This is a genomic window from Mycobacterium sp. DBP42, from assembly GCF_005924235.1.
In the GTDB taxonomy this organism is placed as follows: Bacteria; Actinomycetota; Actinomycetes; order Mycobacteriales; family Mycobacteriaceae; genus Mycobacterium; species Mycobacterium syngnathidarum.
In genome coordinates, this window is record NZ_VCMY01000005.1 from 54,610 (window position 1) to 110,648 (window position 56,039).

The 56,039-nt window shown below is 66.7% G+C and carries 59 protein-coding genes (2 of these 59 only partly in view); 34 read left to right on the plus strand and 25 right to left on the minus strand.

Annotated features, from left to right (window positions below):
* From E0T84_RS07925 to E0T84_RS07945, 5 genes are all read left to right on the plus strand, one after another.
* Positions 1–66: the end of a TetR/AcrR family transcriptional regulator gene (locus tag E0T84_RS07925; protein ID WP_239253218.1), read on the plus strand. It extends 570 nt beyond the left edge of the window; 66 of the gene's 636 nt are visible here — the last part of the coding sequence; its start codon lies off the left edge, out of view; the stop codon is at positions 64–66.
* Between the two features lie 126 nt (positions 67–192).
* A complete protein-coding gene (locus E0T84_RS07930) occupies positions 193–864 on the plus strand; it encodes an Mce protein (RefSeq protein ID WP_070944685.1) in 672 nt (223 codons plus the stop codon).
* Positions 861–1,667, plus strand: coding sequence for a hypothetical protein (locus tag E0T84_RS07935; RefSeq protein ID WP_083339239.1), 807 nt, complete (start codon positions 861–863; stop codon positions 1,665–1,667). Before E0T84_RS07930 ends, E0T84_RS07935 begins: the two co-directional genes overlap by 4 nt.
* Entirely contained in the window at positions 1,664–2,575 is a 912-nt protein-coding gene (locus E0T84_RS07940; RefSeq protein WP_070944686.1) for an alpha/beta fold hydrolase, read from the plus strand. The genes E0T84_RS07935 and E0T84_RS07940 overlap by 4 nt, the downstream gene beginning before the upstream one ends.
* Before the next feature lie 12 nt (positions 2,576–2,587).
* On the plus strand, positions 2,588–3,835 hold the full coding sequence (locus E0T84_RS07945; RefSeq protein ID WP_171054950.1) for a DUF1298 domain-containing protein: 1,248 nt from the start codon (positions 2,588–2,590) through the stop codon (positions 3,833–3,835).
* Here E0T84_RS07945 and E0T84_RS07950 read toward each other — a convergent pair.
* Positions 3,799–4,434, minus strand: coding sequence for a TetR/AcrR family transcriptional regulator (locus E0T84_RS07950; RefSeq protein ID WP_070944688.1), 636 nt, complete (start codon positions 4,432–4,434; stop codon positions 3,799–3,801). The two genes, E0T84_RS07945 and E0T84_RS07950, sit on opposite strands and share 37 nt — an antisense overlap.
* 24 nt (positions 4,435–4,458) lie before the next feature.
* Here E0T84_RS07950 and E0T84_RS07955 point away from each other — a divergent pair, with 24 nt between their 5' ends.
* The 3 genes from E0T84_RS07955 (at position 4,459) to E0T84_RS07965 (ending at position 7,607) form a co-directional block, all read left to right on the plus strand.
* A complete protein-coding gene (locus E0T84_RS07955) occupies positions 4,459–5,223 on the plus strand; it encodes an SDR family NAD(P)-dependent oxidoreductase (RefSeq protein ID WP_070944689.1) in 765 nt (254 codons plus the stop codon).
* 22 nt (positions 5,224–5,245) lie between these two features.
* On the plus strand, positions 5,246–5,770 hold the full coding sequence (locus E0T84_RS07960) for a DoxX family protein (protein WP_070944690.1): 525 nt from the start codon (positions 5,246–5,248) through the stop codon (positions 5,768–5,770).
* Positions 5,771–5,873: 103 nt separating this feature from the next.
* Positions 5,874–7,607 carry a DUF3556 domain-containing protein gene (locus E0T84_RS07965; RefSeq protein WP_070944691.1) on the plus strand — a complete coding sequence of 578 codons (1,734 nt, stop codon included), beginning with the start codon at positions 5,874–5,876 and terminating at the stop codon, positions 7,605–7,607.
* Between the two features lie 21 nt (positions 7,608–7,628).
* On the opposite strand, the gene E0T84_RS07970 is transcribed toward E0T84_RS07965, so the two are convergent.
* Positions 7,629–8,420, minus strand: a complete 792-nt coding sequence (locus E0T84_RS07970) for a FadR/GntR family transcriptional regulator (protein ID WP_138744198.1) — start codon at positions 8,418–8,420, stop codon at positions 7,629–7,631.
* Positions 8,421–8,622: 202 nt separating this feature from the next.
* Here E0T84_RS07970 and E0T84_RS07975 point away from each other — a divergent pair, with 202 nt between their 5' ends.
* The 3 genes from E0T84_RS07975 to E0T84_RS07985 are packed head-to-tail and all read left to right on the plus strand — an operon-like array spanning position 8,623 to position 11,718.
* On the plus strand, positions 8,623–9,771 hold the full coding sequence (locus tag E0T84_RS07975) for a thiolase family protein (RefSeq protein ID WP_070944693.1): 1,149 nt from the start codon (positions 8,623–8,625) through the stop codon (positions 9,769–9,771).
* Positions 9,768–10,565 (plus strand): crotonase/enoyl-CoA hydratase family protein, encoded by a 798-nt coding sequence (locus E0T84_RS07980; protein WP_070944694.1) that lies wholly within the window; start codon positions 9,768–9,770, stop codon positions 10,563–10,565. Before E0T84_RS07975 ends, E0T84_RS07980 begins: the two co-directional genes overlap by 4 nt.
* A 10-nt stretch (positions 10,566–10,575) precedes the next feature.
* Complete coding sequence (locus E0T84_RS07985) at positions 10,576–11,718, plus strand: acyl-CoA dehydrogenase family protein (protein ID WP_070944695.1); 1,143 nt, start codon at positions 10,576–10,578, stop codon at positions 11,716–11,718.
* Between the two features lie 115 nt (positions 11,719–11,833).
* On the opposite strand, the gene E0T84_RS07990 is transcribed toward E0T84_RS07985, so the two are convergent.
* Positions 11,834–12,541, minus strand: coding sequence for a fasciclin domain-containing protein (locus E0T84_RS07990; protein ID WP_070944696.1), 708 nt, complete (start codon positions 12,539–12,541; stop codon positions 11,834–11,836).
* Between the two features lie 441 nt (positions 12,542–12,982).
* Here E0T84_RS07990 and E0T84_RS08000 point away from each other — a divergent pair, with 441 nt between their 5' ends.
* Complete coding sequence (locus E0T84_RS08000; protein WP_070944726.1) at positions 12,983–13,504, plus strand: gamma carbonic anhydrase family protein; 522 nt, start codon at positions 12,983–12,985, stop codon at positions 13,502–13,504.
* A gap of 3 nt (positions 13,505–13,507) precedes the next feature.
* On the opposite strand, the gene tet(V) is transcribed toward E0T84_RS08000, so the two are convergent.
* Together tet(V) and E0T84_RS08010 are read right to left on the minus strand one after the other, a co-directional pair.
* Entirely contained in the window at positions 13,508–14,788 is a 1,281-nt protein-coding gene (gene tet(V), locus E0T84_RS08005) for a tetracycline efflux MFS transporter Tet(V) (RefSeq protein WP_070945567.1), read from the minus strand.
* 97 nt (positions 14,789–14,885) lie between these two features.
* Positions 14,886–15,689 (minus strand): enoyl-CoA hydratase, encoded by an 804-nt coding sequence (locus tag E0T84_RS08010; RefSeq protein WP_070945558.1) that lies wholly within the window; start codon positions 15,687–15,689, stop codon positions 14,886–14,888.
* A 134-nt stretch (positions 15,690–15,823) separates the two neighbouring features.
* Between E0T84_RS08010 and E0T84_RS08015 the strand changes: the two genes are divergently transcribed.
* The 3 genes from E0T84_RS08015 (at position 15,824) to E0T84_RS08025 (ending at position 18,778) form a co-directional block, all read left to right on the plus strand.
* On the plus strand, positions 15,824–16,915 hold the full coding sequence (locus tag E0T84_RS08015) for a CaiB/BaiF CoA-transferase family protein (protein WP_070945557.1): 1,092 nt from the start codon (positions 15,824–15,826) through the stop codon (positions 16,913–16,915).
* A 77-nt stretch (positions 16,916–16,992) separates the two neighbouring features.
* A complete protein-coding gene (locus E0T84_RS08020) occupies positions 16,993–17,748 on the plus strand; it encodes a 3-hydroxyacyl-CoA dehydrogenase (RefSeq protein WP_070945566.1) in 756 nt (251 codons plus the stop codon).
* 16 nt (positions 17,749–17,764) lie between these two features.
* Positions 17,765–18,778, plus strand: a complete 1,014-nt coding sequence (locus tag E0T84_RS08025) for a nitronate monooxygenase family protein (RefSeq protein ID WP_070945556.1) — start codon at positions 17,765–17,767, stop codon at positions 18,776–18,778.
* Between the two features lie 77 nt (positions 18,779–18,855).
* Here E0T84_RS08025 and E0T84_RS32565 read toward each other — a convergent pair whose 3' ends face one another.
* Entirely contained in the window at positions 18,856–18,987 is a 132-nt protein-coding gene (locus tag E0T84_RS32565) for a hypothetical protein (protein ID WP_003882239.1), read from the minus strand.
* 142 nt (positions 18,988–19,129) lie between these two features.
* Positions 19,130–19,669 (minus strand): DoxX family protein, encoded by a 540-nt coding sequence (locus tag E0T84_RS08035; RefSeq protein WP_070188494.1) that lies wholly within the window; start codon positions 19,667–19,669, stop codon positions 19,130–19,132.
* A 154-nt stretch (positions 19,670–19,823) separates the two neighbouring features.
* Here E0T84_RS08035 and E0T84_RS08040 point away from each other — a divergent pair, with 154 nt between their 5' ends.
* From E0T84_RS08040 to E0T84_RS08050, 3 genes are read left to right on the plus strand one after another with little or no spacing between them, the layout of a single operon-like run.
* On the plus strand, positions 19,824–22,139 hold the full coding sequence (locus tag E0T84_RS08040; protein ID WP_138744199.1) for an MMPL family transporter: 2,316 nt from the start codon (positions 19,824–19,826) through the stop codon (positions 22,137–22,139).
* A 4-nt stretch (positions 22,140–22,143) separates the two neighbouring features.
* Positions 22,144–22,845, plus strand: a complete 702-nt coding sequence (locus E0T84_RS08045) for a TetR/AcrR family transcriptional regulator (RefSeq protein WP_070188534.1) — start codon at positions 22,144–22,146, stop codon at positions 22,843–22,845.
* A complete protein-coding gene (locus E0T84_RS08050; protein ID WP_070188496.1) occupies positions 22,842–23,477 on the plus strand; it encodes a methyltransferase domain-containing protein in 636 nt (211 codons plus the stop codon). The genes E0T84_RS08045 and E0T84_RS08050 overlap by 4 nt, the downstream gene beginning before the upstream one ends.
* Here the strand turns inward: E0T84_RS08050 and E0T84_RS08055 are convergent.
* A complete protein-coding gene (locus tag E0T84_RS08055; protein WP_070188535.1) occupies positions 23,464–24,189 on the minus strand; it encodes an NAD-dependent deacylase in 726 nt (241 codons plus the stop codon). The genes E0T84_RS08050 and E0T84_RS08055 overlap by 14 nt on opposite strands.
* A gap of 36 nt (positions 24,190–24,225) precedes the next feature.
* On the opposite strand from E0T84_RS08055, the gene E0T84_RS08060 reads away from it, so the two are divergent.
* The gene (locus E0T84_RS08060; RefSeq protein ID WP_070188497.1) at positions 24,226–24,591 is read left to right on the plus strand and encodes a GntR family transcriptional regulator; all 366 of its coding nucleotides are present in this window, start codon (positions 24,226–24,228) and stop codon (positions 24,589–24,591) included.
* Between the two features lie 7 nt (positions 24,592–24,598).
* Here E0T84_RS08060 and E0T84_RS08065 read toward each other — a convergent pair whose 3' ends face one another.
* Complete coding sequence (locus E0T84_RS08065) at positions 24,599–25,828, minus strand: CdaR family transcriptional regulator (RefSeq protein WP_070188498.1); 1,230 nt, start codon at positions 25,826–25,828, stop codon at positions 24,599–24,601.
* 100 nt (positions 25,829–25,928) lie between these two features.
* Between E0T84_RS08065 and E0T84_RS08070 the strand changes: the two genes are divergently transcribed.
* Positions 25,929–27,422: an NAD(P)/FAD-dependent oxidoreductase gene (locus E0T84_RS08070; RefSeq protein WP_075910058.1), complete on the plus strand. Its 1,494-nt coding sequence runs from the start codon at positions 25,929–25,931 to the stop codon at positions 27,420–27,422.
* An 11-nt stretch (positions 27,423–27,433) separates the two neighbouring features.
* On the opposite strand, the gene E0T84_RS08075 is transcribed toward E0T84_RS08070, so the two are convergent.
* Positions 27,434–28,267 (minus strand): class I SAM-dependent methyltransferase, encoded by an 834-nt coding sequence (locus tag E0T84_RS08075; protein ID WP_070188500.1) that lies wholly within the window; start codon positions 28,265–28,267, stop codon positions 27,434–27,436.
* A 105-nt stretch (positions 28,268–28,372) separates the two neighbouring features.
* On the opposite strand from E0T84_RS08075, the gene otnI reads away from it, so the two are divergent.
* A complete protein-coding gene (gene otnI, locus E0T84_RS08080; protein WP_070188536.1) occupies positions 28,373–29,158 on the plus strand; it encodes a 2-oxo-tetronate isomerase in 786 nt (261 codons plus the stop codon).
* 4 nt (positions 29,159–29,162) lie between these two features.
* Here otnI and E0T84_RS08085 read toward each other — a convergent pair whose 3' ends face one another.
* Genes E0T84_RS08085 through E0T84_RS08095 form a run of 3 tightly spaced genes read right to left on the minus strand, consistent with a single transcriptional unit; the run spans position 29,163 to position 31,516 of the window.
* Positions 29,163–29,678, minus strand: coding sequence for a DUF1697 domain-containing protein (locus tag E0T84_RS08085; protein WP_070188501.1), 516 nt, complete (start codon positions 29,676–29,678; stop codon positions 29,163–29,165).
* Positions 29,679–29,699: 21 nt separating this feature from the next.
* Positions 29,700–30,665, minus strand: coding sequence for a S9 family peptidase (locus E0T84_RS08090; protein WP_070188502.1), 966 nt, complete (start codon positions 30,663–30,665; stop codon positions 29,700–29,702).
* A gap of 20 nt (positions 30,666–30,685) precedes the next feature.
* On the minus strand, positions 30,686–31,516 hold the full coding sequence (locus tag E0T84_RS08095; protein WP_070188503.1) for a class I SAM-dependent methyltransferase: 831 nt from the start codon (positions 31,514–31,516) through the stop codon (positions 30,686–30,688).
* A 31-nt stretch (positions 31,517–31,547) separates the two neighbouring features.
* On the opposite strand from E0T84_RS08095, the gene E0T84_RS08100 reads away from it, so the two are divergent.
* The 3 genes from E0T84_RS08100 to E0T84_RS08110 all read left to right on the plus strand — a co-directional run bounded on the left by E0T84_RS08100 (position 31,548) and on the right by E0T84_RS08110 (position 33,272).
* The gene (locus tag E0T84_RS08100) at positions 31,548–31,991 is read left to right on the plus strand and encodes a PPOX class F420-dependent oxidoreductase (RefSeq protein WP_070188504.1); all 444 of its coding nucleotides are present in this window, start codon (positions 31,548–31,550) and stop codon (positions 31,989–31,991) included.
* Between the two features lie 43 nt (positions 31,992–32,034).
* Positions 32,035–32,205, plus strand: coding sequence for a DUF5302 domain-containing protein (locus E0T84_RS08105; RefSeq protein WP_088305096.1), 171 nt, complete (start codon positions 32,035–32,037; stop codon positions 32,203–32,205).
* Between the two features lie 131 nt (positions 32,206–32,336).
* Entirely contained in the window at positions 32,337–33,272 is a 936-nt protein-coding gene (locus E0T84_RS08110; protein ID WP_070945553.1) for a type IV toxin-antitoxin system AbiEi family antitoxin domain-containing protein, read from the plus strand.
* Here the strand turns inward: E0T84_RS08110 and E0T84_RS08115 are convergent.
* From E0T84_RS08115 to E0T84_RS08155, 9 genes are all read right to left on the minus strand, one after another.
* Positions 33,247–34,599, minus strand: a complete 1,353-nt coding sequence (locus E0T84_RS08115; RefSeq protein ID WP_070945552.1) for an acyltransferase — start codon at positions 34,597–34,599, stop codon at positions 33,247–33,249. The two genes, E0T84_RS08110 and E0T84_RS08115, sit on opposite strands and share 26 nt — an antisense overlap.
* A 35-nt stretch (positions 34,600–34,634) precedes the next feature.
* Positions 34,635–35,813 carry an MFS transporter gene (locus E0T84_RS08120; RefSeq protein ID WP_371725705.1) on the minus strand — a complete coding sequence of 393 codons (1,179 nt, stop codon included), beginning with the start codon at positions 35,811–35,813 and terminating at the stop codon, positions 34,635–34,637.
* A 51-nt stretch (positions 35,814–35,864) separates the two neighbouring features.
* Positions 35,865–37,496 carry a cation acetate symporter gene (locus tag E0T84_RS08125; RefSeq protein WP_070188508.1) on the minus strand — a complete coding sequence of 544 codons (1,632 nt, stop codon included), beginning with the start codon at positions 37,494–37,496 and terminating at the stop codon, positions 35,865–35,867.
* On the minus strand, positions 37,493–37,837 hold the full coding sequence (locus E0T84_RS08130) for a DUF485 domain-containing protein (RefSeq protein WP_171054951.1): 345 nt from the start codon (positions 37,835–37,837) through the stop codon (positions 37,493–37,495). Before E0T84_RS08130 ends, E0T84_RS08125 begins: the two co-directional genes overlap by 4 nt.
* 147 nt (positions 37,838–37,984) lie before the next feature.
* On the minus strand, positions 37,985–39,715 hold the full coding sequence (locus tag E0T84_RS08135) for a cation acetate symporter (protein WP_138744200.1): 1,731 nt from the start codon (positions 39,713–39,715) through the stop codon (positions 37,985–37,987).
* Positions 39,712–40,080, minus strand: coding sequence for a hypothetical protein (locus E0T84_RS08140; protein WP_070188511.1), 369 nt, complete (start codon positions 40,078–40,080; stop codon positions 39,712–39,714). The genes E0T84_RS08135 and E0T84_RS08140 overlap by 4 nt, the downstream gene beginning before the upstream one ends.
* Positions 40,073–40,870, minus strand: a complete 798-nt coding sequence (locus E0T84_RS08145) for a LytTR family DNA-binding domain-containing protein (protein ID WP_138744201.1) — start codon at positions 40,868–40,870, stop codon at positions 40,073–40,075. Before E0T84_RS08145 ends, E0T84_RS08140 begins: the two co-directional genes overlap by 8 nt.
* Positions 40,867–42,066: a sensor histidine kinase gene (locus E0T84_RS08150; protein ID WP_138744202.1), complete on the minus strand. Its 1,200-nt coding sequence runs from the start codon at positions 42,064–42,066 to the stop codon at positions 40,867–40,869. Before E0T84_RS08150 ends, E0T84_RS08145 begins: the two co-directional genes overlap by 4 nt.
* 21 nt (positions 42,067–42,087) lie before the next feature.
* Positions 42,088–42,390 carry a DUF732 domain-containing protein gene (locus E0T84_RS08155; protein ID WP_070188514.1) on the minus strand — a complete coding sequence of 101 codons (303 nt, stop codon included), beginning with the start codon at positions 42,388–42,390 and terminating at the stop codon, positions 42,088–42,090.
* 91 nt (positions 42,391–42,481) lie between these two features.
* Between E0T84_RS08155 and E0T84_RS08160 the strand changes: the two genes are divergently transcribed.
* Entirely contained in the window at positions 42,482–43,069 is a 588-nt protein-coding gene (locus tag E0T84_RS08160) for an HhH-GPD-type base excision DNA repair protein (protein WP_070188515.1), read from the plus strand.
* Between the two features lie 46 nt (positions 43,070–43,115).
* Entirely contained in the window at positions 43,116–43,265 is a 150-nt protein-coding gene (locus tag E0T84_RS08165; RefSeq protein WP_003882209.1) for a DUF1059 domain-containing protein, read from the plus strand.
* A 93-nt stretch (positions 43,266–43,358) separates the two neighbouring features.
* Here the strand turns inward: E0T84_RS08165 and E0T84_RS08170 are convergent, their stop codons facing one another.
* Positions 43,359–44,459: a hypothetical protein gene (locus E0T84_RS08170; protein ID WP_070188516.1), complete on the minus strand. Its 1,101-nt coding sequence runs from the start codon at positions 44,457–44,459 to the stop codon at positions 43,359–43,361.
* Between the two features lie 41 nt (positions 44,460–44,500).
* Positions 44,501–45,145, minus strand: coding sequence for a hypothetical protein (locus tag E0T84_RS08175; protein WP_138744203.1), 645 nt, complete (start codon positions 45,143–45,145; stop codon positions 44,501–44,503).
* A 394-nt stretch (positions 45,146–45,539) separates the two neighbouring features.
* Between E0T84_RS08175 and E0T84_RS08180 the strand changes: the two genes are divergently transcribed.
* Positions 45,540–46,751, plus strand: coding sequence for a mannosyltransferase (locus E0T84_RS08180; RefSeq protein ID WP_075910055.1), 1,212 nt, complete (start codon positions 45,540–45,542; stop codon positions 46,749–46,751).
* On the opposite strand, the gene E0T84_RS08185 is transcribed toward E0T84_RS08180, so the two are convergent.
* Positions 46,720–47,013, minus strand: coding sequence for a 4a-hydroxytetrahydrobiopterin dehydratase (locus tag E0T84_RS08185; RefSeq protein WP_070188519.1), 294 nt, complete (start codon positions 47,011–47,013; stop codon positions 46,720–46,722). The genes E0T84_RS08180 and E0T84_RS08185 overlap by 32 nt on opposite strands.
* Before the next feature lie 25 nt (positions 47,014–47,038).
* On the opposite strand from E0T84_RS08185, the gene E0T84_RS08190 reads away from it, so the two are divergent.
* The 7 genes from E0T84_RS08190 to E0T84_RS08220 all read left to right on the plus strand — a co-directional run.
* Positions 47,039–47,449 carry a (deoxy)nucleoside triphosphate pyrophosphohydrolase gene (locus E0T84_RS08190; RefSeq protein WP_070188520.1) on the plus strand — a complete coding sequence of 137 codons (411 nt, stop codon included), beginning with the start codon at positions 47,039–47,041 and terminating at the stop codon, positions 47,447–47,449.
* 208 nt (positions 47,450–47,657) lie between these two features.
* Positions 47,658–48,836 carry a NarK/NasA family nitrate transporter gene (locus E0T84_RS08195; protein WP_165617799.1) on the plus strand — a complete coding sequence of 393 codons (1,179 nt, stop codon included), beginning with the start codon at positions 47,658–47,660 and terminating at the stop codon, positions 48,834–48,836.
* Positions 48,833–52,519 (plus strand): nitrate reductase subunit alpha, encoded by a 3,687-nt coding sequence (locus tag E0T84_RS08200; RefSeq protein WP_070188521.1) that lies wholly within the window; start codon positions 48,833–48,835, stop codon positions 52,517–52,519. Before E0T84_RS08195 ends, E0T84_RS08200 begins: the two co-directional genes overlap by 4 nt.
* Positions 52,516–54,162 (plus strand): nitrate reductase subunit beta, encoded by a 1,647-nt coding sequence (gene narH / locus E0T84_RS08205; RefSeq protein WP_070188522.1) that lies wholly within the window; start codon positions 52,516–52,518, stop codon positions 54,160–54,162. The genes E0T84_RS08200 and narH overlap by 4 nt, the downstream gene beginning before the upstream one ends.
* Positions 54,163–54,164: 2 nt before the next feature.
* Positions 54,165–54,794: a nitrate reductase molybdenum cofactor assembly chaperone gene (narJ, locus tag E0T84_RS08210; RefSeq protein WP_070945546.1), complete on the plus strand. Its 630-nt coding sequence runs from the start codon at positions 54,165–54,167 to the stop codon at positions 54,792–54,794.
* A gap of 13 nt (positions 54,795–54,807) precedes the next feature.
* Positions 54,808–55,533, plus strand: a complete 726-nt coding sequence (gene narI, locus E0T84_RS08215) for a respiratory nitrate reductase subunit gamma (protein ID WP_070188524.1) — start codon at positions 54,808–54,810, stop codon at positions 55,531–55,533.
* A 72-nt stretch (positions 55,534–55,605) separates the two neighbouring features.
* A protein-coding gene (locus E0T84_RS08220) for a wax ester/triacylglycerol synthase family O-acyltransferase (protein WP_070945545.1) crosses the window boundary here: on the plus strand, positions 55,606–56,039 show its 5' end (the start). The gene runs 943 nt beyond the window's last position; 434 of the gene's 1,377 nt are visible here — the first part of the coding sequence; its start codon is at positions 55,606–55,608; its stop codon lies off the right edge, out of view.

The following is a 56,039-nucleotide window of genomic DNA, read 5'->3' on the forward strand; positions in this document are numbered from 1 at the left end:
GCGTTGGACTTTGCCCTGCGTGCGGTCGGGGCGCGCACAGCCTGCCGGGAGCCTGGCAGCTCGTAGCGACCCGGACCGGCGGCCTATCCGGGACTGCCGGTACCGCTGGTGACGGTGTGACCGGTGCCACGTACTTTGGACCGCACGCGTGCCATCGCACGCACCACGTAAGGGCCACCGAGGAGCAGATGTATGGCAGACGACAGCGCCGACACCGAGCCGGTCGAGCCGACCGAGACCGAGGAGTCGAGCCAGTCCGCCCCCGAACCCGCAGTTCCGGAATCCGAGGCAGAAAACGAGTCGACCGAGGCCGTCGAACCGCAGGTTGAGGGCACCGAACCCGCGACGGAAGCTGACGACGCGGCACCCAAGCGGGGTGGTTTCCTGCGTTCTGCTTCCGCGGGCATCGTCGGAGGGGTGCTCGTCGTCGCGCTCCTGGCGTTGACCGGTTGGCTGGGTTACGGCTACTACCAGGTCCATCAGGAGCAGCAGCGACGTGCGATGTTCGTGGACACCGCGCGGCTGGGCGCGACGAACCTCACCAGTATCGATTGGGAGCACGCCGAAGACGACATCCAGCGAGTGCTCGACATCTCGACGGGACGGTTCTACGACGACTTCGAGCGGCGCTCGAAGTCGTTCCTGGAGGTGGTCAAGCAGATCAAGTCGAAGTCGACGGGAACGGTGACGTCATCGGGGCTGGAGTCCTACTCCGACGACAAGGCGAATGTCCTCGTGTCGGTGACCGTTCGGTCGACGAATGCGGGTGTGCCCGAACAGAAGCCCCAGGTGTGGCGAATGGTGGTGACGGTGCAGGACATCGAAGGTAAGGCAAAGGTGTCGAACGTGGAGTTCATCCAGTGAGCGGCCGGCACAAGATGCCGCCGGGCGGGCGTCGCAAGGCCGCGGCGGGTTCAGTCGAACCCGAGCAGGCAAGCTCTGAGCCGGAGGTTGCCGAAAACCAGAACGCCGCCGAGCCGGTAGAAGCCGCAGCAGCAGCGGAGGGCGACGTGGTGGCCGAGGACATGGCCGACGCGGCCGCCAGCGATGTCTCTGAGCCGGATGTCTCTGAGTCGGATGCTTCTGAGTCGGATGCCTCCGACATCGATACCGACACCGATACCGAGACAGGCGCCGGCACGGTCGAACCCAGCGACGAAGCCGACGAAGCTGAAGCCCCACGCACACGGTCACGGGTCAGCTTGCCGGTGGTGTTGGCCGCCATCGCGTTGGTGCTGGCGGTGACCTGCGGGGTTCTGCGGTGGCTGATCGTGGCGCAGGATCAAAGCGACACCGCCCGTGACGAATCGGTTCAGGCGGCCAAAGAGATCACTGCCCAGATGCTGTCGTATGAGACCGAGACGGTCGAGCAGCAGCTCGGCGCAGCCCGTGACCGGATGACGGGGGAGTTCCTCGGCAAATATTCGGTGATGATCAACGACGTGATCCCGGCGGCGCATGCTCAGCAGATCGCCGCGGTAGCCGACGTCTTGCGCGCAGGGGTGGTGAGCGCACAGCCTGACAGCGCCGAATTGGTGTTGTTCGTCGACCAGAGCGTCCAAGTCGGGCGGGAAATGCCGCAGAAGACCGTGTCTGTTGCGCGGGCCACCATGGTCAAGGTCGATGACCGCTGGCTGATGTCCAAGTACGAGCCGGTGCCGATGTGACCGAGCCACGCTGGATCGATGTCGCCACTCCCGCGGTGCAACTGCGGGCATTGGCGTGGGGGCCCGAAGATGGCCCGGTTGCGTTGTGCCTACACGGCTTTCCCGACACCGCCTATGGCTGGCGCAAAGTGGCGCCGGCTCTGGCGGGGGCCGGGTGGAAAGTGGTGGCGCCCTTCATGCGCGGGTACGTGCCCTCCTCGGTACCGACCGACGGCAGTTATCACGTCGGCGCCCTGATGGACGATGCGCTGCGATTGCTGCAAGCCGTCGGCCCGACCGGTCACGATGTCATCATCGGCCACGACTGGGGTGCGATGGCGGCCTCGGGAGTGGCTGCCCTGCAGGACAACCCGTTCAAGAAGGCCGTGATCATGTCGGTGCCGCCGATGGCATCGTTTCAGCCGTTGGGCCGGGTGCCCGATGCCCGGAAGCTGTTGGCCCAACTGCCGCGTCAGGCCTTGCGCAGCTGGTACATGATGTACTTCCAATTGCCCTGGCTGCCCGAGCGTTCCGCCTCCTGGGTGGTGCCTCGGCTGTGGAAGACGTGGTCACCGGGATACGACGCGGCCGAGGACGCCCGCCACGTCGACGCCGCGATCGGTGCGCCAGACCGGTGGCGCGCTGCGCTGGGCTACTACCGGGCCACCGTCCGCATGAGCAAGCCGCCGGCACAGTACGCCGAACTGCACAACCACTGGTTGCTGCCGCCGGTACTGCCGTCGCTGTACCTGCACGGTACCGATGATGGCTGTGCCGCACCGGATTACATCCGGTGGGTGCGCGAGGTGCTGCCGGCGGGAAGCGATGCCCACACCGTCGAATCCGCCGGTCACTTCCTACAACTCGATCAGCCCGACATGGTGGCGCAGCGCATCGTCGATTTCATCGGCAGCCCCGGGAGGGACTGACCGGTGCGCCGGATGGCCGCGATCGACGCTCAGAACTGGTGGATGTCGGCCAAACTACCCAACGATCAGTTCCTGCTGTACGGATTCGACGGTGTGCCCGACGATCCGGGGGCTGCGGTGTCCGGGATCCTTCAGCGCGCGCGGCGTTGTGCGGATCTGGCCATGTGTATCCGCGACGACTGCCGGCCGACGTATCCGGCCTGGGTGCCGCGGGCGGTGGAGAGCGACCAGTTCGTCAGACGCGACGACGAACTGCAGTGGAACGAATGCCTGGACATCGTCGCGAAGCTGGCCGAGGACCAGCTCGACGCCACCATCGCGACCTGGCGCCTGCACGTGTTCTCCTGTGTCCACGGTGTTCCCGGTGCCAGCGCCGCTGCCGGCACCGTCGCGGTGCTGCAGATCTCTCATGCGCTCGCCGACGGCACCCGCGCCTCGGCGCTGGCCGCCTGGTTGTTCGGCCGCTCCGAGGAGATCCCGCCCGTGCCATCGCAACGCTTCGCGGCCGCGCGCCTGCCCTGGCGTGCCGTGGCGGCTTCGCGGACCCACCGGGAGTTGATGCGCGACACCGAATTGGGCACGGTACCGCCTCAGGCCCCGTCGCGGCCCGTGCTGCGCAGCAATGCCGAGCCGGCCGGGGACCGATGGGTGCGCACCATCGTTCGCCGCCGCGCGCAGCTTCCGGGCCCGACCGTGACAGTCGGAGTGCTGGCCGCCATTTCCTCGGCACTGGCCGATCACCTACGCCAGTACGGCGACGACACGGCTGCCCTCGGAGCCGAGGTGCCGATGGCCAAGCCGGGGGTACGGCTGGCGCACAACCACTTCGGCAACGTCGGTATCGGGCTGTACCCGGAACTGGCGGTACCCGAACGCATCACGCGTATCGAGGCGGACTTCGCCGACCGGCGCAGGCGGGCGGCGCACCCCGCGATGGTCGCATCCAGCCGGGCATTCGCTGCCACTCCGGCACCGCTGTTGCGTTGGGGTGTAGCACAATTCGATCCCACGGTGCGGGCACCGATGGTTACCGGCAACACCGTGGTGTCCAGCGTCAACCGGGGTGCGGCAGACCTGCGATTCGGCACCGCCCCGGTGGCGGTCACGGCCGGCTACCCGTCGCTGTCGCCGATGATGGGGCTCACTCACGGGGTGCACGGCATCGGTGACGTCGTCGCGGTGAGCGTCCATGCGGCGCAGTCGGCGCTCGGCGATATCGACGCCTATCTCGCCCGGCTGGATGCGGCGCTGGGCGGCTGACCGCGGCGCAGCATCGCGATCCCGACATCCAAGGCGGACTCCAGGTAACTGAGGTCGCCGGAGGCCAGCATGACACTGACCCCGCCCTGGATGCCGGCCAGGAGCGCCGCGCCCACGCGGTCGGCATCCAGATCGGCGGCCATCTTGCCCTGCGCCTGCATATGGCGGATGCCGTCGGAGATCTCGTCATGCCATTGCCTCAGCAAGGCTTTGGTGACCGCCTGGGCGCCCGGAGTGCTCCGCCCGATCTCCGACATCAGCAGGCTCAGCGGGCAGCTCTGCCCTTGGCGTCGGTACCGATCCACCACGGCGTCGCGCCAGCGCTGCCAAGCCGCCCATGAGGTCAGCTCGCCCAGGTAGGGCTGTTGATCTTCCAGCACCATCTGGGCCTCGCGTTCGGCCACGGCCAGCAGCAGTTGGTCCTTGCCGTCGGGGAAGTAGTGGAACAGCTGGCTCTTGGAGGTCTGGGTGTGGGCGCGGATGTCGTCGAGCGTGGTGGCAGCCACGCCGTTGCTCCGGATCACCGTGGTCGCGCCCTCGATGATGCGGCGCCGGGTGGCCTCGCCCTTCGCGGTCAGTTTCTGGACTTGCAGGTCCATTTTCAGCGGCCTATACCTGGACTCATGAGTCCAAATTTTACGCGGCTGCAGGGCCGCACCGCACTTGTCACGGGATCGACCGGCGGTCTCGGTGTCGCCATCGCCAAGGCGCTGGCGGCCCAGGGCGCCTTCGTCATCGTCAGTGGTCGCAACAAGGAACGCGGTGATGTCGTCGTCGCCGAAATCCGCACCGCCGGTGGCAGAGCCGAGTTCGTCGCCGCCGACCTCGGCGCCGGAGGCGACGAAGTACAGCGCCTGGCGCGAGAAGCCACGACAGCCGCCGGTGGACGGATCGACATCCTGGTCAACAACGCGGGAGTGTGGGGGATGCCGCAACCCACCGGCGAGGTTTCCGAGCAGGCGCTGCTGGAGTCGTATCAGACAAACGTCATCGCCCCGTTCCTGTTGACGGGAGCTCTTGTGCCCGCGATGGCTGAGCGTGGGCACGGCGCGGTGGTCAACGTCGGTTCGATCACCGGGCTGATCGGCGGAGACCGCTCCGCGCTGTACTCGTCGACCAAGGCGGCCGTGCACTCGCTGACAAAGTCGTGGGCGGTCGAGTACGGCCCACGCGGGGTGCGGGTGAACGCAGTGGCTCCCGGGCCGATCGCCACGGAACGAGCCGCCGACGTGGCCGACGAAGTCGGACCAGTGCTGGCCCGGATCCCGTCCCGGCGGATGAGCACCCCGGAGGAGGTCGCCGCGGCGGTGGTGTTCCTGGCCGGTGAAGACGCCGGAAACATCCACGGGGCGATCCTCAGTGTGGATGGGGGCTGGGCGGCGGCTTAACAGATGTCCTACATTCTGTTACATGGCTTCCTCTGCTTACGACACTGCGATCCTGCTCCTTCGCGTGGTGCTCGGCCTGACCATGGCCGCTCACGGCTACAACAAGTTCTTCGGTGGGGGACGGATCCCCGGCACTGCGGGGTGGTTCGACAGCATCGGCATGAAGCCGGGCCTGTTCCACGCCCGGGTCGCGGCCAGCACCGAGATCGCCGCCGGTCTCGGCCTGGCCCTGGGCTTGCTCACCCCGGTGCCCGCCGCCGGCTTCGTGGCGCTGATGCTGGTGGCGGCCTGGACTGTGCACCGGGCCAACGGCTTCTTCATCGTCAAGGAAGGTTGGGAGTACAACCTCATCCTGGCCGCGGCCGCGGTCGCGATCGCCGGCCTGGGGGCCGGACGCTACAGCCTTGACCACCTGCTGTTCTCCAACTGCGGTTTCTACGATCTGCTGCACGGCTGGTACGGGCTGGCGATCGCGGTGGGACTGGGCCTGGCAGGTGGCATCGGCCAGTTGGCGATCTTCTACCGCCCGCCGGCGAAGACGGGCTAGTCTCCCCGCGAGCAGACGCATATGTCCCGTTGCCCCGGCGTGTCGGGTACATATGCGTCTGTTCGTGTGAGGTCCGACTAGAACACGTTCTAGTCTGTCGGGCATGGGCTTTCTCAAACAGGAATCTCCGGAGATCGACTTCGAGCAGTGGAGCAAGGGCACCCGCGCCGAGAAGATCCAGCCGATGGCCCGGCACTGGGCGGAGGTGGGGTTCGGTACCCCGGTTGCGCTGCACTTGTTCTACGTCGTCAAGATCCTGGCCTACGTCCTGGGCGCGTGGCTGATCGCGCTGACCACTGCAGGTGTCGACGGATTTACCAACGTCGCCTCCTGGTACGCAGAGCCGATCGTCTATCAGAAGGTCGTGTTCTACACGATGCTGTTCGAGGTCATCGGCCTCGGCTGCGGCTTCGGCCCCCTCAACAACCGGTTCTTCCCGCCGATGGGCTCGATCCTGTACTGGTTGCGGCCCAAGACCATTCGGCTGCCACCCTGGCCGAACCGGGTGCCGCTGACGAGGGGGGACAACCGCTCGCTCGTCGACGTCGCGCTCTACGGAGCGCTGTTGGTGATGCTGGTGGTGGCACTGGCCTCGCAGGGCACCGGCCCCATCCCGGCGCTCGGCAGCGAAATCGGTGTACTGCCGGTGTGGCAGACTGCCGCGATCGTCGGTCTGCTCGCCGTCGCGGGCCTGCGCGACAAGGTGATCTTCCTGGCCGCGCGCGGCGAGGTGTACGGCTCGTTGGCGGTCTGCTTCCTGTTCAGCGGCGCCGACATCATCATCGCGGCCAAGCTGATCTGCCTGACGATCTGGATCGGTGCGGCGGCCTCGAAACTCACCAAACACTTCCCGTTCGTCATCTCGACGATGATGAGCAACAACCCGGTGTTCCGGCCACGCTGGATCAAACGAAAGTTCTTCGAGCATTTCCCCGATGACCTCCGCCCTGGTCGTCCGTCACGCTTCGTGGCGCATTTCTCCACGGCCATCGAGGGTTTGGTGCCGCTGGTGCTGTTCTTCTCACATGGCGGTTGGCCGACGGCGATTGCCGCATTTGTCATGCTGGTATTCCACTTCGGCATCCTGAGCTCCATCCCGATGGGCGTGCCGCTGGAGTGGAACGTCTTCATGATGTTCTCCGTGGCGGCGCTGTTCGTCGGGCAGGCCGGGATCGGTCTGACCGATCTCACCAGCCCTTGGCCGATCGTGTTGTTCGCGGTGGTCGCGGGCACCGTGGTGCTGGGAAACCTGTTCCCGCGCAAGATCTCGTTCCTGCCCGGCATGCGCTACTACGCCGGGAACTGGGACACCTCGCTGTGGTGCGTCAAACCGTCGGCGGCGGAAAAGATCGAGAAGGGCATCGTCGCGATCGCCAGCATGCCGGCCGCCCAGATGGAGCGGTACTACGGCAGCCCCGAGGTTGCCCAGATGTACCTGTACATGGGATACGCGTTCCGCGGCTTCAACTCTCACGGCCGGGCGTTGTTCACCCTGGCGCACCGGGCGATGGCGGGCCAGAACGAGGACGACTATGTGCTGACCGACGGGGAGCGCATCGTGTCCACGGCGATCGGCTGGAACTTCGGCGACGGGCACATGAGCAACGAGCAGCTCGTGGCCGCCCTGCAGAAGCGATGCCACTTCGAGCCGGGGGAGGTGCGGATCGTCATGCTCGACGCTCAGCCGATCCAGCGTCAGACCCAGCAGTACCGGCTCGTCGACGCGGCGACCGGCGAGTTCGAGCGGGGATACGTCAATGTTGCCGACATGGTGACGCGCCAGCCCTGGGACGACGAACTGCCGGTCCATGTCCAGCGAGATGCCGCCACCACCTGAGCCGACGCGCAGGTGGTCCGACTAGCGCATGACGTCGCGGACCTTGACGCTCTCGATGTCCTGCAGCATCAGGACCCGTGCGGTGTCCAGATGTTTGCGCCAGTGCGCTTCGGCGGCGTCGCCGTCGCCGGAGCGGATGATCGTGATCAGCTTGCGGTAGGACCGCATCAGCTTGTCGAAGTCGGTCTTGGACACCGGGCGCCGCTCTTTGAACAGGAAGGCGTGGTGGCGCACCGTGATCTCGTGCAGCATGCCGGCGATGATGCCCAAGGTGGCGTTGCCGGACAGCTCGACCACTCGGCGGTGGAAATCGCCGGTGGTTTCGGCCAGCCGGTCCGACTGGTGGTCGGTCGGGATGTGCTCGTCGAGCATGCGTTCCAATTCGGCGAACGCCGCCTCGTCGCCTTTCTCGGCCAGTAGGCGTGCCGCCATTGGCTCGATCGCGGCACGGCCGACCAAGAGATCGGCGATATCGGCGCCCGACAGTTCCAGCAGCAGGCCGGCCGGCCGGGCGACGATTTCAGGGCCGGGCACCCGGACGCGGGCGCCGGTACGGGAGCCGCGTCGCACCTCGACCAGCCGCTCGGATTCCAGTACCCGGACGGCCTCGCGCAGTGTCGGCCTGCTGACCCCGAAATGCTCCATGAGCTCGGCTTCGTTGGGCAGGAAGTCGCCCTCTTTGAGCTGGCCGTCGACGACCATGCGCCGCAACGTGCCCGCGACCAGCTCGGCCGTCTTCGGGGAACGGACCGGTGCCTGCGGTGCTATCGCGTCAGGGCCGATCATCGGCGCCAGTGGTGTGGTTCGAGCCACCAGACACTCCCAGTTAGGACAACGTTGTACTGGCCGGATGGCCAGCTATACAACTCAGTAAACCATCTGTTCCTCGCCGAAACGGAACATCGGCATCTACCAACCAGTAGGTTGACCTAGTAAACCTACTGAGTTATTTTCACCTCGAGCGCCCCGTTGAGCTCCATTGGGGTCGCGTCACCCACCCTTCAAAGGAGAAGTCATGGCTGAAGCCGTCATCGTCGAGGCCGTCCGGTCACCTGTCGGGAAGCGCAACGGCGCCCTCTCAGGTGTGCACCCGTCGGAGCTGTCGGCCCAGGTGCTCAACGGCCTCGTGCAGCGCGCCGGGATCGACCCCGCCCTCGTCGACGACGTCATCTGGGGCTGCGTCATGCAGGCAGGTGAGCAGGCACTCGACATCGCGCGCACCGCGGTGCTGACCGCGGGCTGGCCCGAGACCGTTCCCGGTGTCACCGTCGATCGTCAGTGCGGGTCCAGTCAGCAGTCTCTGCACTTCGCCGTCGCCGGTGTGGTCGCCGGGCACTACGACGTCGTCGTCGCCGGTGGTGTCGAGTCGATGTCGCGCACCCCGATGGGCTCCTCGCTGGCCAACGGCGGGCACCCGTACCCGGAGGCCTTCCGCGAGCGGTACAACGGCCAGAACCCCAACCAGGGTGTCGGTGCCGAGATGATCGCCGAGCAGTGGGGTCTCTCGCGGACCCAGCTCGACGAGTTCTCCCTGCGGTCGCACGAGAAGGCCGCGGCTGCACAGGATTCCGGTGCGTTCAAGGATCAGATCGTCGGAATCAAAGACCAAGACGGCAACATCGTGCTGGAAGACGGCGGCATCCGCCGTGGCGGCACCGTCGAGTCCATGGCCGCCATCAAGCCGGCCTTCAAGGAAGACGGTGTGATCCACGCCGGTAACTCCAGCCAGATCTCCGACGGGTCGGCCGCACTGCTGATCATGTCTGCCGAGAAGGCAAAAGACCTGGGGCTCAAGCCGCTTGCCAAGGTGCACACCGCGGTGCTCGCCGGTGCCGACCCCGTCATCATGCTGACCGCGCCGATCCCGGCCACCCAGAAGGCGCTGGCCAAATCCGGCCTGAGTGTCGACCAGATCGGCGTATTCGAGGTCAACGAGGCCTTCGCCCCGGTGCCGATGGCCTGGCTCAAGGACATCGGTGCCGACGAGAGCCGCCTCAACCCCAACGGCGGCGCGATCGCCCTGGGCCACCCGCTCGGCGGCTCCGGTGCCCGCATCCTGACCACCCTGCTGTACCACATGCGGGACAACAACATTCAGTACGGGCTGCAGACCATGTGTGAGGGTGGCGGCCAGGCCAACGCGACCATCCTGGAGCTCCTGTGACCGACGAAGGCGCCCTCGGCGCGATTGCCGAAAAGCGCGGCAATGTCCTGCTGATCACGATCAACCGGCCCGAGGCGCGCAATGCGATCAATGCCTCGGTCAGCATCGCCGTCGGCGACGCCCTGGAGCAGGCCCAGAACGATCCCGAGATCCGGGCCGTCGTGCTCACCGGGTCCGGCGACAAGTCGTTCTGCGCCGGCGCCGACCTCAAGGCGATCTCGCGGGGCGAGAACCTCTTTCACCCCGAGCACCCGGAATACGGATTCGCCGGCTATGTCAGCCATTTCATCGACAAGCCGACGATCGCCGCCGTCAACGGCACCGCCCTGGGCGGCGGCACCGAGCTGGCGCTGGCCAGCGACCTGATCGTGGCCGAAGAGAACGCGAAATTCGGTCTGCCCGAGGTGAAGCGGGGCTTGATCGCCGGTGCCGGTGGCGTGTTCCGCATCGCCGAGCAGCTGCCCCGCAAGGTGGCCAACGAGCTGCTGTTCACCGGTGAGCCGATGACGTCCGCCGATGCGTTGCGCTGGGGACTGATCAACCAGGTCGTGCCCGACGGCACCGTTGTCGACGCCGCGCTCAAGCTGGCCGAGCGGATCACCGGCAACGCGCCGCTGGCCGTGCAGGCCTCCAAGCGCGTCGCCTACGGCGTCGACGAGGGCGTCGTCACCGGTGACAAGGACGGCTGGAAGCGCACCAACCGCGAGTTCAGCACTCTGCTGCAGACCGAGGACGCCAAGGAAGGGCCGCTGGCCTTCGCCCAGAAGCGTGAGCCGGTATGGAAGGCCAAGTAGGAGAAGGCATATGAAGCGACAGATCTACACCGCGGAGCACGAAGCTTTCCGTGAGACGGTCAAGGAGTACATCGAGCGTGAGCTCGTGCCCAATGCCGAGAAGTGGGAGACCGAGCGCATCGTCGACCGGTCGGCGTACACGGCCGCCGGCAAGTACGGCCTCATCGGGTTCAACATGCCGGAGGAATTCGGCGGCGGCGGTACGGATGACTTCCGCTTCAACGCCATCATCGACGAGGAGATCGCCAAGGCCGGTGTGCACGGCCCGGCGCTGAGCCTGCACAACGACGTCGTCGGCCCGTACTTCAAGGAGCTGGCCAACGACGAGCAGAAGCAGCGCTGGATGCCCGGCATCGCCAACGGCGAACTGATCATCGCCATCGCGATGACCGAGCCGGGTGCGGGCAGTGACCTGGCAGGCATCCGGACATCCGCGGTGCGCGACGGTGACGACTGGATCATCAACGGCTCCAAGACCTTCATCTCCTCGGGCATCAACTGCGACCTGTGCGTCGTGGTCGCTCGCACCGACCCCGATGCCGGCCACAAGGGCTTCACGCTGTTCGTGGTCGAGCGGGGCATGGAGGGCTTCACCCGTGGCCGCAAGCTCGACAAGATGGGCCTGCACAGCCAGGACACCTCGGAGCTGAACTTCGAGAACGTGCGGGTGCCCAATGCCAACCTGCTGGGCAAGGAAGGTCGTGGTTTCTACCACCTGATGACCAACCTGCCTTCGGAGCGGCTCGGGATCGCGATCTCGGCGATCTACGGTGCACGCGCGGTCTTCCAGGAGACGCTGCAATACGCCAAGGACCGCAAGGCATTTGGTCAGCCGATCGGCAGCTTCCAGCACAACCGGTTCCTGCTCGCCGAGATGGAGACCGAGCTGGAGGTCACCGAGAACTACCTCGACCGCTGCCTGCAGGGTGTGGTCGACGGTGAGCTGACCGCGGTCGAGGCGGCGAAGGCCAAGTGGTGGGCCACCGAGGTCGCCAAGAAGGTCGTCGACCAGTGCGTGCAGCTGCACGGCGGCTACGGCTACATGATGGAGTACCGCGTTGCACGTGCCTACGTGGACGGACGGATCCAGACGATCTTCGGTGGCACCACCGAGATCATGAAGGAGATCATCGGCCGCGAGCTCGGCGTGTAATCACGCCGACCAGACGCGAATGTCCCCGACACTTCGGCGTGTCGGGGACATTCGCGTCTGCTGGCGGCCCCACTCGCTTGCGGGGGGACTGCCGGCGCAGAGAAGCGGGAGAAAGTCAGCCGATCGGCGCGTCGGCGGCCGGGGTCTCCGGCTCCGGGGCCTTGGTGGTGGTCGTGCTGTTGGTGCCGGTGATCGTCGGCACCAGCGCCTCGGGCGGGTTGTTGGGATCGAGCACGGTGTCGATCAGGTAGATGCGGGCGTTCTGCGCCTGGATGGGGCCGCATACCAGCTTGGCGGTGTCGTTGACCTTGATGTCGCCACCCTTGCCGGTCACCTTGACCTCGGCGCCCTGCTGGGTGGGCCGCTGGCCCTTGACGTCATCGGGGCCGAGCAGGCCCAGGAACGCGTGGTAGTAGTCGAAGCTGGTGAGCGCGGCCGGATCACCCTTGAGCGCGTCGAGCTGGCCGGGCTCCATGGCGGCGAACGCGTCATTGGTGGGCGCGAAGATGACGTACGGGCCGTTGTCGAGCACCGGCACGACGTTGACGTCCGGGTTCATCCCGCCCGACAGTGCGGCGTTGAACGTGCTGATGTCGGGGATGCTGGCCAGCACCTTGCCCGCCGGCAGCTCGGCGAGGTTCTTCCAATCCGGCATGGCCTTCTTGAAGTTGTCGCAGCCCGAGCCCTGCGGATCGGGGATCTCCACCACCGGGGCGGTGGTCGTCGGCGCCGGGTCGGCCGAGGCGGTGACCGCCAGGGGCAGCGACGCAGTGATGGCGGCGACGGCCGCAGCAACGCCCAGTGTCTTGGTGCGAGTCTTCATTGGTGGGTTATTCCTCCCGCTCATGCCTAGCCTGTATTCGTCGGCTGCCGGTGCCGCGTTACGCGGTCGTCCGCGCGACTGTGGCGAGCGAACCGCGAGCATCACCGGCGCGGCGTTCCCCGCGGCGCCGCATCGGATGGTAGGGGCTACGAAGTGGTTACGGCAAAGCCGACCTGGTCGATTGAGTCGTTGCGGCTAGTTTACCTGGGCTTTTTCGGATGCTGATGCACAGCGCGGCGGCGACGGAACACCGCACGGCGGCCACCCCCGAAGGCCACCTCGTGACTGCCCTGCAGGTCCCGCAGCCAACTGGCGCCGGCCGGCGCAGTCACCGCCGGTCACTGTCGACGAGGACGACGGTGCGAGCCGCGGCATAACAGTCAGCAAGCCAGCAGATGCCACCCGAGTGGGCGGGCCGGCGGGCTGTCTACGATGACCGGCATGTCTGAGCCGCTGATCGTGTCCGTCGCCGGTCACACCCCGCAGATCGACCAGGATGCCTGGGTCGCGCCCAATGCCAGTGTGATCGGCCAGGTTTCGCTGGCGGCCGGGACCAGCGTCTGGTACGGCGCCACGCTGCGCGCCGAGGTCGAACCCATCGAGGTCGGTGCGGGCAGCAACATCCAGGACGGGGTGACCGTCCACGTCGACCCCGGCTTCCCGTGCCGGATCGCCACCGGGGTGACGGTGGGCCACAACGTCGTACTGCATGGCTGCACCGTCGAGCAGGACAGCCTGGTCGGGATGGGCGCGGTGGTACTCAACGGCGCGGTGATCGGGGCCGGCTCGCTGGTGGCTGCCGGTGCGGTGGTGCCGCAGGGCATGGTGGTGCCGCCGCGCTCGCTGGTGGCCGGTGTACCCGCCAAGGTGCGCCGCGAGCTCAGCGATGACGAGGTCGGCCACAACCAGCTGAACGCGGCGGCCTACACACATCTGACCGGGCTGCACCGCGACGCGGAGTAGCCGCTAGCGCAGTGGATGCGCGAGCTCGTCGCGCGGCATCCTGGCCGCCGTCATGGCCACGGCGGCCAGGGCCGCGGGCAGTAGTCCGGCCACCAGGAAGATGGACTCCATCGAGACCACCTTCGACAGCGGCCCGACGATCGCGAACGACAGCGGCATGAACGCCAGCGACACGAAGAAGTCCAGGCTCGACACCCGGCCCAGCATTTCCGTCGGCACCCGGCGTTGCAGCAGCGTTCCCCAGATCACCATGCCGGCCCCGTCGGTGACGCCGATACAGAACGTGGCCAGCGCCATCAACGGGAACGACGACGTGACGCCGACGACCACCAGCGGCACCGATCCCAACCCCCACATCAGCATCATCGTGGTCAGGTAGCGCCGCGGCATCCGGCGCGAGGACACCGTCAATGCCCCCAGGGCGCTGCCGAATCCGAAGAAAGCCAAGATGAATCCGTAGGCCCGGGCGCCGTCGGCGAACCGGTCCTGGGCGATGAACGGCAGCAGTACCTCGATCGGCCCGAGGACGACGAGCACGAACATGCTGGCGAACAACAGTGTCCACAGCAGCCACGGGGTGCGCACCATGAACGCGAAACCCTCACGCAGATCGCGCAATACGTGCGGGCGTTCGTTGTCCTCCTGCGCCGCAACCAAATCCGCCGTCGGGCGGGTGGCAATCAGCAAGACCAGGCCGGCGCCGAACAACGCCGCCACCACGACCGCGCCGAGCGACGGGAAGGTCGCGGCGATCACCATGCCGGCCACCGCCGGTCCCACCGAGCGCTGGAACACCGGGCGCACCACGCCCTCGACACCGTTGGCCGCCAACAGTTGTTCGGCCGGCAGGATGCGCGGCAGCAGCGCGCTGTAGGCCGGGAAGAAGAACGCTGCGGCGATACCGAGAATGCCTGCGGCGACGGCCAAATGCCAGATCTTGAGCAAGTCGAACAGGCCCAGCACCGCGACCGTGGAGACGGTCACCAGATTGACGGTCTCCACCGCGATGATGATTGTGCGCTGGTTGATCCGGTCGGCGGTGATCCCGCCGACGAGAACGAACGCCACCAGGCCGACACCCATGCAGGTGGCCACCAGCGACAGCGACGCAGGATCGTTGTCGATCGCGATGACCTGCAACGCCATCACCACCGACCACATGCCCTCGGCGAAGATCGACACCGTGACCGCGGCGATCAGCAAGCGGTACTCGCGGATGCGGAACGGGGCGAGCACACGCCAGCCACCGGTCTGATCGACCGGTGGCTGGATGTCGTGTTGCATGCTCACAACACTTGATGGTGCCCACCTGGAGTGGGTTGCGTCCAACGATTTTTCGGGCGCGAACAGGGCTCGCGAGGCAGGTAGGTGGGGCTACCGCTTACTGCTGGGTGAACTCCGGGCGCCGGTTCTGCTGGAAGGCCTTGGTGCCTTCGCGGAAATCGTCGGACACCAGCAGCTGCAGCTGGCCCTTGCGCTCGCGGGCAAACGCCCCTTCGAGCTCGGTCAGGGTGGCTGCGTTGACGGCCTGCTTGGTCTCCCGCAGTGCCACCGCCGGACCCGAGCGCAGCTTGGCGACGATCTTGTCCACGGCGGCATCGAACTCGTCGGCCGGGTACACCGCGCTGATCAGGCCCCAGTCGAAGGCCTCGGTGGCGGTGAGGCGATCGGCCAGCAGCGCCAGGCGCATGGCCCGGATCCGGCCGATGTTCGCCGCGACGAGCGCCGACGCACCGCCGTCGGGCATCAACCCGATCTTGGTGAAGGCCAACAGGAAGAAGGCCGCCTCGGAGGCCAGCACGACGTCGCACGCCAGTGCCAGGGACACGCCGACGCCGGCGGCCGGCCCCTGCACGACGGCCACGACCGGCTTGGGCAGCGCCACGATGGAGGCGACGGCCCGGTTGGCGGCATCGAGGACGCCTTCGGCGTCGTGGGTCTCGGCGTTCTGGTCTTCCTCGCTGATTCCCGCGCCCGAGCTGAATCCGCGGCCCGCGCCGCCCAGCCGGACCACCCGCACCTCGGGGTCGGTGGCGGCCAATTCCATGGCGCCGGCGATCGCGACGAGCATGCCCTGGGTCAGCGAGTTCAGGCTGTCGGGCCGGTTCAGGGTCACCGACAGCACACCGCCCTCGAGGGTCACGGATACGTCTTTGACGTCGGGGTATTCGCGGGTCACGGTCATCTATGCACCTTAAGTCTGGCGGGCCCGTGGCCCGCTGCGGGCGGGGCCGGCTATGGCCATACCGGTCGAGAAGGTTATACAAGTAAGCTATGTCACCGGTCAACCAAGGCCTAACAGGCGAAGGGCGGAAGAGCATGGCAGGACCACTGCAGGGTTTGCGCGTTGTCGAGTTGGCCGGTATCGGCCCGGGCCCGCACGCGGCGATGATTCTCGGCGATCTGGGCGCCGACGTCGTGCGGGTCGAACGGCCGGGCCGCAGCGGGGGAGTGCCCGCCGGTGATCGGGATTCGATGCTGCGCAATCGCCGCTCGGTGGCGGCGGACCTCAAGAGCGACGAAGGTCGCGAGCTGGTCCTGAGCCTGATCGCCAAGGCCGACGTGCTGATCGAGGGCTATCGGCCCGGCGTCACCGAGCGTCTGGGCCTGGGGCCCGACGACTGTGCCAAGGTCAACGACCGCCTGATCTACGCCCGGATGACGGGCTGGGGCCAGGAAGGTCCGCGGGCCCTGCAGGCCGGCCACGACATCAACTACATCTCGCTCAACGGCCTGCTGCACGCTGTCGGCCGCAAGGGTGAGCGCCCGGTCCCGCCGCTGAACCTGGCCGGTGACTTCGGTGGCGGCTCGATGTTCCTTCTCGTCGGCATCCTCTCGGCGCTGTTCGAGCGGCAGGCCTCGGGCAAGGGACAGGTGATCGATGCGGCCATGGTCGACGGTTCGTCCGTGCTGATGCAGATGATGTGGGGCTTCCGGGCCAACGGCATGTGGTCCGACGAGCGCGGCACGAACATGCTCGACACCGGTGCGCCCTACTACGACACCTACGAGACCGCCGACGGCAAGTACATGGCGATCGGTGCGATCGAGCCGCAGTTCTACGCCGAGTTGCTCAAGGGGCTGGGCCTGGAGGGTGCCGACCTGCCGGCGCAGAACGACATGGCGCGCTGGCCCGAGCTGCGTGAGGCCTTCACCAAGGCATTCGCCGCTCACGACCGCGATCACTGGGCCAAGGTGTTCGCCGGTACCGATGCGTGCGCGACGCCGGTGCTTTCGTTCGCCGAGGTGCTCACCGAGCCGCACATCGCCGAGCGCGACACGTTCTTCGACGACGAGGGCAACCTGCAGCCGATGCCGGCCCCGCGGTTCTCACGCAGCACTCTCGCGGTGCCGACGCCGCCGCGCGAACGTGGCGCCGACACCGAAGCCGTTCTGCGGGACTGGGTTTAGTTCACCGTTTAGTTCAACCACTGTTTGGTTCGACCGAAGGGGTCGGCGTTGAAGCCGGCCGGAAAGGAATGCGGTACATGGAGATCAAGGACGCGGTAGCCGTCGTCACCGGCGGTGCTTCCGGTCTGGGCCTGGCCACCACGAAGCGACTGCTGGACGCAGGTGCGCAGGTGGTCGTCATCGACCTCAAGGGCGAAGAGGTGGTGGCCGAGCTGGGTGATCGGGCCAAGTTCGTCGCCACCGACGTCACCGACGAGGCCGGCGTGACCGAGGCGCTCGACGTCGCCGAATCGCTTGGCCCGGTGCGCATCAACGTCAACTGTGCAGGCATCGGCAATGCAATCAAGACCCTGAGCCGCAACGGAGCGTTCCCGCTCGACGGGTTCCGCAAGGTGGTCGAGGTCAACCTGATCGGCACCTTCAACGTGATCCGGTTGAGCGCCGAGCGCATCGCCAAGACGGAGCCCCTGAAGAACGAAGAGCGCGGCGTCATCATCAACACCGCCTCGGTGGCGGCGTTCGACGGCCAGATCGGCCAGGCCGCCTACTCGGCGTCAAAGGGCGGTGTGGTCGGCATGACCCTGCCGATCGCGCGCGACCTTTCGCGTGAGCTGATCCGCGTGTGCACCATTGCGCCGGGGCTGTTCAAGACCCCGCTGCTGGGCTCGCTGCCCGAGGAGGCGCAGAAGTCGCTGGGCCAGCAGGTTCCGCACCCGGCCCGGCTGGGTGATCCCGACGAGTACGGCGCCCTGGCCGTGCACATCATCGAAAACCCGATGCTCAACGGCGAGGTGATCCGCCTCGACGGTGCTATCCGCATGGCTCCCCGGTAACCAGGAAGGCGAACATATGGCATTGAAGACGAAGTTCACCGAGACGTTCGGGGTCGAGCACCCCATCGTGCAGGGTGGTATGCAGTGGGTCGGCCGTGCCGAACTCGTTGCGGCCGTGGCGAATGCGGGTGCGTTGGGTTTCATCACCGCGCTCACCCAGCCCACCCCGGCGGATCTGGCCCGCGAGATCGAGCGGTGTCGTGAGCTCACCGACAAGCCGTTCGGGGTGAACCTGACGATTCTGCCGACGATCAACCCGCCGCCGTATGACGAGTACCGCCAGGTGATCGTCGACTCCGGCATCAAGATCGTGGAGACCGCGGGTTCGAACCCGGCGCCGCACCTGCCGATGTTCCATGACAACGGCATCAGGGTGCTGCACAAGTGCACTTCGGTGCGCCACGCCGTCAAGGCGCAGAGCCTGGGTGTGGACGGCATCAGCATCGACGGGTTCGAGTGCGCCGGTCATCCGGGTGAGGATGACATCCCGGGCCTGGTGCTCATCCCGGCCGCCTCGGCCAAGATCGAGATCCCGATGATCGCCTCGGGTGGTTTCGCCGACGCGCGTGGTCTGGTGGCTGCGCTGGCGCTGGGGGCTGACGGCATCAACATGGGTTCGCGGTTCATGTGCACCGCGGAATCGGCGATCCATCAGAAGGTCAAGGAAGCCATCGTGGCGGGCACCGAGCTCGACACCGAGCTGATCTTCCGCAGCCTGGGTAACACCGCCCGCGTCGCGAGCAACACGGTTTCGCGTGAAGTGGTGCAGATCCTCAAAGACGGCGGCCAGTTCGAGGACGTCAAGGATCTGGTGGCCGGCAAACGTGGCGTGAAGGTGTATGAGATCGGTGATCTCGACGCCGGCATCTGGTCGGTTGGAACCTCGATGGGTCTCATCAACGACATCCCCACCTGCGGCGAACTCGTCTCACGGATGGTGTCGGAGGCCGAGGAGCTGATCAGTGGGCGCCTGGCGAACATGATCGGTGCGGGCGAAGCCGAACCGGAGAAAGAAGCAGTCCTCGCCTGAAGCGAGGACTGTGGCCCCGAAGGGCTGGCTACGGCAAACTCAAGATGGGAAACGCGCGCCGCGAGGCGCGCGTTTTCTCATACTGCGGTAGGCAGTTCTTGGAAGTCGTCAAACTGCTCGGAGGTTTCACCCTCGACGAGGACATCGCCGTGGTAGAGGGCCTCGAAGTCAACCTTGATGACATCGGCACTGGTGTCGTCGATCCACATGACACTGAGCGTATGGGTCACCATTAAGGAATCTTTGAGTCACGGTTCGGAAAATGGTGGCAATCCTACTTTTGGGTAGGTTTCTGGCGAGTAGCCCAAAGCTGGAAATCGGCGGCGGCTACCGGCGCCAACAGGACGGGGTTCAGGCGACGGGTTTTGTGACGTGGATGGGGTTGGACCCGTTGAGCGCGATCCAGGTCACCACGGCGACGGCGAATCCGAGCACCACCAATCCGACCGCGCCCCTGGCCGAGACGCGGGAGCGGCCGAAAACCCGCTCATCGACGGAGAACGCGCCGGCGCCGGTGAACAACAACGCCGCGGCGGCGAATGCGGCCAGGAACGGCACGTTGAACGGCTGGGACCAGAAGGCGTCGGCCGACACGTTCACCGCCCAGGCGTCGACCATCGCGCCGATCACCGCGCATGCGGCCAGTGGCGTGAGAACGCCCAACAGCAGCCCTATCCCGCCGAGGGTTTCGGCCGCGGTCACCATGAACGCGCCGAACGCGGGTAGCCGCCAGCCGCTGGATTCCATGAATCCCACGGCGGCATCGAAGTCGAAAGCCTTGATCAGACCCGCTTGCAACATGGTTGCGCCGGTAGCGATGCGCAGGATGAGAAGTCCGGTGTCGGTCAGGCGGCTGGTCGTCGCGGTGCCGGCATCGATGGTGTTTGTCATGCCTTATTAGACGCACGATCGAGCCGAAATTCATCGCCTGTCGGCCGCTGATGAACCTTGGGGTGCCGATCGCCGTATGTAGAGCAGGCCACATTGACGCCGGAAACTTACCGTTGTTAACTTAACGACGATATCCATCGGGGAAGGACGCGCATTGCTGCATCGAATCGCCCATCTGGCCCTCGCTGCGCCACGACGCGTCTTGGCGGTGGCCGCGCTGGTCATGGTGGCCGCGGCCATCTTCGGCATTCCGGTGGCCAAGAGCCTGTCGGCGGGTGGCTTCCAAGACCCGACGTCGGAATCCGCGCAGGCCACTCAGCTGCTCTCGGACAAGTTCGCCCGCGGCGACATGCAGTTGGTCATCAGCGTCACCGATGAGAGGGCCGGGGCTGACAGTCCCGCGGCCCGGGCTGCGGGCACCGACATCGCAGGCCAGCTCAAGGTGTCGCCGTACGTGACCGAGGTGAGCTCGACCTGGACCGTGCCGGCACCCGCGGCAGCCACCCTGGTCAGCAAGGACGGCAAGACCGGGCTCATCCTGGCTGGGATCAACGGCGGGGAGAGTGGCGCGCAGAAGCACGCCAAGGAACTGACCGACCGTCTGGTGCACGACCGCGACGGCGTAACCGTGCGGGCCGGCGGCGAGGCGATGATCTACGTCCAGATCAACGGGCAGAGCGAAAAAGACCTCTTGATGATGGAGTCCATCGCGATTCCGCTGAGCTTCGTCGTGCTGGTGTGGGTCTTCGGCGGACTGCTCGCCGCCGCATTGCCGCTCGCGGTCGGCGGCTTCGCGATCCTGGGGTCCCTGGCGGTGCTACGCGGGTTCACGATGGTCACCGACGTCTCGATCTTCGCGCTCAATCTCACCGTCGCCATGGGACTGGCCCTGGCGATCGATTACACCCTGTTGATCGTCAGCCGGTACCGCGACGAGCTGGCCGACGGCGTCGAGCCGGACCGGGCCCTGGTGCGCACGATGATCACCGCCGGGCGCACCGTGCTGTTCTCGGCGATGACGGTGGCGCTGTCGATGGTGGCGATGGTGCTGTTCCCGATGTACTTCCTCAAGTCGTTCGCCTACGCGGGCATCGCGGTGGTGGGGCTGGCGGCGTTCGCGGCCATCGTGGTGGCCCCGGCGGCGATCGTGCTGCTCGGTGACCGCCTGGACGCCTATGACGTGCGCCGGTTCTTCCGCCGCATCCTGGGCCGGCCCGAGCCCGTGGCCAAGCCCGTCGAGCAGACTTTCTGGTACCGCATGACCAAGCGGGTGATGCGCCGTGCGTTGCCGGTCGGCCTCGCGGTGATCGCGCTGTTGCTCATGCTGGGCGCGCCCTTCCTCGGCATCAAATGGGGCTTCCCCGACGACCGCGTGCTGCCCTCCTCGGCGTCGGCCCGTCAGGTCGGCGATGAGCTCCGTAACGATTTCGCCGTCGACTCCTCGACCGCCGTCACCGTGGTGCTTCCGGACGTGACCGGCCTGCCACCCGCGGAAATCGACCGCTACGCGGGCGAGCTGTCGCGGGCCGCCGACGGAGCCTCGGTGTCCGCGCCCGGCGGCACGTTCGTCGACGGTCGCCGGGTTGGCCCTCCGACGTCGGGAACCGGAATAGCCGACGGCAGTGCGTTTTTGACGATCGGCAGCAACGTGCCGTTGTTCAGCGACGATTCCGAGGCGCAACTCGACGCGCTGCACGCGGTGCCCGCCCCCGCCGAGGTGAAGTTCACCGGCATCGCTCAGGTCAACCGGGACAGCTCGCAGGCCATCACCTCCCGCCTGCCGATGGTGCTCGGCATCATCGCCGCCATCACCTTCGTGCTGCTTTTCCTGCTCACCGGCAGCGTGATACTGCCGTTGAAGNCGTTGGTGCTCAACGTGTTGTCGCTGTCGGCGGCGTTCGGCGCGCTGGTGTGGATCTTCCAGGACGGGCACCTGGGCGCGCTCGGCACCACGTCGACGGGCACGCTGGTGGCAAATCTGCCGGTGCTGCTGTTCTGCATCGCCTTCGGGTTGTCGATGGACTACGAGGTGTTCCTGGTTTCGCGGATCCGCGAGTACTGGTTGTCGCCCGGGCTGACACGTGCCGACGGCACCGAGATGTCCCCGCGGGAACGCAACGACGAGAGTGTCGCGCTCGGACTGGCCCGCACCGGGCGGGTGGTGACGGCCGCCGCGCTGCTGATGTCGATATCGTTCGCGGCACTGATCGCGGCGCAGGTGGCCTTCATGCGGATGTTCGGCCTCGGTCTGACCATTGCCGTGCTGGTAGATGCCACGTTGGTGCGCATGTTGTTGGTGCCGGCGTTCATGCACCTGATGGGGCAGTGGAACTGGTGGGCGCCGGCACCGTTGGCCCGCCTGCACAAGCGCATCGGGATCAGTGAGTCCGGTCCCGCCGAGGGCGGGCCGGGCGACACTCCCCCGGGTGACGAGCGAGAACGGGCCGGCGCCGCAGTGACGGACGGTTAGCGTGATGATCCAGCCTGGGAAACGACGCCGAGCGCCGCGCGGTTCCGGTGAGCTGCTTCGTGATCAGATCCTCGATGCCACAACCGAATTGCTGTTGGACACCGGTCATGCCAAGGCGGTGTCGATTCGGTCGGTGGCACAGCGGGTCGGGGTCACCCCACCGTCGATCTACCTGCATTTCGCCGACAAGGACGCGCTGCTGGACGCGGTGTGCTCGCGCTATTTCGAGAAGCTGGACGAGGAGATGCAGTGGGCGGCGGCCGACCATTCCTCGACCATCGAGGTGCTGCGGGCCCAGGGGCACGCGTATGTGAACTTCGCCAGGCGCACGCCGGAGTTGTACCGGCTGGCGACGATGGGGGAGGGCAGGCCCGGCAGCGACGTCGACGTCGCCCTCAACAGCTCGGCGTTTCAGCACATGCGAGCCGCGATCGAAACGCTGATCGCCGAGGGCGTGTACCCGCCCGGCGACGCCACCACACTGGCCCTGGAATTGTGGACCGCCGCGCACGGCGTGGCCGCCATTCTGATCTCGAAGCCGTACCTGCCGTGGGGAGATGTCGAGGAGTTCACCGACCGTGTGCTGCGGGCGGTGTGCACCGGCCAGATCGTCTCGGGGATCATCGGAACCGACCTCGAGCCCGACGAGACGATCGCCCGGTTGAAGGGATTCGCCAGCGAGTACGCCGATGGAGGAGAACCGTGAGTGACAAGACCGTGGACAATCCGTTTTTCGCCCGGGTGTGGAAGACATTGTCGAGCTCGGAGCCGAAGGCTCTGCGGCGGCTGCGCAGTGAGAACCTCTCCGGGCTCAGCGGCCGGGTCCTGGAGATCGGGGCGGGCACCGGGACCAACTTCGCCTTCTATCCCTCGACGGTGACCGAGGTGGTCGCCATCGAACCCGAACGTCACCTTGCCGAGGTGGCCCGCGCCGCGGCGGCCAAGGCCGCGGTTCCGGTGACGGTGACCAGTGACACTGCCGAGAAGTTCAACAGCGCCGAACCGTTCGACGCGGTAGTCTGTTCGTTGGTGCTGTGCTCCATCGAACAGCCGGATACTGTTCTGCAGCAATTGTTTTCGCTGCTCCGGCCGGGAGGCGAACTGCGGTACCTCGAGCACGTGGCCGGCAGCGGCTGGCGGGGTGGGATGCAGCGCGTGGCGGACGCCACGGTGTGGCCGCGGTTGTTCGGAAATTGCCACACCCATCGGCATACCGAGCAGACGATCGCCGGCAGCGGCTTCCAGGTTGCTGTCGCTCACCGCGAGTTCGCGATGCCGGCCTGGGTGCCGTTGCCGGTGACGGAGTTCGCCATCGGCCGTGCGGTCAGGCCTGCCTAGTACCCAGCAGTGTGGGTAACCGCTGCAGCAGGTCCGGAAGGGACGCGGCCGCGGTCTCGCGCAGGGAGATGGTCGCGCTGTCGGACAGCGGCGTGCGCTCGGGGTTGACCTCGACCACCACGGTGCCCGCGGCGACGGCGGCTTCGGCCAGCCCTGCCGCGGGATACACGACCGAGCTGGTGCCTACCACGATCACCACGTCGGCAGCACCGACCGCCTGTACCGATCGTTGCCAGGCGTCGTCGGGCAACGGCTCACCGAACCAGACGACACTGGGCCGGATCAGGCCACTGCACGGGCATACCGGGGGTTCGATCGTCTCGACCGGTTCGGGCATCGGGGGAAGATCGCCCTCGAACCTCGAACCGCAAGCGTCGCAACGGAACTCGAACAAGTTGCCGTGCAGGTGGTAGACGTTGGTGCTGCCGGCGCGCTCGTGCAGGTTATCGACGTTCTGGGTGATGACGTGTACGTCGGCGAAGTCCTGCCAGGCAGCCACGGCCCGATGCCCGTCGTTGGGCTGCACGTGGGCCATCATGTAGTGGCGCCACAGATACCAGGCCCAGACCTTTTCGGGATGTTGCTGCCAGCCTTCGACGCTGGAGATTTCATACGGGTCCACTTGTGCCCACAGGCCCGTCTCGACGTCGCGGAACGTCGGCACACCACTTTCGGCTGAGATTCCGGCACCGGACAGGACAGTCACTTGCACATCACCAACGTAGTCGGTTTGGGTGATACTGGGCATGTGGGTGAGTTGGGGGATTGGGTGCTGGTCGACTCGAGCGCGGACAAGCCGCTGTTCGATCAGCTCAGAATCCAGATTATCGACGGAATACGGCAGGGACGGTTGGCTCCGGGTACTCGGCTACCGACGGTGCGCGAACTGGCGGGGCAGGTCGGGTTGGCGGTCAACACCGTGGCCAGGGCATATCGTGAGCTGGAGTCGGCGGGGGTCTTGGAGACTCGCGGGCGGTACGGGACATTCGTGGCGCGGGCGGACCCGGCCGATGCCGCGATGGCCGCGGCGGCGCACTCGTTCGCCGAAGCTGCCCGCGCGTTGGGGATCGGCAAGAGCGACGCGCTGCGCTATCTGGACACCGCGTTCGACTGACCGGGATTCACCCGGCCGCCGTGCCGCGCCAGCGCAGCACGTCCAATGCGACGGCGACCGCGACACTGTTCTCGGCCAGGGGGCGGGGCAGGAGCTCGTCGGCGCGGACCAGCCGGCGCAGCAGCGTGTTGCGATGCAGGTACAGCCTCGCCGCGGCCCGGGAAGCGTTGCACTGTTCGTTGACGAATACCCGCACCGTTTCCCGTAATTCGGCGTCAGCGGTCTCCAGCGCAGCGAGGTTGTGGCTGACGAACTCGGCGGCGCGATCGGGTTCGGAGGTGAGCAGGGCGACGAGTTCGACCTCGCCGAACTGGGCGATTTGCTGTGTGGAGTGCAGCCGGGCCATCATCTGCTGGGTGGTGATCGCGTCGAAATGGCTGCGCCGGAAGCCATCCAGGCCGTCGGCGACCGGTCCGACGGCGATCCGGACGCCGTCCAGCTCTGCGGCGGCGTGGGTCAGCGCCTGGAACCCGCGCTCGACCTCGGCGCTACCTGCCGCCCACACCCATCGGGTGGCGGTGCTCGCCAGCACGCTCAGCGGCCGCGGATCGCCGCAGTCCTGACCGAATGCCTCGGCGGCGCGGTCCAGCCCGGACATGTCGCCCGCGGGGTCCTCGCTCCAGATCACCGCGGCGGTGTGGGTTCCGGTCAGCGCGTGGCCCAGGCGTGCTTCGGCTCGCTGCCTGGGGATCGGGGCACCTTCGAGCAGAAGTGCGACGGTCTCGCGTCGCTCGGCGTGGGTGCCGCGGGTGAGATCCTCGCGTTCGAGCTCGATCTGGGCGGCGATTCCGGCCAGCGTCGCGTCGACGAACGCGCTGATGGACCGCGAGCAGACGTCGAGCATCTCGCGCAGTTCGGCGGGGTCGGACGTCAGCTCGAAGGCGATCTCCATGAGCCGACGCCAGGCCACCCCCTCACCGACGCGGTACGCATCGAGGGGAAATGCGTTGACGCCGCGGCGCACCAGCTCCCGTGCGATGCTCAGCGGCTCCGGCCCGGTGTTCGGCGGCACCGGGGCGCCCGGATCGCGCACATTTGCCGTGCCCCAGAAAAACAGGTTCGCGTGGTTGCTGCGGACGACGGCGGCGGCGAGCTCGGGGTCGGAGGCGATCGCCGGGCTGGCGGCCAGGACGGCGGTGTCGAACTCCTCGAGCCAGTCCTCGCGTGGGTTGAGGACGATTTGTGCGCATTGCCGGATCAGGTCCTGCACCCGCGGAGACGGTGGCTGCCACACCATCACCCCAGGGTAGATTGATGGTGCAAAGTGCACCACCAGTCGGGTGAAATTTGGCACTTTTTACCTTGGGTTACGGTCGGCTGGCCGCAACCATTGAGACATGAACCACACCGAACACGTCGACGTACTCATCATCGGCGCCGGCATCTCCGGCATCGGTGCTGCCTACTACCTTCAGCGCGAACATCCGGGGCGCAGTTACGCGATCCTGGAAGCCCGCGGCGCCACCGGCGGCACCTGGGATCTGTTCCGCTACCCAGGAATTCGGTCGGACTCGGACCTGCACACCTTCGGCTACGAGTTCAAGCCGTGGCGCGACGAGCACGCCATCGCCACCTCCGACAAGATCCTGGCCTATCTGCGGGAGACGGTGGCGGAAAACGGCATCGACCGCCACATCCGGCTGCACCACAAGGTGCGGGCGGCGGCCTGGGATTCGGCCCGGGCCGCCTGGACCGTGGACATCGAGCGGACCGACGGTGGCGGATCAGATCCCGAACTCGTGCAGATATCGGCGAACTGGCTGTTCTGCGGCGGCGGGTACTACCGCTACGACCAGGGTTACGCCCCGCAATTCGAGGGGGCCGACCGGTTCACCGGGCGTGTCGTGCATCCCCAGCACTGGCCCGAAGATCTCGACTACACGGGGAAGAAGGTCGTGGTGATCGGCAGCGGTGCCACTGCCGTCACGCTGGTGCCGTCCATGGCGGGCACGGCTGCCCACGTCACCATGCTGCAGCGCTCACCGTCCTATGTGATGCCGGTGCCGGCCAAGGACTCCTTCGCCAACACTGCCAAGCGACTGCTCGGCGACGAGCGCGGGTACGCGCTGACCCGGCGCAAGAACATCCTCAAACAACGTGGCGTCTACACCTTCTGCCAGAGGTACCCGAAGACCGCCCGGGCCGTGATCCGCTGGATCAACGCCGCCAAGCTTCCCGACGGGTATCCCGTGGACGAGCATTTCAGCCCCCTCTACAACCCGTGGGATCAGCGGCTGTGCGCGGTGCCCGACGGGGATTTGTTCGCCGCGCTCAGCGATGGCAGCGCCTCGGTGGTGACCGACCGCATCGCGACGTTCACCGAGACCGGCATCCTGCTGGAGTCAGGACGCGAGCTCGACGCCGACATCATCGTCACCGCAACGGGATTGAACATCCAGCTGTTCGGCGGGATGACGCTGAGCGTAGACGGCGAAGAAGTGAACCTCGCCGAGGCCGTGGCCTACAAGGGCATCATGCTCTCGGGTGTGCCGAACTTCGCGTTCGCCTTCGGCTACACCAACTCGTCGTGGACTCTCAAGGTCGGTCTGCTCTGCGAGCACTTCTGCCGTCTGTTGAAGCACATGGACGACAACGGCTTTGACTCAGTGCGACCGGAGTTCAGCGGTGGACCGACCCGCCCCCTTCTCGATTTCGCCGCCGGTTACGTGCAACGCTCGATCAACGAGATTCCCCGCCAGGGTGTCGACGGGCCGTGGCAGATGACCATGAACTACACGCTCGATGCACAGACGCTGCGTAACGGTCCGGTGGCGGACCCGAGCCTGCGGTTCGAAACAACGCAGGTGGAACTGGCCGGGTCGACAGTCTGATCCGGCGGGCGCTACCCGAATTCCAGCAGCCCGGACACCGGGCGCACAGGGTCGAAGATCGGCAGGTGCTGTGCCTGCAGGAGGGCGTTCAAGACCCGGCCCCGGCCGGGCGGCATCGGCAGATCGTGCACCGCCGTGACCCCCGGAACGGTGTTGACCAGATCGGCCAGTTCTGCGGGCGACAGGCTGAACGGCATGGGCGGTACCCGGTAGCGCATCGATGTCGGCATACCTTTGCGGGTCAAGAAAGCGAAGAACGCAGGCGGCAGGTCGAACAACATCTGCCCTCCCGGAAAGCGTTGCGCGCAGGCGCGGATCAGCGACATCGATTCCTCGGGCTGCAGGTACATCAACAGGCCCTCGGCGGTGATGAACACTCCGTCGCCGGTGTCGACATGGTCCATCCAGCTGAAGTCCAGCGCCGACTGGGCGCACTGGGTGACCCGGTCCGGCTTGGGCAGCAACTTGTTGCGGAACTCGATCATCGGCTCCAGATCGACCGACAACCAACGGAACTCATGTCCCAGTCCGGCGGCGTCAAGCCGGTAGAAGCTGGTCTGCAGTCCTTCGGCCAATGCCACCACCGTGGCCTTCGGATGGGTGCGCAGGTAGCTGGAGGTCATCCGGTCGAACAGCAACGCCCGCAAGGCCATGTCCTGGCGGCGGGTGTAGCCGAACTTGGCGAAGTCGAAGTCGATCGAATCGACCAGTTGCACCGCCACCGGATCCTCGATCAGGCCGTCCGGACGGCGCGCCTCGTGCGCACGCACCTGCAGGGTCAGCAATGCCGTCTCGGCAACACCCGTGAGCGCGTCGCCGCTCACTTTGGCTGAGCTATCCGTCATTGCCGCGAATGTACCTGTGTTCAGCCGGGGGCGTCCGGCGACCGTCGGCCGGCACACGCGAAGATGGCGTCAACCGCTGCCCGGATCAGCTGGAAGGAGCCTGCCGTGCCACGCTTTGCGGCCAACCTCTCCATGATGTACGTCGAACATGCCTTTCCCGATCGGTTCGCTGCCGCGGCGGCCGACGGTTTCACGGCGGTGGAGTACCTGTTCCCGTACGCCCACCCGGCCCAGCAGCTGCGCGGGCTGCTTGCCGCCAACGGCCTACGTCAGGTTCTGTTCAACGCGCCACCGGGGGATTTCGAGTCCGGCGAACGTGGCATCGCCTCGCTTCCGGGCCGCGAGGCCGAGTTTCGTGATGGTTTTCGGCGCGCTCTGCACTATGCCGAGGTTCTGGACTGCCCACGGGTACACGTGATGGCGGGTATCGCTGAGGGGGCGGCCCAGCGAGCGGACCGCATCGCGGTGTACCGCGCCAACCTCGGCTGGGCGGCCGCAGAGGCCGCCGGTGCCGGCATCGAGGTGATGATCGAACCGATCAACCAGCGCGACATGCCTGGATACCTGTTGAGCTTTCAGGACGATGCGCACCGGATCGTCGAGGAGGTCGGGGCGCCGAATCTCAAGGTCCAACTGGACCTGTACCACTGTCAGATCACCGAGGGCGACGTGACGGTCCGGCTCCGGTCGGATATCCCGACGGGCCGGGTAGGGCACCTGCAGATCGCCGGGGTTCCCGACCGGCACGAACCCGACAGCGGTGAGTTGGCGATCGACCACCTGCTGGCCGTGATCGATGAGACCGGTTTCGACGGCTGGGTGGGCTGTGAGTACCGACCGGCTGCGGGCACCAGTGAGGGGTTGGGGTGGATGCGCGGGATGCGCGGATGACGCGTCAGCGCAACACTTTCTCCAGCGTGCGCAGATTCCTTGTCGTCGTCGACGGTTTGTAGCGTTTCTTGCCCATGGTCTTGCCGATCGCGCTGTCCAGTGTGGCGGCCCGCGGGACCTGCCAATAGAGCACGCCATCGCCGCGCTGCACCAATTCATCGGGGCCCGGGTTCAGGGCCGCGAGCTCGTCGAGCAACTCGCTGTCACTGACGAACGTGACGTAGGAGTGGTGATCGGGGACCTCGCGCTCGAACGGGTAGCCCTCCGAGATCTTCTTCAGGGTGGCAAGGTCGTAGACCAACACCCATGCCTCGTAGCCGAAGGCGTCCCGCAGCGCACGCTCGGCCGTGGTCCGGACCTTGGCGGCTTTGGAAGTGCTGTCCAGCAAGACGTTTCCGCTCGCCAGGATGGTCTTGACTTCGGTGAACCCGGCGGCCTCCATGGCCTTCGCCACCTCGGCCATCTTGAGGTTCACGCCTCCGACGTTGACGCCTCGCAAGAACGCGATGTACCGGGTCACGGTTCCAGACTAAACACTCACTCATTTCACCGGCAGCTGATCCGGTTGGGCCCTCGAAGTGGCGGTGATGAGGCGCAGCACCTCTCGGAAGTTGGGGGAGCGGGTGGACACGATCGACGTGTGATTTTCGCCGGGCAGCAAGACGAGGCCGGCCTGGCCGCCGAGTTTCTTGAGCGCCGCGACGTAGCGCCGCGAATTGGCCGGCGCCACAACGGTGTCGAGTGTTCCGTGGACGGCGATCACCGGCACTCTCGGGTCGAGGTTCTGGATCGGATCCACCGAGGCGTATCGCTGCGGCACCTCGGAGGGGCGCCCGCCGAGCACCGCCGCGATGTGTTTGTCGCCGTGGTTGGCCGCGTAGACCATGTCGAGCGGGCCGGCCAGTGAGATGACCCGGGTCGGCCGGAAGATCGGCCGGGATCCGACTTCGTCACCGTGCAGGTCGTGGCGGGTGCTGGCCCACACGGCCAGCTGGGCTCCGGCGCTGTGGCCGACCACGAGCGCGTCGTCGACCGCCAGCTGCGGGTATCGCAGGTTCACCTGCGCGACATAGTCCATCGCACGAGCCACATCGGCGAACGTCGTCGGCCAACCACCGCCGGAGCCCACCCGCCGGTACTCGATGTTGTAGACGGCCATGCCGCGACTGGTGAGCTCGCGGGCCAATCCGTCGAACACCCCGGCGCCCATCGTGCTCTTCCAGCCGCCGCCATGGATGAGCACCACGAGCGGGACCGAATTGAACGCGTGCGTACCAGAGGGCAGGTACAAGTCGGCCCAGTTCTGGTCGGGGTACCTTCCGCCCGCCCGCGCCTCGGGTAGGTAGTGGAACCGGGTGACGCTGAACTTGGGCTGGGTGAGCGCCTCGGGCACCACCTCGATCTGAGCGGTCCTGGTTTCCGTGGCGGTCGGCGTCGCGCAGGAGGTGACGCCGGCAACGAGCAGCGCGGCGCACACCGTCGGCAGGCGTCGGTTGAGCAGTGCCATGGGTTTCCAGAACCGGCCCGTCAGAAGTCCAGCGCGGTGATGGACGGGCGGATGCGGTGGATCAGGTCGATGCGGTCCAGCCACGGCGCGGCGGCGAGCTTGAACAGGCCGCGTCCGGGTTGCAGCGGCACGTCGCGGGCCGAGCGCACGCCGGCGATGGCGCCCGGTCCCGTCCCGGCCATCGCCAGACCCTCGTCCGCGGTGAGGGCGAAGGGCATGGGTGGCGCGATGTAGCGGTCGGACAGACGCAAGCCCTTGATGGTGCGTCGGCTTGCCCAGTGCGGGATCGAGTCGAACACCATCCGGCCGCCGGGAAACCGCGCCGCACAGTCGGCGATCAGGCTGCGCACATCGTCGGGCTCCAGGTACATCAGCAGGCCCTCGGCGGTGATGAACACGCCGTGGCTGGCGTCCACCCGGTCCATCCAGCTGCGGTCGAGCGCGGACTGAGCGATGTTGACGATGCGGTCATCGGAGGGAAGGAGGCGTTCCCGAATAGCCATCACCGGCGGTAGATCGACCGAATACCAGGTCAGTTCGTCGGCCACGCCGGCTTGATCGAGCCGCCAGAAACTGGTCTGCAAACCTTCGGCGAGCGCCACCACCGCGGCCTTCGGATGCGTGGCGAGGTAGTCGCGGGTCTCGACGTCGAATGCGCGGTCCCGCAGGGCATGGGCCTGGGTCGATCTGCCGAACTTGCGGTAATCGAAGTCGATCGCGTCGAACAGTGCCACTGCCCACGGGTCGCGGATCACGCCGTCGGAACGTTTGGCCTCGATACCGCGATTGCTCAGGGTCCACAACGTGGTCTCCGAGACGCCCTCGAGGATGTTGCCGTCAATCACGCTCATCGAACCGATGGTAAAGACGTACGCTCGTCTCATGGGGCGCCAGGTTTTCGACGACAAGCTTTTGGCCTTGATCGGCGGCAACTCGATGGGAGTTCTTGCGACGATCAAACAGGACGGTCGTCCGCAGCTGTCCAATGTCTCCTACTACTTCGACCCGCGTGCAGTGCAGATCCAGGTTTCGATCACCGAACCGCGGGCCAAGACCCGCAATCTGCGGCGGGATCCGCGTGCGTCCGTTCATGTCAGCTCCGACGACGGGTGGTCCTATGCGGTGGCCGAGGGCGATGCGATCCTCACCCCGCCGGCTGCGGCGCCCGACGACGAGACGGTTGAGGGCCTCATTGCGTTGTACCGCAACATCGCCGGTGAACATCCGGATTGGGATGATTACCGGCGCGCCATGGTCGATGACCGCCGCGTGTTGCTGACGCTGCCGATCACGCACGTGTACGGGATGCCGCCGGGCCGGCGCTGAAACCGGATGACGTTCGCAGTGTTGCCGCGCTACGCTGCGGCGTATGGCTGACGACACACCGGAAGACGACAACAAGCGCAAATTCCGGGAGGCTCTGGAGCGCAAGAAGGCGCAGTCGTCGGGAGGCGCCGCGCACAAGGACGGCGGCCGCAATCAACCGCGGGCGCACGGTCCGGTGGAGAACCGGCGCGAGTTCCGTCGCAAGAGCGGTTAGACCGCCTACTCCGGATCAGCTATGCGGCGAATTGCAGTCAGTATCAAGCAGCAATTCGCCGCATAGAGGGTTATCCACAGGTCACTGAATTGCACTGGTGGCCGTTGCGCCGGTCGACGAGCATCGATGCGGTGGACGTAGGCGAGGTTCTTCGGCAGCAGGGCGGGGTGATCTCACGCCGGCAGGCCTTGGATGCAGGTCTACTAGAGCATCAGATTCGGCGGTTGCTCAGGCGAAACGAGTGGGCGCCGGTGCATGCGGGCGTATATGTCGATCACACCGGCCCGTTGACGTGGTCGCAACGGGCCTGGGCTGCAGTGCTTTACGCAGCTCCGGCGGCGCTGTGCTTTGAGTCCGCGCTGGGAGATCAAGGGTCGCCGATCCACGTCGCCGTGGCGCGGCAGCGGTCGACATGGGCCGAACCGGCTGGAGTCCGCATTCACCGGGTCGCACACCTGGAGGAGCGGGTGCTGTGGAACGTCGGCCCGCCGCGGATGCGGTTCGAGGAAGCCGCACTCGACGTCGCGTGCCGTGCCGCGTCGGATCTGGACGTCATCGCCGTCCTGGCCAACGCCTGCCAATCTCGGCGCACCACTGCGCGGAGGCTGCTGCAAACCCTCGACTCTCGCGGTCGGGTGCGGCGGCGCCGCTGGTTGCGGGAAGTGCTCGTCGACATCGCTGACGGTACGTGTTCGGTTCTTGAGCATGGCTATCTTGTTCGGGTCGAGCGGCCGCACGGTTTGCCGCGAGCTGCCCGTCAAAAGCGGTCGAAGTCGTTCGTCGGCGTCTGCTATCGCGACGCTGAATACGGCGACCGGCTCGTGGTCGAACTCGACGGCCGGTTGTTTCACGACTCGGCCAACCGGCGGGATGCGGACTTCGAGCGGGACCTGGATGCCGCCGTCGACGGCCGTTCGACCGTCAGGCTTTCCTACGGACAGGTTTTCGATCGGCCCTGTCAGACGGCGGGCAAGATCGCTGAGGTATTGCAGAGGCACGGGATCGGTGTATCCGGTCGCCCGTGCGGGCCGCAGTGCGGGTTCACTCGACTCGATCGTGTTGCTTAGGCATTCGCGTGGACGCCAGCACACGGGCCGCGACGAGTGCGGCCAGCATGGCCGCCACGCAGTACACGCCTTGGTCCTTCAAGCCCCAGGCCACCGAGGTGAGTGTCGCCGCGCCGGCCCCACACAGCAGCAGACCCACCGCCGCACTGCGGGCTCCGGTGCGCGTCACGGTGCCGCCGTCCCACAATGGCAGCGGGTTGTTCTCCAACGGCCGCAGCGCGGTGAACGCGATCGCAACAAGCCCGGCCATCAGCGCCAACTGCAGCACCGACAGAGCGACGAACCCGGGGGCCGACGGTTCGTAGCGGTCCAAGCCGAGGTAGTCGAACACCAGGTGCAGGCCCAGCAGCAGCGGCATGTGCCACAGGTACAGCGTCATCGCCCCGGAGTTGCCGATCGCGGTCAGCCACCACGCCCGAGGTCGCTGCGCCCACCGGTTGATGGCAGGGGCGGCGGCAATCGCGAACGCGCACATCATGATTGCGTGCCCGGCCAGCAACAGTGACGGCGGCGTCATGTTCTTCAGGTGCTGGGTCTCGATGCCGACCAGGCTCAGCTCGTAGGGGCCGAAGTACAGAAGTGCCAGGTTGACGCCGAGCATGCCGAGACCGATCTTGAGCGCGGCGCCGCTGGACAGCAGGTTGCGGCGGTAGGCGACGCCGAAGACGCCAGGGATCAACCACACCACGGTGTTCAGGTAGCCCAGCGAGGCGTAGCCGTCCATGTTGATGCGGACCGCGTCGACGGCGGCGATGAACGCGTAGGTGCCGATGATCGCTCCGGCCATCTGCGCGGTCGTGGTGATGCGCGCCAGCAGCGGCACGGCCGCCAGCACCAGGACGTAGGCGCCGAGGAACCACAGCAGCTGGATGGAGATGCCGGCGACGGGCTCATAGACATGTTCGGGCAGCACGTACCGCAGGCCCGCCAGTGCGACGGTCCAGAAGGCCAGGTAGTAGAAGACCGGCCGGTAGAGCCGCGTGCAACGCTTGAGCAGCCAGCCGCCCCAGGACTGGCCCGGCTGCCAGGACTGCACGGAGGCGGCGACGCCGGCGAAAAAGAACAGCGGCATGATCTGGAACACCCAGGTCAGCGCTTGGAACACGGTGGATTCAGTGAGCAGGTTGCTCCAGATGAACACATCGTCGCGGATCGTGCTGGTGGCCATGATGGTGTGGCCGAACACCACACCGATCAGCGAGGCGATCCGGATGACGTCGAGGGCGCGGTCCCGGCCGGCGGGCGTCTGGGCTTCGACCTCGGCGGGGGACGGGAACAGCCCTCTCGCCGGGCCAGTCTTGGCAGCTGTGTCAGCAGCAACGGTCATGCCTGGAACGCTATGGCCCCGCGGCCGCCTAGTCCCTAGGTAGAAGCACTTATCTTCTCCCGGTTCTCCGCGACCAGGATCGCGGTCAGGCAGATCGCGGCCAGCACTGCGACCGCGATCGCGAAGGTGATGCCCGCGCTGCGCAGGCCCAGCGATTGAGCGGCCAGGCCCTCGCCGATCACCGGAAGCGAGATGGCCACATAGGCGACGACGAAGTACGTGGAGCTGACCTCGGCGCGCCGCTGGGCCGGGGCGCGCTCGACGACTGCGGCCAGGCCCCGGCTGAAGCTCATGCCCTGTCCGACACCGGATACCACTGCCGCTGCGATCAGGCCTGGAAGCGAGGAAAAGTACAGTGCCGCAGTCAGAATCATCATGCCCGCGATCAGCAGCCCACACCCGACCGCCACGGCCCGCTCGGCGGCCATTCGATTCGCGGCGACCTGGGTCAGTGCCGAGGCGGCGAAGATCGAGCAGGCGATCGCGCCCGCGACCGCGTGGTTGTCGATGCCGATCACGTTGGACAGAAACGACGGTGCGACGGCCGTGAACAGGCCCGTGACGGCGAATCCGGCGAACGCGGCCAGCGCTGCGATGACGAACACCGTCCGCACCTCAGTCGGGACCGACAGGCGTTGCAACCCGATCCGGCCGGTGCGGGCCGAGGTTTCCGGGACAACGAGCACCGCGAGCCCGGCCAGCAGGGCGAGTCCGATGTGCACCAGGAAGGGCAGATGAAGGGGTTGCGGCGCGTATTGCACCAACAGCCCGGCCAGCAGCGGGCCCGCGCCCAAACCGCCGATATTGGCCACCGTGGCCACCGCCGCGGCCCGGTTCTTCCAGGCCTGAGGGGCGGCTTCGATGACGGCCGCGGTGGCGGTGCCGGTGAAAAGGCCGGCCGACAGACCGGACAGCACCCGTCCGATCAGCAGCAGCGGCACGGAGTCGGCGAGCAGGAACACCACCGCGCTGGCCAGTGCCGACGCCACACCGGCCAGCAGCATCGGCCGTCGGCCGACCGCGTCGGACCAACGGCCGAACACCAGGAGCGCGAACAGCACGCCCCCGGCATAGGTGGCGTAGATGACCGTCGTGGTCAGCACCGCGAAATGCATGTGGTCGGCGTAGAGCGCATACATCGGCGTGGGCAGGGTGGTGCCCACCATGATCGCGGCGAACGCGTAGGCGAGCAGCGGAAACGAGTATCGGCGCACGCTGAATGGTAGCGGCGGGGCCCGATCCGTTATTCCGCCGAACGGGGTGACCTAGTGAGCGACCGCCTTCTCGGCGCCCACCCCGGTCAGTGACCGCACCTCCATCTCGGCGTTCCGCTCGGCGTCTCCGGTGTCGGGGGAGGTGAGCGTGCCGATGATGCCGAGTGCGAAGGCCAGCGGGATGGACACGATGCCCGGGTTGGCCAGCGGGAAGTACGCGAAGTCCGCGCCGGGGATCATCGCGGTCTTGGACCCCGACACCGCGGGGGAGAACACGATCAGCACGATGGTCGAGATCAGGCCGCCGTACATGCTCCAGAGTGCGCCGCGGGTGTTGAACCGCTTCCAGTACAGCGAGTACAGAATGGTCGGCAGGTTGGCTGCGGCCGCGACGGCGAACGCCAGGGCTACCAGGAACGCGACGTTCTGACCGTTGGCCAGGATGCCCAACCCGATCGCGAACACGCCGAGCACCACCGCGGTGATCCGTGAGACGCGGACCTGCTCCTGCTCGGTCACCTTGTGGGACTTGAGGACTGAGGCGTAGATGTCGTGGGCGAAGGAAGCCGACGCCGTGATGGTCAGGCCGGCCACCACGGCGAGGATCGTCGCGAAGGCCACCGCCGAGATGACCCCGAGCAGGATCACCCCGCCGAGTTCGAACGCCAGCAGCGGGGCCGCGGAGTTCACGCCACCGGCTGCGCCGAGGATCCGGTCTGGGCCGACCAGCGCTGCCGCGCCGTAGCCGAGCACCAGGGTGAACAGGTAGAAGGCGCCGATCAGTGCGATGGCCCAAACCACCGAGCGCCGAGCCTCTTTCGCCGTCGGCACGGTGTAGAAACGCATCAGCACGTGCGGCAGGCCCGCGGTGCCGAGCACCAGCGCCAGCGCCAGCGAGATGAAGTTGATCTGTGAGGTGAGCGATCCGCCGTACTGCGCGCCCGGGGCCAGCACATCGCGGCTGGACACGCCCTTGGTGGTGGCCTCGGAGATCGCCGCTTGTGCTGAGCCGAGGATGTCGGAGAAGTTCAATCCGAACTTGCTCAGCACCATCACGGTCATCAGCGCGGCACCGGCGATCAGCAGGACGGCCTTGATGATCTGCACCCAGGTGGTGCCTTTCATGCCGCCCACCAGAACGTAGACGATCATCAGGATGCCGACGACGGCGATCACGATCGACTGCCCGGCCCGGCTGTTGACGTCGAGCAGCAGCGCGACCAGACCGCCGGCGCCGGCCATCTGGGCCAGCAGGTAGAACAGCGACACCGTCAACGTCGAGATGGCCGCGGCCAACCGTACCGGGCGTTGCTTGAGCCGGAAGCTCAACACATCAGCCATGGTGAATTTGCCGGTGTTGCGCAGTAATTCGGCCACCAGCAGCAGGGCCACCAGCCATGCGACCAGGAATCCGATGGAGTAGAGGAAGCCGTCGTAACCGTAGACGGCGATGGCCCCGGCGATGCCGAGGAAGCTGGCCGCCGACAGATAGTCGCCGGCGATGGCGATGCCGTTCTGCGGGCCGGAGAAACCGCGGCCGCCGGTGAAGAACTCGTCGGCGGTGGCGTTGCGCTTGCTCGCCTTGATCACCACGATCATCGTGACGACGACGAACAGGCTGAAGATGCCGATGTTGGCTGCCGGGTTGCCGACGGTCTCGGCGGCGAGCGTGGTGGTGGTCATCGGGTGCCCTCCAGCTCTTCGCGAATGGCGGTGGCCCGCGGATCGAGCTCCCGGTTGGCGAAGCGCACGTACAGCCCGGTGATCAGGAACGTGGTGAGGAACTGGCCCAGACCGATCAGCAGGCCGACGTTGATGTTGCCGAACACCCGGATGGCCATGAAGTCGTGGGCGAACGCGCCGAGGGCGACGTAAAGGGCGTACCAGAGCAGGAAGAACGCCGTCATGGGAAAGACGAAGCGGCGCAACCTGGTACGCAGCTCCTGGAATTCGGGACTGGCCTGCATGGCGAGGAACTGCTCGCCGGTGGGGGCAACCCTCTCGGGAAGGTCGATTTCGGGCACCGAGGGCTCCTGACAGTTGGCTGGGTGTCGGTTGGGAACTGAACCTAATTGAGAGGTGGGTCACACAGCAGCGGTATCGTCGTCGATACGCCGAATTCGGCCATCGCTGCGCTGAGCGGTCGGTCGCGGAGGCTGAGCGGCAGCCGGTCAGCCTGCGGGCACCCGCTCGACACCCAGGCCCAGGCGCTCCGGCACATGCATACGCGCGAAGATCTGCGCGACGCCGGGGATGGGTCGGGTGAACAGGCTGACGACGATCATCGTGAGGAAGGCGATCGGCACGCTCACCGCCGCCGGGTAACCCACCATCACCGCGGGCCATCCACCGAGCACCGCGTCGTCGACACCCCCGGTGATCTCCACGAGCACCGCGCCGCCGCACACGCATCCGCCCACCACGAGCCCGCAGGCCGCGCCGGCCGCCGTCAGGCCGCGCCACCAGATGCCCAGCACCAGCAGCGGGCACAGGGTGGACGCCGCCACGGCGAAGGCCAGTCCCACGCTGCGTGACAACTCAAGCCCGGACACCAACAGTGACAACGGGATCGGGATCAGCCCGCCGGCCACCGCGGCGATCCGGAAGTCGCGGACCCGGCCGCGCAACACATCGGTGGCCAGCGCGCCGGCGAAGCTGATCAGCAAGCCCGAGGAGGTCGCCAGGAACGCCGCGATGGCGCCCGCTGCCACCAGGGCGGCCAGCAGTTGGCCGCCGATTCCGCCGACTGCTGCCCCAGGTGCCAAAAGCACTGCGGCGTCGGCAGTTCCGGTGATCAGAAGCTGGGGTACGTACAGCCGGGAAAACGCTCCGAGCAGGATCGGGAAGAAATAGAACACCGACAGCAGTGCCACCACGGCGAGCGCGGTGCGCCGGGCGGCCCGGCCGTCGGGATTGGTGTAGAAGCGGACCAGCACGTGCGGCAAACCCATGGTACCCAGGAACGTCGCGACGATGATGGACAACACCTGGTAGAGCGGGTGACCGCCGCCCAGGCCGCCACCGGAGGCGATCCACTCGCCGCCGGTGCCCGGGGTGCCGGCCACCACCGGGGTGGCTGCGCCGGCGGCCAGCGTCAAAGTGGTGCCCGCACCGAGGGCATGTTGCCCCGGTGCGGCGATCCTGGCGGAATCGACGTGACGGCCGTCGAGATCGCCGGAAACGGTGATGCCCGCCGGTTCGATCACCTGGACCATCACGTCGCTCTCGATCTTCACGGTGGTCTGCTGTTGCACGGTGGGCGGCAGGGGGCCGCCCAATTCGCCACGATCGCCGATGAACAGGCCGAGCAGAGCCAAGGCAGGGACCGCGACGGCGGTGAGCTTGAGCCAGTACTGGAAGGCTTGCACGAACGTGATCGACCGCATGCCGCCGGCCACCACGTTGGTGATGACAATCGCGGCGACCAGCAGCGGTCCGACCCAGACCGGAACGCCCAGAAGCGTTTTCAGGGCCAACCCGGCACCCTGATATTGCGGGGCCAGATAGAACAGACAGATCATCACGACGACGAGCATGGCCACCTTGCGCAAACGCGCCGAGCCGAGCCGGAATTCGGCGAAGTCCGGGACGGTGTAAGCCCCGGAACGGCGCAGTGGCGCCGCTACGAACAACAACACGCCCAGGTAGCCCGCAGTGAAACCCACCGGATACCACAGCGCGTCGGCGCCGTACTTCGCGATCAGCCCGGCTACGCCCAGAAAAGAGGCAGCGGAGAGGTATTCGCCGGAGATCGCCGCGGCGTTCCACTGCGGGCCGACGCTGCGGGAGGCGACCAGGAAGTCGGAGGTGGTGCGGGACAAACGGACTCCGTAGGCGCCGATGGCGATGGTGGCCACCACGGCGGCCAGCAGGGCGGCCGCGGTCAGCGGTGCGCCTGTCATGGTTCGCTGTCGACGACCCGGACGAAGTCCCGTTCGCCCTGTTCGGCGAGTCGTATGTACAGTCGTCCCACCCCGTACAGCAATGGGTAGAACAGTCCGGCGAGGATCAGCCAGTTGAGCCGGATCCCGAATACAGTGAGCGCGGCCAGATCCGGCACCGCCGCATTGAGCAATACCAGCGCTACCACCACCGACATGAGGACCAGGGCCAGTCGCAGCGCCAGTCCGAGTTGGGTCCGCACCAGACCGCGGACGAGCGCGTCGCCCACCTGGGTCTGCTCGGCCACCTCGACCCGGGTCCGCACCATACGGGCGCCGCGACGGTGGGCGAGCACCACACGCTCACGCTGCGGGCGCTCACTCATCGTTGCCCGCCGGCTTGAGGGAGCGCATCGGCTCTCGGACCAATCGGTCGCGCAGTTCACGCGCCTGGCGTCGGCTCACCGGAAGTTCCACGGCGGGGGAGGTCCCGTTGGCGCGTAGCCGCACCAGCACCGCGCCATCGGCCGTGCGCAGGCCGGTGACCTGCCGCAGGGACACCAGGTAGGACCGGTGGATGCGCTGGAAACCATGGTCGCGCCATCGGGTCTCCAAGGTACTCAACGGGATTCGTACCAAGTGTGCCCCGGTCGCCGAGTGCAGCCGGGCATAGTCGCCCTCGGCTTCCACCCAACCGATGCTGTCGCGAGGCACCAGGTGGGTGATGCCGCCCAGTTCGGCGGGGACCACGTCCCAGTCCTGGTCTTCGGACTGGGTTGGCCCGGCGGAGTCCGTCGTGGCCCGGGTCGCCGCTGAGGCGGCCCGGCGCACGGCCTCGTCGAGGCGGTTCTGCCGGATCGGTTTGAGCAGATAGTCGACGGCACCGACGTCGAAGGCGGCCACCGCTTTGTCTTCGTGAGCGGTCACGAACACCACCGCCGGCGGGTTTGCGTAATTGGCCAGCACACCGGCCAATTCGATGCCCGACAACCCCGGCATGTTGATGTCGAGGAACACCGCGTCGATCGGGTGCTGGTTGAGTTCGCGTAGCGCCGAGGTCGCGTCGGAGGCGGTGTGCACCGCGCCGATGTCGGGGTGGCGCCCCAGCAGGTAGGCGAGTTCGTCGAGTGCGGGTGCCTCGTCGTCGACGGCGAGTACGGTCAGGTTGGCGCTCACCTGAAACCACCTCCGCCGGCTCGGATCCCTGAGCGGAACTTCGGCACGCGCATCACCACTTTCGTGCCCGCGCCGACCGCTGTCTCGACCACAAGACCGTAGTCGTTGCCGAACGCCGCGCGCAGCCGATGATCGACATTGGTCAGCCCGACATGGGCGGATTCGCCGGTGCGGTCGGCCAATGCGTCACCGGGCCCGGCGCGCAGTTTGTCCGGATCGATGCCTGCCCCGTCGTCCTCCACGGTGATCACGCATTCGGTGCCCGCGTCGCGTGCGACGATCTCCACCGATCCGCCGCCGTTGCCGGCCAGGCCGTGTCGCACCGCGTTCTCCACCAACGGTTGTAGCGCCAGGAACGGCACCACGACATTGAGCACCTCGGGGGCCACCTGCAGCTGCACCCGCAGGTTGGGGCCGAACCGGGCCCGCTCGAGGGTGAGGTAACGGTCGATGTTGCGCAGTTCGTCGGCCAGCGTGGTGTACTGCCCGGCCGCGCGGAACGAGTACCTGGTGAAGTCGGCGAATTCGAGGATCAGTTCACGGGCCCGGTCGGGGTCGGTGCGCACGAACGACGCAATGGTGTTGAGCGCGTTGTAGATGAAGTGCGGGCTGATCTGGGCTCGCAGCGCCAGCACCTCGGCCCGGTCCAGCCGAGCGCGCGACGCGTCGAGTTCGGCCAGTTCGATCTGGCTGGCCGCGTAACGGGCCACCTCGCCGACGGCGCCGAGCATGCCGGGGCCCGGGCTGGCGGGTGCCAGGACGACCAGGGCGCCGAGCACCTCCACGCCCTCGGTCAGCAACGGCTGGGCCACCACCGCCGTCGAGCGTGCGGTGCGCAGGACCCGGCGTCCGGCGGTGATCGATTCCCGGGCGGTTTCCGCGCAGACTTCGACAGTGTCCGGCCGCCAGATCGCGTCGTCATCGTCGTCGCGCGCCAGCAGCGCCGCGTCCTCGTCGTACAGGGCCAGCCCTGCGGTGCCGGTCAATTCACGAAGGTAGGGCGCGGCGGTCTGGGCGGATTCGGTGTTCAGGCCCTGGCGCAGCGCGCGGGCCGCCTGAGCCGCGGTGTGCAGCGCGGCATGCACCGCACGTTCGGTGGGAGTGGCCACCACCTTTCGGGTGCGCACCACGACGACGGCAGCGACCGCCGCCAGGACCAGCGCCACGGCCAGCGCGACTGCAAACTCGCCGGACATCGTGCGCCAACTCTAAACCGCCTATTGAACGGGGCAGGCGTACTTTCTGGCCACGTCGTACACCCGCTGCTCCGCACCGGGACCGATAACGCCTTGGGCAGCCAGTTCCAAGCTGATGTATCCCGGAATGCCGCCCATACACGCCTGGTGGGCGACGCGCCACGCGGTGTCCGGATTCAAGTGGAATCCATTGCGATCCAGGCCCTGCATGTAGTTGTCGAACTCCGGCGTGCCCTGGTCTGGGATCGCGTTGGCCGTGGCGGCCAAGGCAAGCGCGGTAACCACCGCTGCAAAAAGGGGTGCAACGACGCGTCTCATGTCCATCTCCTATGGGCACTTCACCGGGTATCGCGTACACATTCGCACATTGCACCGACACAGACGTCAAAAACGTCTCGGGTTCTAGACTGGCGACGTGGGAAAACTGCAGCTAGTCCAAGACCCCGAGGCCGACGCCCTGCTGGAGTCCAACCCGTTCGCGCTCTTGGTCGGGATGTTGTTGGATCAGCAGATTCCGATGGAGACGGCGTTCGCCGGGCCCAAGAAGATCGCCGACCGCCTCGGTGCCGTCGACGCCCGAGAGATCGCCGATCACAACCCCGACGAGTTCATCGCACTGGTGTCGCAAACCCCTGCCATCCACCGGTTTCCGGGGTCGATGGGCAAGCGGGTGCAGGATCTGGCCCGGGCCATCGTCGACGAGTACGACGGCGACGTGACAGCACTGTGGACCGGTGGCGACCCCGACGGCAAAGAAGTGCTGCGCCGGCTCAAGCGCCTGCCGGGGTTCGGTGACCAGAAAGCCCGGATCTTCTTGGCACTGTTGGGCAAGCAGTACGGAGTGACGCCCGAGGGCTGGCGCGAGGCCGCGGGTGATTACGGAGCCGCGGGCAGCTTCATGTCGGTGGCCGACGTGGTGGATCCCGGGTCGTTGCAGAAGGTCCGCACGTACAAGAAGCAGATGAAGGCCGCCGCCAAAGAAGCCAAGACCGCCAAGTCTTGAGCTACTCGGGGGTTGCAAGCTGGACTACCTATGCGATGGTGAACATATGGCGAAGACACATCTGAACTGCCCGTGTGGGGAAGCGATCAGCGGCACCGATGAAGACGACCTGGTCGAGAAGGCTCAGGCACATCTGGCTCAGCAGCACCCCGGGCGTGAGTACGACCGCGAGATGATCCTGTTCATGGCCTACTGAGGCCGCCAACGAATTTCAGCCCCTGACAAAATTCCCGGTCGCCGGCCATGAGGCAAGCGACCGGGAATTTCGTATCCCCATTTATCGGTTTGGTCAGGGCACCACCGTGGATCCGATGGTGGGCATGAACTGGCACTGCTTCTCGGTGGTCGTGACCTGCCCGAAGATCGTCGACATGATGCTGCCGGAGCCCGTGTCGGCGATCGCGGTCAGCGTGGTCGGTCCTTCAGGGTTGATGTCCGACCGCGGCTGAAGGGTCGCGCTGCCGGACTTTCCGGTGGTCAGGTTGACCCAGGTGACGTTCAGCGGCAGCTTCTGTTCGGCGGCCGGCCCCGGCGTGCCGATCGCGGTGAACACATAGGCGGTCTGACCGGCTTTCGGGCCGGGCAGCGGGATCGTGGCTGGGCCGGCCACCGAAATCGCCGTCGCCAGAACGTTTCCGCCGTCCTTGAGGCAGCCGTTGCTGATCGACGGGTACATGAAGTCTTGCGTCGTCGGGGCATCGGGACCGAAGTCGGGCGCGGGGGCGGGTGCCCCAGCCGGTGCAGCTTCAGGAGCAGGAGCAGGAGCAGGAGCAGCTTCAGGTGCGGGTGCGGGTGCGGGTGCGGCTTCAGGCGCGGGTGCCGGGGCCGGGATGGTCGCCGCCGCGGGAACAGCCCCGGGCGCGGGTGCGGCTTCGGGTGCCGGTGCGGGCGCGGCTTCGGGTGCCGGTGCGGGTGCAGGTGCGGCTTCGGGCGCGGGTGCCGGGGCGGCAGCTGCGGCTGGCGCCGGAGCTGGAGCCGGAAGTGCCTCCGGGGCCGGCCCGGCCGCGTGGGCCGGGTCGACACCCATCGGCAGGTGAGCGTCGTTGCCGGCACCCAGGGCGGGAACGTGCTCGGGTGCGGCGACGGGCTGGGCTGCGAACTGGTTGACCGCCGTCGCGACGTTGCGGGATTCAGCCGTCTCCGACTTGTTGGCAGCGAACGCCTGTGCAGCTGCCATCAACAGCTGCACTGCGCCGCCCGGGTCGGCCGCGGCCTGCTGGATGATCGGGCTCAGGTTCTCCATCGCCGGCAGGCCGGGTGCCTGCAGGTTGTCGATCGGCAGCGGTGCCGGGTCGGCATTGGCGACGGCGCTTCCGAAGAACAACAGGGTGGTGGACCCGATTGCAGCGGCGGTGCCGAACATCGTCTTCAGGGACTTACGCGGTGACATGGCTTTCCCAATCGTTTCGGGCGGTCAGACCAGTTCGGGGATCAGGGCAGGCCGGCGGTCAGCAGCGGGGCCAGCGCCGCAACCCCGGTGTTCGAGACGCCGGGAGCCGCAGCTGCCGGAGCGGCCACGGCGGCCGGAGCCGCTGCAGCTGCCGGTGCCAGGGCCGTGGCGGGCAGGGCCGATTGAGCCGCGACCGGGGCCAGCGAGGCCAGATCACCGGGGATGTTGACCTTCTGGGGCAGCGGGATCGGCATCCCGGGCACCTGCGGGATCGTCACCTCGGCCGAGGGGATTAGAGATGCCGGGCCGCTGGCCGGAGCGGTCGCGGCCGGGGCCGCAGCCGGTGCGGCGGGCAAGCCGGACACCATCGATCCCAGCGGTGCGTTGGCGGCTGCCGGAGTGACGGCCGCAGGTGCCTGCGGCAGTGTCACCGATGCGGTGGCGCCCGGGGTGGGTGCCGGTGCGGCGGCGGGAGCGCCGGTCAACGCCGAGCTCACACCCTGCAGCAGCTGCGGAGCGGCGGCAGGCACGCCGGCGAGTTGGTTGACGATCGGCAGGCTCGGTGCCGGTGCCGGGGCAGGGGGCACCGGCTCGGCGTTCGCTGGGGCGCTGAGGGCCAACGCGACCGGGACTGCGCCGGCAGCCGCGATCATGCTGGTGGAAAGTGCTTTCCAGGTGAAGATCATGGTTCTCCCAATCGGTTGCTTGAACGACTGAGCACGAAACTATCCAGTTACTGGTGGTACTCAAGTGACACGTGTGGCGGTTATTTAACCGTTACTGCAGCGGTGGATTTCGTTATCGGGCAGTGCCTTGAGCGTGATGCGCCGGGCCGTCCAGGGCCGTCCAGGGCTCCGCGCCGTCGTGCGTCACGCTCGCGTGACTCTCGCCGTCGAGAGCCACGCTGGCGTGCCAGGAGCGCTGGGTGTTGGCGGCGGCGGGCGAGGTGGGTGTCGGGTTGGTGCTCCAGCGTGACGCTCGGTGTCGACAGCCACTCTGGCGTGGCAAGGCTGCCGGGCCTGACGGCCACGCTGACGTGACAAACCCCCGACACAACAAACGGCACGGGTCGCTAAAGTCGTGTCCGTTAACACCGAACCGGCTACCCAACTCTCAGCAACCGCGTGGCTCTATCGCCTGGCGCCTGTGTTGCTGGTCCTCAGCATTGCGGCGCGTCTGGCCTGGACCTACCTGGTCCCCAACGGCGCCAACTTCGTCGATCTGCACGTCTATGTGGGTGGCGCCGCCACGCTCGATGGTCACGCAGGCGCGCTCTACGACTACGTCTACGCGGACCAGACACCGGATTTCCCACTGCCTTTCACCTATCCGCCGTTTGCCGCGGTGGTGTTTTACCCACTGCATCTGTTGCCGTTCGGATTGGTGGCGTTCTGCTGGCAGATCGGCATCATCGCCGCGCTGTACGGCGTGGTGCGGGTCAGTCAACTGTTGCTCGGCGGCCCGGCCTCCCGGCGTCTTGCGATGTTGTGGACCGCCGTCGGCATCTGGACCGAACCGCTGCGCAGCACGTTCGACTACGGCCAGGTCAATGTGGTCCTGGTGTTGGCGGTGCTCTACGCCGTGTACAGCAATCGTTGGTGGCTGTCGGGGTTGTTGGTCGGGCTGGCCGCCGGAGTGAAGCTCACGCCCGCGGTGTCGGGGCTGTATTTCGTCGGCGCTCGCCGCTGGGGCGCCGCGGTGTTCTCTGCGGTGGTGTTCTTCGGGACAGTCGCCCTGTCGGTCCTCGTGATCGGTGACGAGGCGCGTCGGTACTTCACCGAATTGCTGGGTGATGCAGATCGGATCGGACCGATCGGGACGTCGTTCAACCAATCATGGCGCGGCGGGATCTCGCGCATCCTCGGCCACGACGCCGGATACGGCCCGGCCGTGTTGCTGGGCATCGCCGTCACCGCGGTCCTCGCGGTGTTGGCGTGGCGGGCGATCGGCGGCAGTGCTGACCGGCTCGGCGCCATCGTGATCGTGAGTCTGTTCGGTTTGCTGCTCTCACCGATTTCGTGGACCCACCACTGGGTCTGGCTGATCCCGCTGATGATCTGGTTGTTGCACGGGCCGCTGGCCGACCGGCTGGGCGCACGTGTCTTGGGGTGGGGCTGGCTGGCGCTGACGCTGGTCGGTGTGCCGTGGCTGCTCAGTTTCGCCCAGCCGACGATCTGGGTGATCGGCCGGCCCTGGTATCTGGCCTGGGCCGGGCTGGTCTACATCGTTGCGACACTGGCGACGCTGGCCTGGATCGCGACTAGCCGGGCTGGTCGGACAGAATCCGGTTGATCTCCCTGGCCATCTGGATGTCCTTGTCGGTGATCCCGCCCGCTGAGTGCGTCACGAGAGCAAAAGTGACTGTGCGCCAACGGATATCGATGTCTGGGTGATGATCTTTCTCCTCGGCGAACTCCGCTACGCGGCGCACCGCGTCGATACCGTCGAGGAATGTCGGGAATTTGGTGGATCTGCGCAGGGCGCCCGCCGCGCGTTCCCAGCCCGGCAGATCGGGCAGTGCGGCGTCGACCTGATCGTTCGATAACACGGTCATACCCGACGGTATACCGTCGGGCGCGATGGATGCGCAGATCGTCGTGGCCGGTGCCCTGTTCTCGTCGGCTCGGCTGTTGGTCGCCCAACGGCAGCGGCCCCCGGAATTGGCGGGGCTGTGGGAATTGCCGGGCGGCAAGGTGGCAGTCGGGGAAAGTGACGCGGACGCGCTGACCCGTGAACTGCGGGAGGAACTCGGCGTCGAGGTGACCGTCGGTTCCCGTCTGGGTGTGGACGTCGCGCTGAAGCCGGGGATGACGTTGCGTGCCTACCGGGTGACGCTCACCTCGGGCAGTCCGCGGCCGCATGACCACCGCGCGTTGCGCTGGGTGACGGTCGACGAACTCGACCAGCTGCCGTGGGTACCCGCCGACCGGGCCTGGCTTCCGGAACTGACCGAAGCGCTTTCTCCGCAGAGCAGGCGCGAAAATACCTGAAGCGACGCGATTTCGGGCACTTTCGCCTCAGCTCACCCAGTAGGGCGACGGCACAACAGGATTTATTTCGACATATGGATGTTGCGGATTACATTTCCGTGAAACCGCCTGCAACGTTTCCGGGAAAATGACGCGACCGCGCCGAACATGATGTTTTGCTGTTGTGGTGACCACGGCAAGTGCGCCGTACCAGGGCCAAGGGCAGAGCATGAACCTCTTGCTGGCCACCTGGGTCTCGGCCATCAATTTCTGGGCCTGGAACATGATCGGCCCGCTGTCCACCACTTACGCCGGCGACATGAGGTTGAGCAGCACCCAGGCCTCGATGCTTGTCGCCACTCCGATATTGGTCGGCTCGCTCGGCCGAATTGCCGTGGGCGCGCTGACCGACAGGTACGGCGGCCGCACGATGTTCCTCGCGGTGACGCTGGCTTCGATCGTGCCGGTGTTGGCCGTCGGGGCGGCCGGCGAGGCCAGGTCGTACCCGATGTTGTTGGTGTGCGGATTCTTCCTGGGGATCGCGGGCACAATCTTCGCAGTCGGAATTCCGTTCGCCAATAATTGGTACGAGCCCTCTCGGCGAGGTTATGCCACCGGTGTGTTCGGTATGGGCATGGTCGGTACTGCGTTGTCCGCATTCTTCACGCCGAGATTCGTGCGGTGGTTCGGGTTATTCCCCACGCATCTGATCATCGCGGTCGCCCTGGCGCTGACTGCGGTGCTGTGTTTGGTGGTGATGCGCAATTCGCCGGCGTTCGAGCCGAATACCGATCCGGTGATGCCCAAGCTCAAATCGGCGCTGAAGCTGCCCGTGACGTGGGAGATGTCGTTCCTCTACGCGGTGGTCTTCGGCGGCTTCGTGGCGTTCAGCAACTACCTGCCCACCTACATCAAGAACGTGTACGAATTCTCCGCCGTCCAAGCCGGAAGCCGTACAGCGGGATTCGCCTTGGCCGCGGTGCTGGCCCGGCCGATCGGTGGTGCGCTCTCCGACCGCATCCCACCCAAGTACGTGGTGCTCACCTCCTTCGCCGGTACGGCCGTGCTCGCCTTCATCGCGGTGTTCCAGCCACCGCCGGATGTGTGGTCCGCCGCGACGTTCATCGCGTTGGCGATCTTCCTGGGCATCGGCACCGGCGGCGTGTTCGCCTGGGTGGCGCGGCGTTCCCCGGCCAAGGAGGTCGGCTCGGTCACCGGCATCGTCGCCGCCGCAGGCGGTTTGGGCGGATACTTCCCGCCCTTGGTGATGGGTGCGACGTATGACTCGGTGAACCACAACTACACCGTGGGGCTTCTGCTTCTCGTGGCGACGGCACTGCTGGCATTCGGCTACACGGCTCTGCGATTGCACGCCCGCGAACCTGAGCCCAAGGAGGCGCGTCAATGACCAAGCCCCACATCGGCGGATCGCTCGAGGAGCTGCTGGAGCGCAGTGGGAGGTTCTTCACCGCCGGTGAGTTCTCCGGTGATCTGCGTACGGTCACGCGGCAGGGGGGCCGTCAGGGCGATGTGTTCTACCGTGATCGGTGGAGCCACGACAAGGTGGTCCGTTCCACCCACGGGGTCAACTGCACCGGATCGTGTTCCTGGAAGATCTATGTCAAGGACGGGATCATCACCTGGGAAACCCAGGAGACCGACTACCCGTCCGTGGGTGCCGACCGTCCCGAGTACGAGCCGCGCGGGTGTCCGCGCGGTGCGGCGTTCTCGTGGTACACCTATTCGCCGACGCGGGTGCGGTATCCGTACGCACGCGGCGTGCTGGTCGAGATGTATCGGGAAGCCAAGGCGCGCTTGAAGGATCCGGTGCTGGCGTGGGCCGACATCCAGGGTGATCCCGTCCGCCGCAAGCGGTATCACCAGGCCCGCGGCAAGGGCGGCCTGGTCCGCGTCAGCTGGGCCGAGGCGACCGAGATGATTGCCGCCGCGCACGTCTACACCATCAAGACCTACGGCCCGGATAGAGTCGCCGGATTCTCGCCGATCCCGGCGATGTCGATGGTGTCGTTCGCCGCGGGTTCACGATTTATCGAGCTGCTCGGCGGGGTGATGACGTCGTTCTACGACTGGTACGCCGATCTGCCGGTGGCCTCTCCGCAGGTGTTCGGCGACCAGACCGATGTGCCGGAGTCCGGGGACTGGTGGGACGCGTCGTATCTGATGATGTGGGGTTCCAACGTCCCGGTCACCCGCACACCGGATGCGCATTGGATGGCCGAAGTCCGTTACCGGGGCACGAAAGTGGTGACGGTCAGCCCGGATTACGCCGACAACACCAAGTTCGCCGACGAATGGATGCCGTGTGCGGCGGGCACCGACGGTGCGCTGGCCATGGCGATGGGTCATGTGATCCTCGACGAATGCTTTGTGCGGAAACGGATTCCGTTCTTCGTCGACTATGTCCGGCGTTTCACCGATCTGCCGTTTCTGGTCAAGCTCGAAGAGCGTGACCAGATGTTGGTCCCCGGCAAGAATCTCACCGCCGCCGATCTGGGCGGCCCAGTGGCCGAACAGGAGAATGCGGCGTTCAAGCCGGTGCTGCTCGACGGTGCCAGCGACAGTGTCGCGGTGCCGCAGGGCTCGTTGGGGTTCCGATATGGCGCTGACGGTGTGGGCAAATGGAATCTCGATCTGGAGGACTTGGTTCCTGCCCTGACGGTGCTGGGGGACAGCTTGGAGACCGCCGAGATCACGCTGCCGCGATTTGACACCGTCGACGGCAGCGGCGCGACCATGCAGCGCGGCGTACCGGTGCGGCGGGTCGGCGAACACCTGGTGTGCACGGTGTTCGACCTGATGCTGGCCCAGTACGGCGTGCACCGGCCGGGCCTGCCCGGCGAGTGGCCCACCGGCTACGACGACGCCACCCAGCCCTACACCCCGGCTTGGCAGGAGCAGATCACCGGGGTATCGGCGGGCCAGGCGATCCGGGTTGCGCGCGAATTCGCCCGCAACGCCGAGGAATCCGGTGGCCGGTCCATGATCATCATGGGTGCGGGCATCTGCCAGTGGTTTCACGGTGACGCCACCTATCGGGCCGTCCTGGCCCTGCTGCTGCTCACCGGTTCGATGGGACGCAACGGTGGCGGCTGGGCGCATTACGTGGGCCAGGAGAAATGCCGGCCGGTCACCGGATGGGCCGCGATGGCGATGGGCACCGACTGGTCGCGCCCGCCGCGGCAAATGGCGGGCACGTCGTACTGGTACGCCCATACCGATCAGTGGCGGTACGACGGCTACCGCGCCGACGCACTGTCCAGTCCGGTGGGCCGAGGCCGCTTCCGCGACAAGCACACCATGGATGTGATGAGTTCCGCGGTGGCGATGGGGTGGACGCCGTTTTACCCGCAGTTCGACCGGTCCAGCCTAGACGTGGTGGACGAGGCGAAGGCGGCCGGCCGCGAGGTGCCTGAGTACGTGGCCGAGCAATTGGCAAGCGGCGGGCTGAAACTCGCGGTCACCGATCCGGACAATCCGGCGAACTGGCCACGCGTGCTCAACGTCTGGCGGGCCAACCTGCTGGGTTCCTCCAGCAAGGGCAACGAATACTTCCTGCGTCACCTGCTGGGCACCACCTCGAACGTGCAGGCCGAGCCCACCGGGGAGGAGTTGCGGCCCAAAGACGTGGCGTGGAGCGAGGACATTCCCGAGGGCAAGCTCGACCTGCTGATGTCGATCGACTTCCGGATGACCTCGACGACGCTGCTCTCGGATGTGGTCCTGCCTGCGGCGACGTGGTACGAGAAGGCCGACCTGTCCAGTACCGACATGCACCCGTACATCCACGCTTTCAGCCCGGCGGTGGATCCACCCTGGGAGACCCGTTCGGACTTCGAGGCTTTCGGGGCGATCGCGCGCACCTTCAGCACCCTGGCCGCCAGGCACCTGGGCACCCGCACCGACGTGGTGATGGGTACGCTGCAGCATGACACCCCCGGCGCGATGGCCTACCCCGCCGGCACCGAACATGATTGGCGGACCACCGGCGAGACCCCGGTGCCGGGCAAGACCATGGGCCCACTGTTGGTGGTCGAGCGCGACTACACGGCGATCGCCCAGAAATGGTCAACGCTTGGCCCGCTGGTGGAGAGCCTGGGGCTGACCACCAAGGGCATCACCACCCACCCCGACCAGGAGGTCGCCGAACTCGCCGCGAAGTTCGGTGTGATGGATTCCGGTGCCGGCCAGGGCCGCCCGGCGATCACCACGGCCGAACGGATGTCCGATGTGATCCTGGCGCTGTCCGGCACGTCCAACGGCCGGCTGGCAGTGGAAGGTTTCCGAGAGCTCGAACGGCGCACCGGCCGTAAGCTGATCCACCTGGCCATCGGCAACGAGGAGCGCCGGATCACCTACGCCGACACCCAGGCCCGACCGGTGCCGGTGATCACCAGCCCGGAATGGTCGGGCAGTGAGACCGGCGGCCGCCGCTACGCACCGTTCACGGTGAACATCGAGGAGCTCAAGCCTTTTCACACCCTCACCGGGCGCATGCACTTCTACGTCGACCATGACTGGCTGGAGGAACTCGGCGAGCAACTGCCGATCTACCGGCCGCCGCTGGACATGGCGCGGCTGTTCGGCGAATCCAAACTGGGCCGCGACGGCATCGGGCTGACCGTGCGGTATCTGACCCCGCATTCCAAGTGGTCGATCCACTCGGAGTATCAGGACAACTTGTTCATGTTGTCGCTGTCACGTGGCGGTCCGACCATGTGGATGAGCCCGTTGGACGCGGCGAGGATCGAAGTGAAAGACAACGATTGGATCGAGGCCGTGAACCGCAACGGCGTGCTGGTGTGCCGCGCCGTGGTCAGCCACCGGATGCCCGAGGGTGTGGTGTACGTCTACCACGCACAAGAGCGGACCATCGACGTACCGCTGAGCGAAACCACCGGTACCCGTGGCGGTATTCACAACTCACTGACCCGGCTGCTGGTCAAGCCCAGCCACCTGGCCGGCGGGTATGCCCAACACTCGTTTGCCTGGAACTATCTCGGCCCCACCGGAAATCAGCGTGACGAGGTGACGGTGGTTCGCCGCCGCTCACAGGAGGTGAAGTACCAGTGAAGGTCATGGCCCAGATGGCGATGGTGATGAACCTCGACAAGTGCATCGGGTGTCAAACCTGTTCGGTGACCTGCAAGCAGGCGTGGACCAACCGGGCCGGCACCGAATACGTTTGGTTCAACAACGTCGAAACGCGTCCGGGGCAAGGGTATCCGCGCACCTACCAGGATCAGGAAAAGTGGCGTGGGGGCTGGAAGCTGGACCGTCGCGGCCGGCTGCGGCTTCGTGACGGCGGCCGCCTGGCCAAGCTGGCCCGGATCTTTGCCAACCCGAAGCTGCCGTCCATCGACGACTACTACGAGCCGTGGACCTACGACTACGAGAACCTGACCTCGGCACCTCTGGGTGAGCACATCCCCACAGCGGCGCCGCGCAGCTTGATCACCGGTAAACCCATGAAGGTGTCGTGGTCGGCCAACTGGGACGACGATTTGGCCGGGTCGCCCGAGATCGTGCCGGGAGACCCGGTGCTCAAACAGGTCAGTGAGCAGATCCAGCTGGAGCTCGAGCAGACCTTCATGTTCTATCTGCCCCGAATCTGTGAGCACTGCCTGAACCCGGCGTGTGTGGCGTCCTGCCCATCGGGCGCAATGTACAAACGCTCCGAGGACGGCATCGTGCTGGTCGATCAGGACCGCTGCCGCGGCTGGCGCATGTGCGTGTCCGGATGTCCCTACAAGAAGGTGTATTTCAACCACAAGACCGGTAAGGCCGAGAAGTGCACCCTGTGCTACCCACGCATCGAGGTCGGGCTGCCGACGGTGTGCTCGGAAACCTGCGTGGGGCGGTTGCGCTACCTCGGGCTGGTGCTCTACGACGTCGACCGCGTGCTGGAAGCGGCATCGGTACCCGACGACAAGGATCTCTACGAAGCGCAGCGGCAGATCCTGCTCGACCCGACCGACCCGGAGGTGATCGCCGGGGCCCGGGCCGAGGGCATCTCCGATGAATGGATAGAAGCCGCCCAACGCTCTCCGGTGTACAAGCTCATCCATACCTACGGTGTTGCGCTGCCGCTGCATCCGGAGTTCCGGACGGTGCCGATGGTGTGGTACATCCCGCCGCTGTCTCCGGTGGTCGACGCCGTCAGCCGTGACGGACATGACGGCGAGGACATCGGGAATCTCTTCGGGGCGCTGGAGGCGCTGCGTATCCCGATCGAGTATCTGGCGGGGCTGTTCACCGCCGGTGACACCGCCGTCGTCGAAGGTGTGTTGCGCCGGCTGGCCGCGATGCGGTCATACATGCGCGACATCAATCTCGGCCGTGAGACCCAACCGCACATCCCCGCCGCGGTCGGCATGACCGAGGAACAGACCTACGAGATGTACCGGCTGCTGGCGCTCGCGAAATACGAGGAGCGCTACGTCATTCCGACGGCCTACAGCACGGAGGGGATACCGGGAGCTGAGGAGCCCGGCTGCTCACTGTCCTTCGAAGGCGGCCCCGGAATGTATGAGTCGGGTCCGTTCGGTGAGGCCAGCGGGGGTCCGGTGCCGGTGGCGGTGGAGACCTTCCACGCCCTGCAGCACCGGCAGACCAGCGGTGGCATGGCTGCCAACGCGGATCGGCCGTCGCGGGTGAATCTGCTCAACTGGGACGGCAGGGGCGTTCCGTCGGGCATGTTTCCGGGGGATCGATGAGCATGCGCAGACGCCGCGACAACACGATGCAGCACCGTCTGGTGTGGCAGGCCGCGTCGCTGATGCTCGCCTACCCGGACGAGGGCCATACCGACCGGCTGCAGAGCGCGGCACGCCTGCTGGACCACGTCACCGGCGAACCCAGGGCGCTGCTCGGCGAAACCGTTGTCGGATTGAGTCTGCGCCCCACCATGGAGCTACAGCAGGACTACGTCGACACCTTCGACCTGCACAAGCGGTGCACCATGCTGCTGACGTACTGGACGTCGGGGGACACCCGGAACCGCGGCGCCGACATGGTCGAATTCACCCAGACCTACCGTGCCGCAGGCGTCGCGATCCCGAAAGGCGAGGCGCCCGACCATCTTCCGGTGGTCTTGGAGTTCGCCGCCACCGTCGACCCGGACGCCGGCCGGCGACTGCTCGCCAAGTATCGGGTGCCGATCGGCGTGGTGGCGGAAGCCTTGGCCGAGCGGCGCTCGCCCTACGCGCCGGCCGTTGCGGCCGTGAACGCAACCCTGCCGGCCCTGGCTTCGGTCGACGATGTGTCGCGGTTGATGATGTCTGGCCCGCCGGCTGAATCTGTTGGCTTGCAACCCTTTCAACTGACAGTGCCGCCGCGAAGGGCGTAAGGAGGCCGGGGAGATGGACTGGGAGATCTTCTGGGACGTGGTGCCCTACGTGACGCTGGCAATCGTCGCCGTCGGCACCTGGTGGCGCTACCGCTACGACAAGTTCGGCTGGACCACACGCTCGTCGCAACTCTACGAGTCGCGGCTGCTGCGCATCGCCAGCCCGATGTTCCATTTCGGCATGCTCGTGGTGTTCATCGGACACGTCATCGGCCTGTTCATCCCCGAGTCGTGGATGGATCTGGTGATGAGCGACCACGTGTATCACCTGCAGGCGGTGATCCTCGGTGGCATCGCCGGCATCGCGGCCCTGGTCGGCATCGCACTGCTCATCTACCGGCGCCGCGCCACCGGACCGGTCTTCATGGCGACCACGGTCAATGACAAGACCATGTACGTGGTGCTGGTGGCCGCGATGGTGGCCGGGTTCGCCTGTACCGCCATCGGCGCCACGCCCGGCGGCGCCGAGCACGACTACCGCGAAACCGTGTCGCCGTGGTTCCGGTCGATCTGGATCCTGCAGCCCCGCGGCGACCTGATGGCGCAGGCGCCGGTGTACTTCCACATCCACGTGATGATCGCGCTCGTCCTGTTCTGCCTGTGGCCGTTCACCCGGCTGGTGCACGTGTTCAGTGCGCCGATCGGCTACCTGTTCCGGCCCTATGTGGTGTACCGCAGCCGCGATGTCGCCGAGCGCAGCGAGCTGGTCGGATCACGGCCGCAGCGGCGGGGCTGGTGAGCGATTCGAGCCGTGGGCAATAGGGGACCTTTGGCCCTGCCCACGCAGCGGCAGGAGGAGGACGATTGCCTTATGGAGCAGTTGACCGCCCTGGATGCAGGGTTTCTGGAAGCCGAGGACTCCGACCGGCACGCGAGCTTGGCGATCGGCGCGATTGCTGTGTTGGACGGGCCGATGCCGAGCCCCGAGGCCGTCGCGGACGCCCTGTCCGAGCGGGTGCTGACCGCGCCCCGCCTGCACCAACTGCTTCACACCCAGCCGCTCGACCTCGGTGCACCGCAGTGGGTCGAAGACCCCAATTTCGATGCTGCGCACCATATCCGGTATGCGGCGCTACCCTGTCCCGGCGACGATGGCGCGCTGTACCGGTGGGCCGCCGACATCATGGAACGCCGCCTGGATCGAGACAGGCCGCTGTGGGAGTGCTGGATCGTCAACGGCCTCGAAGGCGGCCGGTGGGCTCTGCTGCTGAAGGTCCACCACTGCATCGCCGATGGGATCGCGGC

Bases quoted from the DNA above. Each gene is read 5' to 3' on its own strand.
- E0T84_RS07930 (WP_070944685.1), top strand. From the start codon at position 193: ATGGCAGACGACAGCGCCGACACCGAGCCGGTCGAGCCGACCGAGACC.
- E0T84_RS07945 (WP_171054950.1), top strand. From the start codon at position 2,588: ATGGCCGCGATCGACGCTCAGAACTGGTGGATGTCGGCCAAACTACCC.
- E0T84_RS07950 (WP_070944688.1), bottom strand. From the start codon at position 4,434: ATGGACCTGCAAGTCCAGAAACTGACCGCGAAGGGCGAGGCCACCCGG.
- E0T84_RS07955 (WP_070944689.1), top strand. From the start codon at position 4,459: ATGAGTCCAAATTTTACGCGGCTGCAGGGCCGCACCGCACTTGTCACG.
- E0T84_RS07960 (WP_070944690.1), top strand. From the start codon at position 5,246: ATGGCTTCCTCTGCTTACGACACTGCGATCCTGCTCCTTCGCGTGGTG.
- E0T84_RS07965 (WP_070944691.1), top strand. From the start codon at position 5,874: ATGGGCTTTCTCAAACAGGAATCTCCGGAGATCGACTTCGAGCAGTGG.
- E0T84_RS07975 (WP_070944693.1), top strand. From the start codon at position 8,623: ATGGCTGAAGCCGTCATCGTCGAGGCCGTCCGGTCACCTGTCGGGAAG.
- E0T84_RS07985 (WP_070944695.1), top strand. From the start codon at position 10,576: ATGAAGCGACAGATCTACACCGCGGAGCACGAAGCTTTCCGTGAGACG.
- E0T84_RS07990 (WP_070944696.1), bottom strand. From the start codon at position 12,541: ATGAAGACTCGCACCAAGACACTGGGCGTTGCTGCGGCCGTCGCCGCC.
- E0T84_RS08000 (WP_070944726.1), top strand. From the start codon at position 12,983: ATGTCTGAGCCGCTGATCGTGTCCGTCGCCGGTCACACCCCGCAGATC.
- E0T84_RS08010 (WP_070945558.1), bottom strand. From the start codon at position 15,689: ATGACCGTGACCCGCGAATACCCCGACGTCAAAGACGTATCCGTGACC.
- E0T84_RS08015 (WP_070945557.1), top strand. From the start codon at position 15,824: ATGGCAGGACCACTGCAGGGTTTGCGCGTTGTCGAGTTGGCCGGTATC.
- E0T84_RS08020 (WP_070945566.1), top strand. From the start codon at position 16,993: ATGGAGATCAAGGACGCGGTAGCCGTCGTCACCGGCGGTGCTTCCGGT.
- E0T84_RS08025 (WP_070945556.1), top strand. From the start codon at position 17,765: ATGGCATTGAAGACGAAGTTCACCGAGACGTTCGGGGTCGAGCACCCC.
- E0T84_RS32565 (WP_003882239.1), bottom strand. From the start codon at position 18,987: ATGTGGATCGACGACACCAGTGCCGATGTCATCAAGGTTGACTTCGAG.
- E0T84_RS08035 (WP_070188494.1), bottom strand. From the start codon at position 19,669: ATGACAAACACCATCGATGCCGGCACCGCGACGACCAGCCGCCTGACC.
- E0T84_RS08045 (WP_070188534.1), top strand. From the start codon at position 22,144: ATGATCCAGCCTGGGAAACGACGCCGAGCGCCGCGCGGTTCCGGTGAG.
- E0T84_RS08065 (WP_070188498.1), bottom strand. From the start codon at position 25,828: ATGGTGTGGCAGCCACCGTCTCCGCGGGTGCAGGACCTGATCCGGCAA.
- E0T84_RS08070 (WP_075910058.1), top strand. From the start codon at position 25,929: ATGAACCACACCGAACACGTCGACGTACTCATCATCGGCGCCGGCATC.
- E0T84_RS08075 (WP_070188500.1), bottom strand. From the start codon at position 28,267: ATGACGGATAGCTCAGCCAAAGTGAGCGGCGACGCGCTCACGGGTGTT.
- E0T84_RS08090 (WP_070188502.1), bottom strand. From the start codon at position 30,665: ATGGCACTGCTCAACCGACGCCTGCCGACGGTGTGCGCCGCGCTGCTC.
- E0T84_RS08095 (WP_070188503.1), bottom strand. From the start codon at position 31,516: ATGAGCGTGATTGACGGCAACATCCTCGAGGGCGTCTCGGAGACCACG.
- E0T84_RS08100 (WP_070188504.1), top strand. From the start codon at position 31,548: ATGGGGCGCCAGGTTTTCGACGACAAGCTTTTGGCCTTGATCGGCGGC.
- E0T84_RS08105 (WP_088305096.1), top strand. From the start codon at position 32,035: ATGGCTGACGACACACCGGAAGACGACAACAAGCGCAAATTCCGGGAG.
- E0T84_RS08115 (WP_070945552.1), bottom strand. From the start codon at position 34,599: ATGACCGTTGCTGCTGACACAGCTGCCAAGACTGGCCCGGCGAGAGGG.
- E0T84_RS08125 (WP_070188508.1), bottom strand. From the start codon at position 37,496: ATGACCACCACCACGCTCGCCGCCGAGACCGTCGGCAACCCGGCAGCC.
- E0T84_RS08135 (WP_138744200.1), bottom strand. From the start codon at position 39,715: ATGACAGGCGCACCGCTGACCGCGGCCGCCCTGCTGGCCGCCGTGGTG.
- E0T84_RS08140 (WP_070188511.1), bottom strand. From the start codon at position 40,080: ATGAGTGAGCGCCCGCAGCGTGAGCGTGTGGTGCTCGCCCACCGTCGC.
- E0T84_RS08150 (WP_138744202.1), bottom strand. From the start codon at position 42,066: ATGTCCGGCGAGTTTGCAGTCGCGCTGGCCGTGGCGCTGGTCCTGGCG.
- E0T84_RS08155 (WP_070188514.1), bottom strand. From the start codon at position 42,390: ATGGACATGAGACGCGTCGTTGCACCCCTTTTTGCAGCGGTGGTTACC.
- E0T84_RS08165 (WP_003882209.1), top strand. From the start codon at position 43,116: ATGGCGAAGACACATCTGAACTGCCCGTGTGGGGAAGCGATCAGCGGC.
- E0T84_RS08170 (WP_070188516.1), bottom strand. From the start codon at position 44,459: ATGTCACCGCGTAAGTCCCTGAAGACGATGTTCGGCACCGCCGCTGCA.
- E0T84_RS08175 (WP_138744203.1), bottom strand. From the start codon at position 45,145: ATGATCTTCACCTGGAAAGCACTTTCCACCAGCATGATCGCGGCTGCC.
- E0T84_RS08185 (WP_070188519.1), bottom strand. From the start codon at position 47,013: ATGACCGTGTTATCGAACGATCAGGTCGACGCCGCACTGCCCGATCTG.
- E0T84_RS08190 (WP_070188520.1), top strand. From the start codon at position 47,039: ATGGATGCGCAGATCGTCGTGGCCGGTGCCCTGTTCTCGTCGGCTCGG.
- E0T84_RS08195 (WP_165617799.1), top strand. From the start codon at position 47,658: ATGAACCTCTTGCTGGCCACCTGGGTCTCGGCCATCAATTTCTGGGCC.
- E0T84_RS08200 (WP_070188521.1), top strand. From the start codon at position 48,833: ATGACCAAGCCCCACATCGGCGGATCGCTCGAGGAGCTGCTGGAGCGC.
- narJ (WP_070945546.1), top strand. From the start codon at position 54,165: ATGCGCAGACGCCGCGACAACACGATGCAGCACCGTCTGGTGTGGCAG.
- narI (WP_070188524.1), top strand. From the start codon at position 54,808: ATGGACTGGGAGATCTTCTGGGACGTGGTGCCCTACGTGACGCTGGCA.